Annotated in this window: 57 protein-coding genes (2 of these 57 running past the window's edge); 18 read left to right on the forward strand and 39 right to left on the reverse strand. The window is 68.5% G+C overall.

Annotation, left to right across the window (positions count from 1 at the left end; translation table 11 throughout):
- From ACFE6Z_RS04395 to pdhA, 4 genes are all read right to left on the reverse strand, one after another.
- Window positions 1–141, reverse strand: the 5' end (the start) of a protein-coding gene (locus tag ACFE6Z_RS04395; protein ID WP_375384446.1) for a DEAD/DEAH box helicase. The gene continues 1,371 nt to the left of window position 1, outside the view; 141 of the gene's 1,512 nt are visible here — the first part of the coding sequence; it begins with the start codon at window positions 139–141; its stop codon lies off the left edge, out of view.
- Window positions 142–407: 266 nt separating this feature from the next.
- A complete protein-coding gene (locus ACFE6Z_RS04400) occupies window positions 408–1,733 on the reverse strand; it encodes a dihydrolipoamide acetyltransferase family protein (protein ID WP_375384447.1) in 1,326 nt (441 codons plus the stop codon).
- Window positions 1,730–2,740, reverse strand: coding sequence for an alpha-ketoacid dehydrogenase subunit beta (locus tag ACFE6Z_RS04405; protein WP_375384448.1), 1,011 nt, complete (start codon window positions 2,738–2,740; stop codon window positions 1,730–1,732). Before ACFE6Z_RS04405 ends, ACFE6Z_RS04400 begins: the two co-directional genes overlap by 4 nt.
- Complete coding sequence (pdhA, locus tag ACFE6Z_RS04410) at window positions 2,737–3,870, reverse strand: pyruvate dehydrogenase (acetyl-transferring) E1 component subunit alpha (protein WP_375384449.1); 1,134 nt, start codon at window positions 3,868–3,870, stop codon at window positions 2,737–2,739. Before pdhA ends, ACFE6Z_RS04405 begins: the two co-directional genes overlap by 4 nt.
- A gap of 166 nt (window positions 3,871–4,036) precedes the next feature.
- Between pdhA and ACFE6Z_RS04415 the strand changes: the two genes are divergently transcribed.
- A complete protein-coding gene (locus ACFE6Z_RS04415) occupies window positions 4,037–4,510 on the forward strand; it encodes an Lrp/AsnC family transcriptional regulator (protein WP_375384450.1) in 474 nt (157 codons plus the stop codon).
- Here ACFE6Z_RS04415 and ACFE6Z_RS04420 read toward each other — a convergent pair.
- Window positions 4,482–5,474 (reverse strand): DMT family transporter, encoded by a 993-nt coding sequence (locus ACFE6Z_RS04420; protein ID WP_375384451.1) that lies wholly within the window; start codon window positions 5,472–5,474, stop codon window positions 4,482–4,484. The genes ACFE6Z_RS04415 and ACFE6Z_RS04420 overlap by 29 nt on opposite strands.
- A gap of 72 nt (window positions 5,475–5,546) precedes the next feature.
- On the opposite strand from ACFE6Z_RS04420, the gene ACFE6Z_RS04425 reads away from it, so the two are divergent.
- Window positions 5,547–6,101, forward strand: coding sequence for a CGNR zinc finger domain-containing protein (locus ACFE6Z_RS04425; RefSeq protein ID WP_375384452.1), 555 nt, complete (start codon window positions 5,547–5,549; stop codon window positions 6,099–6,101).
- Here the strand turns inward: ACFE6Z_RS04425 and ACFE6Z_RS04430 are convergent.
- Window positions 6,061–6,954 carry an alpha/beta fold hydrolase gene (locus ACFE6Z_RS04430; protein WP_375384453.1) on the reverse strand — a complete coding sequence of 298 codons (894 nt, stop codon included), beginning with the start codon at window positions 6,952–6,954 and terminating at the stop codon, window positions 6,061–6,063. The genes ACFE6Z_RS04425 and ACFE6Z_RS04430 overlap by 41 nt on opposite strands.
- A 23-nt stretch (window positions 6,955–6,977) precedes the next feature.
- On the opposite strand from ACFE6Z_RS04430, the gene ACFE6Z_RS04435 reads away from it, so the two are divergent.
- The gene (locus ACFE6Z_RS04435; RefSeq protein WP_375384454.1) at window positions 6,978–7,748 is read left to right on the forward strand and encodes a 3'-5' exonuclease; all 771 of its coding nucleotides are present in this window, start codon (window positions 6,978–6,980) and stop codon (window positions 7,746–7,748) included.
- Between the two features lie 30 nt (window positions 7,749–7,778).
- Here ACFE6Z_RS04435 and ACFE6Z_RS04440 read toward each other — a convergent pair whose 3' ends face one another.
- The 5 genes from ACFE6Z_RS04440 to glgA all read right to left on the reverse strand — a co-directional run bounded on the left by ACFE6Z_RS04440 (window position 7,779) and on the right by glgA (window position 11,244).
- Window positions 7,779–8,441, reverse strand: a complete 663-nt coding sequence (locus tag ACFE6Z_RS04440) for a cation transporter (protein ID WP_375384455.1) — start codon at window positions 8,439–8,441, stop codon at window positions 7,779–7,781.
- Window positions 8,438–8,800, reverse strand: a complete 363-nt coding sequence (locus ACFE6Z_RS04445; RefSeq protein ID WP_375384456.1) for an ArsR/SmtB family transcription factor — start codon at window positions 8,798–8,800, stop codon at window positions 8,438–8,440. The genes ACFE6Z_RS04440 and ACFE6Z_RS04445 overlap by 4 nt, the downstream gene beginning before the upstream one ends.
- A gap of 87 nt (window positions 8,801–8,887) precedes the next feature.
- Window positions 8,888–9,148, reverse strand: coding sequence for a type B 50S ribosomal protein L31 (locus tag ACFE6Z_RS04450; protein WP_375384457.1), 261 nt, complete (start codon window positions 9,146–9,148; stop codon window positions 8,888–8,890).
- Between the two features lie 107 nt (window positions 9,149–9,255).
- On the reverse strand, window positions 9,256–10,041 hold the full coding sequence (locus ACFE6Z_RS04455) for an ABC transporter ATP-binding protein (protein ID WP_375384458.1): 786 nt from the start codon (window positions 10,039–10,041) through the stop codon (window positions 9,256–9,258).
- Between the two features lie 9 nt (window positions 10,042–10,050).
- Window positions 10,051–11,244: a glycogen synthase gene (gene glgA, locus ACFE6Z_RS04460; RefSeq protein ID WP_375384459.1), complete on the reverse strand. Its 1,194-nt coding sequence runs from the start codon at window positions 11,242–11,244 to the stop codon at window positions 10,051–10,053.
- 45 nt (window positions 11,245–11,289) lie between these two features.
- Between glgA and glgC the strand changes: the two genes are divergently transcribed.
- A complete protein-coding gene (gene glgC, locus ACFE6Z_RS04465) occupies window positions 11,290–12,531 on the forward strand; it encodes a glucose-1-phosphate adenylyltransferase (protein ID WP_375384460.1) in 1,242 nt (413 codons plus the stop codon).
- Window positions 12,532–12,574: 43 nt separating this feature from the next.
- Entirely contained in the window at window positions 12,575–13,216 is a 642-nt protein-coding gene (gene serB / locus ACFE6Z_RS04470) for a phosphoserine phosphatase SerB (protein WP_375384461.1), read from the forward strand.
- A gap of 27 nt (window positions 13,217–13,243) precedes the next feature.
- Here the strand turns inward: serB and ACFE6Z_RS04475 are convergent, their stop codons facing one another.
- On the reverse strand, window positions 13,244–13,954 hold the full coding sequence (locus ACFE6Z_RS04475; RefSeq protein ID WP_375384462.1) for a beta-ketoacyl-ACP reductase: 711 nt from the start codon (window positions 13,952–13,954) through the stop codon (window positions 13,244–13,246).
- A 115-nt stretch (window positions 13,955–14,069) separates the two neighbouring features.
- Between ACFE6Z_RS04475 and ACFE6Z_RS04480 the strand changes: the two genes are divergently transcribed.
- From ACFE6Z_RS04480 to ACFE6Z_RS04495, 4 genes are all read left to right on the forward strand, one after another.
- Entirely contained in the window at window positions 14,070–14,588 is a 519-nt protein-coding gene (locus ACFE6Z_RS04480) for a DUF4190 domain-containing protein (RefSeq protein WP_375384463.1), read from the forward strand.
- 61 nt (window positions 14,589–14,649) lie between these two features.
- Window positions 14,650–15,045: a DUF3099 domain-containing protein gene (locus tag ACFE6Z_RS04485; protein ID WP_375384464.1), complete on the forward strand. Its 396-nt coding sequence runs from the start codon at window positions 14,650–14,652 to the stop codon at window positions 15,043–15,045.
- Window positions 15,046–15,113: 68 nt separating this feature from the next.
- Window positions 15,114–15,275, forward strand: coding sequence for a hypothetical protein (locus tag ACFE6Z_RS04490; RefSeq protein WP_375384465.1), 162 nt, complete (start codon window positions 15,114–15,116; stop codon window positions 15,273–15,275).
- Window positions 15,272–16,141: an SURF1 family protein gene (locus tag ACFE6Z_RS04495; protein ID WP_375384466.1), complete on the forward strand. Its 870-nt coding sequence runs from the start codon at window positions 15,272–15,274 to the stop codon at window positions 16,139–16,141. The genes ACFE6Z_RS04490 and ACFE6Z_RS04495 overlap by 4 nt, the downstream gene beginning before the upstream one ends.
- An 87-nt stretch (window positions 16,142–16,228) precedes the next feature.
- Here ACFE6Z_RS04495 and ACFE6Z_RS04500 read toward each other — a convergent pair whose 3' ends face one another.
- The 12 genes from ACFE6Z_RS04500 to sufB all read right to left on the reverse strand — a co-directional run bounded on the left by ACFE6Z_RS04500 (window position 16,229) and on the right by sufB (window position 28,427).
- Window positions 16,229–17,827, reverse strand: a complete 1,599-nt coding sequence (locus tag ACFE6Z_RS04500; RefSeq protein ID WP_375384467.1) for an ABC-F family ATP-binding cassette domain-containing protein — start codon at window positions 17,825–17,827, stop codon at window positions 16,229–16,231.
- Between the two features lie 157 nt (window positions 17,828–17,984).
- A complete protein-coding gene (locus ACFE6Z_RS04505) occupies window positions 17,985–19,028 on the reverse strand; it encodes an ABC transporter substrate-binding protein (protein WP_375384468.1) in 1,044 nt (347 codons plus the stop codon).
- A gap of 78 nt (window positions 19,029–19,106) precedes the next feature.
- Window positions 19,107–19,946: an ABC transporter ATP-binding protein gene (locus ACFE6Z_RS04510; protein ID WP_375384469.1), complete on the reverse strand. Its 840-nt coding sequence runs from the start codon at window positions 19,944–19,946 to the stop codon at window positions 19,107–19,109.
- Window positions 19,943–20,995 carry a FecCD family ABC transporter permease gene (locus ACFE6Z_RS04515; protein ID WP_375384470.1) on the reverse strand — a complete coding sequence of 351 codons (1,053 nt, stop codon included), beginning with the start codon at window positions 20,993–20,995 and terminating at the stop codon, window positions 19,943–19,945. The genes ACFE6Z_RS04510 and ACFE6Z_RS04515 overlap by 4 nt, the downstream gene beginning before the upstream one ends.
- Entirely contained in the window at window positions 20,992–22,005 is a 1,014-nt protein-coding gene (locus ACFE6Z_RS04520; protein ID WP_375384471.1) for a FecCD family ABC transporter permease, read from the reverse strand. The genes ACFE6Z_RS04515 and ACFE6Z_RS04520 overlap by 4 nt, the downstream gene beginning before the upstream one ends.
- Window positions 22,002–22,931, reverse strand: coding sequence for a siderophore-interacting protein (locus ACFE6Z_RS04525; protein ID WP_375384472.1), 930 nt, complete (start codon window positions 22,929–22,931; stop codon window positions 22,002–22,004). The genes ACFE6Z_RS04520 and ACFE6Z_RS04525 overlap by 4 nt, the downstream gene beginning before the upstream one ends.
- Before the next feature lie 56 nt (window positions 22,932–22,987).
- A complete protein-coding gene (locus ACFE6Z_RS04530; RefSeq protein ID WP_375384473.1) occupies window positions 22,988–24,151 on the reverse strand; it encodes a MalY/PatB family protein in 1,164 nt (387 codons plus the stop codon).
- Window positions 24,152–24,233: 82 nt separating this feature from the next.
- Complete coding sequence (locus ACFE6Z_RS04535; protein WP_375384474.1) at window positions 24,234–24,563, reverse strand: metal-sulfur cluster assembly factor; 330 nt, start codon at window positions 24,561–24,563, stop codon at window positions 24,234–24,236.
- 9 nt (window positions 24,564–24,572) lie between these two features.
- Window positions 24,573–25,361: a Fe-S cluster assembly ATPase SufC gene (sufC, locus tag ACFE6Z_RS04540; RefSeq protein ID WP_375384475.1), complete on the reverse strand. Its 789-nt coding sequence runs from the start codon at window positions 25,359–25,361 to the stop codon at window positions 24,573–24,575.
- Between the two features lie 14 nt (window positions 25,362–25,375).
- Window positions 25,376–25,702: a non-heme iron oxygenase ferredoxin subunit gene (locus tag ACFE6Z_RS04545; protein ID WP_375384476.1), complete on the reverse strand. Its 327-nt coding sequence runs from the start codon at window positions 25,700–25,702 to the stop codon at window positions 25,376–25,378.
- Complete coding sequence (gene sufD / locus ACFE6Z_RS04550) at window positions 25,699–26,943, reverse strand: Fe-S cluster assembly protein SufD (protein WP_375384477.1); 1,245 nt, start codon at window positions 26,941–26,943, stop codon at window positions 25,699–25,701. The genes ACFE6Z_RS04545 and sufD overlap by 4 nt, the downstream gene beginning before the upstream one ends.
- Before the next feature lie 35 nt (window positions 26,944–26,978).
- Window positions 26,979–28,427: a Fe-S cluster assembly protein SufB gene (gene sufB / locus ACFE6Z_RS04555; RefSeq protein WP_375384478.1), complete on the reverse strand. Its 1,449-nt coding sequence runs from the start codon at window positions 28,425–28,427 to the stop codon at window positions 26,979–26,981.
- Window positions 28,428–28,688: 261 nt separating this feature from the next.
- On the opposite strand from sufB, the gene ACFE6Z_RS04560 reads away from it, so the two are divergent.
- Window positions 28,689–29,681: a heme A synthase gene (locus ACFE6Z_RS04560; protein WP_375384479.1), complete on the forward strand. Its 993-nt coding sequence runs from the start codon at window positions 28,689–28,691 to the stop codon at window positions 29,679–29,681.
- 135 nt (window positions 29,682–29,816) lie between these two features.
- A complete protein-coding gene (locus ACFE6Z_RS04565) occupies window positions 29,817–30,320 on the forward strand; it encodes a hypothetical protein (RefSeq protein WP_375384480.1) in 504 nt (167 codons plus the stop codon).
- Window positions 30,321–30,514: 194 nt separating this feature from the next.
- On the opposite strand, the gene ACFE6Z_RS04570 is transcribed toward ACFE6Z_RS04565, so the two are convergent.
- Together ACFE6Z_RS04570 and ACFE6Z_RS04575 are read right to left on the reverse strand one after the other, a co-directional pair.
- Window positions 30,515–31,399, reverse strand: a complete 885-nt coding sequence (locus ACFE6Z_RS04570; RefSeq protein ID WP_375384481.1) for an endonuclease domain-containing protein — start codon at window positions 31,397–31,399, stop codon at window positions 30,515–30,517.
- A 356-nt stretch (window positions 31,400–31,755) separates the two neighbouring features.
- Window positions 31,756–32,682 (reverse strand): heme o synthase, encoded by a 927-nt coding sequence (locus ACFE6Z_RS04575; RefSeq protein ID WP_375384482.1) that lies wholly within the window; start codon window positions 32,680–32,682, stop codon window positions 31,756–31,758.
- Between the two features lie 234 nt (window positions 32,683–32,916).
- Here ACFE6Z_RS04575 and tkt point away from each other — a divergent pair, with 234 nt between their 5' ends.
- From tkt to pgl, 6 genes are read left to right on the forward strand one after another with little or no spacing between them, the layout of a single operon-like run.
- On the forward strand, window positions 32,917–35,013 hold the full coding sequence (gene tkt, locus ACFE6Z_RS04580; protein ID WP_375384483.1) for a transketolase: 2,097 nt from the start codon (window positions 32,917–32,919) through the stop codon (window positions 35,011–35,013).
- Window positions 35,010–36,128, forward strand: coding sequence for a transaldolase (tal, locus tag ACFE6Z_RS04585; protein WP_375384484.1), 1,119 nt, complete (start codon window positions 35,010–35,012; stop codon window positions 36,126–36,128). Before tkt ends, tal begins: the two co-directional genes overlap by 4 nt.
- Window positions 36,125–37,765, forward strand: a complete 1,641-nt coding sequence (locus ACFE6Z_RS04590) for a glucose-6-phosphate isomerase (protein WP_375384485.1) — start codon at window positions 36,125–36,127, stop codon at window positions 37,763–37,765. Before tal ends, ACFE6Z_RS04590 begins: the two co-directional genes overlap by 4 nt.
- A gap of 3 nt (window positions 37,766–37,768) precedes the next feature.
- Window positions 37,769–39,319 (forward strand): glucose-6-phosphate dehydrogenase, encoded by a 1,551-nt coding sequence (gene zwf / locus ACFE6Z_RS04595; protein WP_375384486.1) that lies wholly within the window; start codon window positions 37,769–37,771, stop codon window positions 39,317–39,319.
- Entirely contained in the window at window positions 39,316–40,269 is a 954-nt protein-coding gene (locus ACFE6Z_RS04600; RefSeq protein ID WP_375384487.1) for a glucose-6-phosphate dehydrogenase assembly protein OpcA, read from the forward strand. Before zwf ends, ACFE6Z_RS04600 begins: the two co-directional genes overlap by 4 nt.
- Window positions 40,262–41,053 carry a 6-phosphogluconolactonase gene (gene pgl, locus ACFE6Z_RS04605; RefSeq protein WP_375384488.1) on the forward strand — a complete coding sequence of 264 codons (792 nt, stop codon included), beginning with the start codon at window positions 40,262–40,264 and terminating at the stop codon, window positions 41,051–41,053. The genes ACFE6Z_RS04600 and pgl overlap by 8 nt, the downstream gene beginning before the upstream one ends.
- Before the next feature lie 160 nt (window positions 41,054–41,213).
- Here the strand turns inward: pgl and ACFE6Z_RS04610 are convergent, their stop codons facing one another.
- The 11 genes from ACFE6Z_RS04610 to ACFE6Z_RS04660 form a co-directional block, all read right to left on the reverse strand.
- Window positions 41,214–41,570 (reverse strand): RNA polymerase-binding protein RbpA, encoded by a 357-nt coding sequence (locus tag ACFE6Z_RS04610; protein ID WP_375384489.1) that lies wholly within the window; start codon window positions 41,568–41,570, stop codon window positions 41,214–41,216.
- 1 nt (window position 41,571) lies between these two features.
- Window positions 41,572–41,820, reverse strand: a complete 249-nt coding sequence (gene secG / locus ACFE6Z_RS04615) for a preprotein translocase subunit SecG (protein ID WP_375384490.1) — start codon at window positions 41,818–41,820, stop codon at window positions 41,572–41,574.
- 67 nt (window positions 41,821–41,887) lie between these two features.
- A complete protein-coding gene (gene tpiA, locus ACFE6Z_RS04620; protein WP_375384491.1) occupies window positions 41,888–42,700 on the reverse strand; it encodes a triose-phosphate isomerase in 813 nt (270 codons plus the stop codon).
- Window positions 42,697–43,911, reverse strand: a complete 1,215-nt coding sequence (locus ACFE6Z_RS04625) for a phosphoglycerate kinase (protein WP_375384492.1) — start codon at window positions 43,909–43,911, stop codon at window positions 42,697–42,699. Before ACFE6Z_RS04625 ends, tpiA begins: the two co-directional genes overlap by 4 nt.
- 8 nt (window positions 43,912–43,919) lie before the next feature.
- Window positions 43,920–44,930, reverse strand: a complete 1,011-nt coding sequence (gene gap, locus ACFE6Z_RS04630; RefSeq protein WP_375384493.1) for a type I glyceraldehyde-3-phosphate dehydrogenase — start codon at window positions 44,928–44,930, stop codon at window positions 43,920–43,922.
- A 102-nt stretch (window positions 44,931–45,032) separates the two neighbouring features.
- Window positions 45,033–45,659 carry a superoxide dismutase gene (locus ACFE6Z_RS04635; protein WP_375384494.1) on the reverse strand — a complete coding sequence of 209 codons (627 nt, stop codon included), beginning with the start codon at window positions 45,657–45,659 and terminating at the stop codon, window positions 45,033–45,035.
- 152 nt (window positions 45,660–45,811) lie between these two features.
- A complete protein-coding gene (gene whiA / locus ACFE6Z_RS04640; protein ID WP_375384495.1) occupies window positions 45,812–46,789 on the reverse strand; it encodes a DNA-binding protein WhiA in 978 nt (325 codons plus the stop codon).
- Window positions 46,790–46,878: 89 nt separating this feature from the next.
- Window positions 46,879–47,757, reverse strand: coding sequence for an RNase adapter RapZ (gene rapZ / locus ACFE6Z_RS04645; RefSeq protein WP_375384496.1), 879 nt, complete (start codon window positions 47,755–47,757; stop codon window positions 46,879–46,881).
- Between the two features lie 26 nt (window positions 47,758–47,783).
- Entirely contained in the window at window positions 47,784–49,706 is a 1,923-nt protein-coding gene (gene uvrC / locus ACFE6Z_RS04650) for an excinuclease ABC subunit UvrC (RefSeq protein ID WP_375384497.1), read from the reverse strand.
- Window position 49,707: 1 nt separating this feature from the next.
- A complete protein-coding gene (gene uvrA, locus ACFE6Z_RS04655) occupies window positions 49,708–52,593 on the reverse strand; it encodes an excinuclease ABC subunit UvrA (RefSeq protein ID WP_375384498.1) in 2,886 nt (961 codons plus the stop codon).
- Between the two features lie 52 nt (window positions 52,594–52,645).
- Entirely contained in the window at window positions 52,646–53,131 is a 486-nt protein-coding gene (locus ACFE6Z_RS04660; protein ID WP_375384499.1) for a MarR family winged helix-turn-helix transcriptional regulator, read from the reverse strand.
- Between the two features lie 42 nt (window positions 53,132–53,173).
- Here ACFE6Z_RS04660 and ACFE6Z_RS04665 point away from each other — a divergent pair, with 42 nt between their 5' ends.
- Window positions 53,174–53,416 (forward strand): hypothetical protein, encoded by a 243-nt coding sequence (locus ACFE6Z_RS04665; RefSeq protein ID WP_375384500.1) that lies wholly within the window; start codon window positions 53,174–53,176, stop codon window positions 53,414–53,416.
- 28 nt (window positions 53,417–53,444) lie between these two features.
- Here the strand turns inward: ACFE6Z_RS04665 and uvrB are convergent, their stop codons facing one another.
- Together uvrB and coaE are read right to left on the reverse strand one after the other, a co-directional pair.
- The gene (gene uvrB / locus ACFE6Z_RS04670; protein ID WP_375384501.1) at window positions 53,445–55,523 is read right to left on the reverse strand and encodes an excinuclease ABC subunit UvrB; all 2,079 of its coding nucleotides are present in this window, start codon (window positions 55,521–55,523) and stop codon (window positions 53,445–53,447) included.
- A 61-nt stretch (window positions 55,524–55,584) separates the two neighbouring features.
- Window positions 55,585–55,711, reverse strand: the 3' portion of a protein-coding gene (gene coaE / locus ACFE6Z_RS04675) for a dephospho-CoA kinase (RefSeq protein ID WP_375384502.1). Its footprint extends 494 nt past the window's final position; only the last 127 of its 621 coding nucleotides appear in the window; its start codon lies off the right edge, out of view — the gene reads right to left on this strand; the stop codon is at window positions 55,585–55,587.

Consider the following 55,711-nt stretch of genomic DNA (forward strand, 5'->3'; position numbering starts at 1 on the left):
GAGCACGTCGCGCCCGGCGAGGGTGTCGGGGAGCGTGTCGACCTGGATGGGGAAGGGTTCGTTCTTGCCCTGCTCGGCGAGCACGCGCACGAGCGGTGCCGGAACGCCGAGGGAGGCGAAGGAAGGAGTGTCGGTAGACATGGGTGTGCCTTTCGGGCAGCTTGCTCCGACCGCCGATCGGGCGGGAAGGAGCCGGTGCAGCAATGGTGGTGCACCGAGGAGTGGCGAAGGCGTCGGGCGACGCATCCGTTCGCCGTGAGAAGCTTCAGCATGTCTGCGGGGCTCGGGGCCTGCCGCAGCATGAAGGGGTCGTTCTGACGACGCAGGAAACCCGGATCGGGTTCGCAAGTGTCTTCAGTCTAGCGGATGCGGGTCTCCCCGAAGCGCACGGCGCGCGCTGCCCCTTCTCAGCGCAGCAGCATCGCCCTGCCGGGCTCGCGCAGCACGTCCGCCACGGCGACCAGGAATCGCGCACCCTGCTCTCCGTCGACGAGCCGGTGATCGAATGACAGCGCGAGCGTCATCACGTCTCGGAGGGCCACCTCGCCGTGATGCTCCCACGGCTGCCGACGGACGGCGCCGAGGGCGAGGATGCCCGCCTCGCCCGGATTGAGGATCGGCGTCCCCGCGTCGATGCCGAACACGCCGACGTTCGTCAGCGAGAAGGTTCCGCCGGTCATCGCGGCCGGCGGGGTCTTGCCCGCGCGCGCGATGGAGGCAAGCTCGCCGATCGCGTCGGCGAGCTCGATCAGACTCAGCTGTTCGGCGTCGCGGATGTTCGGCACGACCAGGCCCCGGCCGGTCGCTGCCGCGATGCCGAGATTGACGTAGTGGTGCTCGACGATCTCGCCGGCATCGCCGTCCCAGCGTGAGTTGAGGGCGGGATGCCGCGGCAGAGCGAGGCAGACGGCCTTGGCCGCGACCGCCATGATGCCGATGCGGTGTCCTTCCAGCATCCGATCGCCCTTCAACGACGCGACCAGTTCGGTCGTGGCGCTGACGTCCACAGTGAGGAAGGTCGTCACGTGCGGCGCGGTGAAGGCGCTGCGCACCATCGCATCGGCGGTCATCCGGCGCACTCCGCGAATCGGCGTGCGGCTGGTGCGCTGTGCAGAGTCGCGCGTTGCCGGCGGCACGGGTGCGGGCGCATCTCTCCGGCGGGCGAACTCCTCGACATCGATGCGGGTGATCACGGGGCCCGCAGCGGATGCCTCGACCAGCGCCAGATCGATCCCGAGATCCTTCGCGAGCTTGCGTACGGGTGGCGTCGACCGAGGGCGTTCGCGCGCACGCTCCACGACCGCGCTGATCGCGTCGTGCGGGGACGCCGCGAGCACGGCCGCGTCGACTGTCGGGCGGGGGCTGTGCGCGGCACGTGCGCGGCGCTGCGGGCGAACGGCGCTGCGCGGAGCGGCACCGTACCCGACCAGGTTCGGCTGCGCCTTCTCCTCTTCTTCCGCCCCCTCCTCCCCCGCCCCTTCTCCGCCCGAATCGAACGAGACGACCACTGATCCGACCGGCACCACGTCGCCCGCCGCGGCGTGCAGAGCGTGGATCATCCCGGCATGGGGTGAGGGAAGCTCCACGAGCGCCTTCGCTGTCTCGACCTCGGCGATCACCTGGTTGAGCGCGACGGTGTCACCCTCGGCCACGAGCCATTGCACGAGTTCGGCCTCCTGCAGGCCCTCGCCCAGATCGGGCAGGCGGAAGTCCACGATCGCAGAGTTCGTCACAGCGACACTCCGCTCATGCTGTTCGGCCGGTCCAAAACCCTGTCGACGGCGTCGAGGATCCGGTCGAGGTCGGGAAGGTGGTGCTTTTCGAGCTTGGCGGGCGGGTACGGGATGTCGTGACCGGTCACGCGGACAGGCGCCGCCTCGAGGTATTCGAAACACCGCTCGGTGACGCCGGCGACGAGCTCCGCCCCCACACCCGCCTCCCTGGCGGCCTCGTGGGTCACCACCACGCGCCCGGTCTTGCGCACCGACGAGGTGACCGTGCGGTAGTCGACGGGCGACAGCGAGCGCAGGTCGATGACCTCGATCGAGACGCCGTCGTCTTCGGCGGCGGTCGCGGCATCCATCGCCGTCGTCACTTGCGCGCCGTACGTGAGCAGCGTGACATCGGTGCCTTCCCGGGCGACGCGCGCGAGCCCCATCGGGGGCGCGTCGGCGATGTCGAGGTCAAGATCCACGTCGCCCTTGGCGTGATAGAGCCGCTTGGGCTCGAAGAACACCACGGGGTCGTCCGAGGCGATCGCCTGGCGGAGCATCATGTAGGCGTCGTGGGGGTTCGAGACGGCCACGACGCGCAGGCCCGACGTGTGCACGAAGTACGCTTCGGGCGACTCGCTGTGGTGCTCGGCGGCGCCGATACCGCCCGCCCAGGGGATGCGGATCGTGATCGGCATCGTCACGGTGCCGTGCGAGCGGTAGTGCAGCTTGGCGACCTGGCAGACGATCTGGTCGAAAGCGGGGTAAACGAAGCCGTCGAACTGGATCTCGACGACCGGCCGATACCCCCGGAAGGCGAGCCCCACGGCAGTACCCATGATCGCCGACTCGGCGAGCGGGGTGTCGATCACCCGCATCCCCCCGAATTCGGACTGCAGTCCGTCCGTGATGCGGAACACTCCGCCCAGCCTGCCGATGTCCTCCCCCATCACGAGGACCTTCGGGTCATCCGCCAGCGCACGCCGAAGTCCCTCGTTCAGCGCCTTGGCCATCGTCAGGAGAGTCATCGCCCCGCTCCCGCCGTGTCGGCGAATCCGTCGAGGTAGCCCGCGAAGTGCGCACGCTGCTCGTCGAGGCCGACGTGAGGTTCGGCATAGACGTGATCGAACACGCCGATCGGAGGGCGCGACACCGCGCCGAGGCAGGCAGCGCGCACCTGCGAGCCCAGGCGGTCGGCATCCGCGGCGACATCCCGGGCGAACTCGTCGTCGAACGCCCCGAGCGAGCGGAGCAGCCTTTCGACGCGCATAAGGGGGTCGCGGAGCCGCCACCGTTCGACTTCCTCGTCGTCGCGATACCTCGTGGGGTCGTCAGAGGTCGTGTGCGGGCCCATGCGATACGTCACCGCCTCGATGAACGCCGGTCCTTCGCCGCGACGGGCGTGATCCAGCGCCCACCGCATCGCCGCCATCGAGGCGAGCACGTCGTTTCCGTCGATGCGCATGCTCGGGATGCCGAATCCCGGCGCCCGCCCTGCGATCGGGTACTTCGCCTGGACGGTCACGGGCTCGGAGATCGCCCACTGGTTGTTCGTGCACACGAACACCACCGGCGCGCGGAACGACGAGGCGAACACCATCGCCTCGTTGACGTCGCCCTGGCTCGTGGCGCCGTCGCCGAAATACGCGGCGGCCACCTGATCGGTGCCGTCGCGCTGGATGCCCATGGCGTAGCCGACGGCGTGCAGCGCCTGGGCGCCGATGATGATCTGCAGAGGGGCGGTGTTGATGGCGGCCGGGTCGTAGGTCGAGTGCTCCTCGCCGCGCCACGTCAGCACCAGCTCCGCAGGCGTGGCACCTCGCACGTGGATCACGCCGGTCTCGCGGTAGCTCGGGAACACGAAGTCGTCCGCTCGCAGCGCGCGCGCGGTGCCGACCTGGGTGGCCTCCTGGCCCAGGCAGGGCGCCCAGAGCCCGAGCTGGCCCTGACGCTGAAGGGCGACGCCCTCCGTGTCGACGCGGCGCACCAGTGCCATGTCGCGGTACAGCGACTGCAGCGCAGCGGCGTCGATATCGGCGACCCAGGGGTCGAGGTCGCGATCGGCGACGCGTTCGCCGTCCTCGGTGAGCAGGCGGGCGACGTCGAGGGCGTCGACGGCCGGGTCTGCGGTGGGGTTCAGGGTGTGCGCCATCGTCATCCCTCAAGGTCGCGGCCGGCCCTCGTGGGGCCGGTCTGCTAGAGCGTCGGCGTCGTCGCCGGACACCCTCGACGTTACGTCCGCATGACACCTAGCTCAAGCATCCGAGCATTGATTGAGCATGTTGCCAATCAGCCGGTCCGACAAGCTGATATTGTTTCGCACTATGGCAAACCTCGACCACGTCGACCTGGAGCTTCTGGCCGCCCTCGCGGGAGACCCCCGTGCCACCGTCGTCGCTCTCGCCGATCGTCTGGGGCTCTCGCGCAACACCGTGCAGGCTCGGATGGCGAAGCTCGAACGCTCCGGGGTGTTCCTCTCCTACGAGCGCGCGCTCTCATCGACGGCACTCGGGTTCCCCATCGAGGCGTTCATCAGCGTCATGGTGCGCCAGGCCGTGCTCCCCCGCATCACCGCCGAACTGCAGCGGGTGCCCGAGGTCGTGCAGGCCCATGGGCTCAGCGGTCAGGTCGACCTGCTGGTGAAGGTCGCCTGTCGCGACACCCAGCATCTGTTCGACACGGATGCGCGCATCCTCGCGATCGAAGGCGTCGAGCGCACCGAGACCTCGCTGGTGATGGGCGAGGTGATCGGCTACCGGGTCGCGCCGCTCATGGAGCTGGCACGACGGGAAGCGTAGCGGCTTCGGTACGTGGGGTGAGCGCCGAACGCGCGTCCGCGCGCACGAGGACGACTCCGACGAGGATGAGCGCGCCTCCGGCGAACTGCACGGGGGCCGGCACTTCGGCCAGGAACAGCCACGCGAAGCCGAGGGCGAACAGCACCTCCGACAGGCCCACGAACGAGGCGACGCGCGAGCCGATCCGCGGGACAGCCATCACGCCGAGGGCGTAGCCCAGCGTGGTCGCCACCGCGGCGACCCATAGCAGCGGGACGAACCACGGCACCTCGATGCCGGCAAGGACGACCGAGACGGCCGGCGCCACGAACGGCATGATGCCCGATGCGCAGAGGACGGCCATGATGACAGCCCCCGTGAGCAGACCGCCTGCGGCCAGGGCGAGCGGAGGGAGGTCATCGCTCGCGCGCTCCGCGATCACGAAGTAAGCGCACCCGCACACCGCGGCGCACAGTGCGAAGACCGTGCCGAGCAGGTCGAACGACGTGCCCGAGATGTCGACGACGAGCACGAGGCCGACCATGGCGACGACCGAGCCCCACAGTACGAGCGCAGACGGACGCCGGCGGGTGCGCGCCCACACGAAGACCACGAGCATGACGGGGGCGAGGTATTGGATGAGGAGCGCGACGCCCACCGGCAACCGCTGCATGGCGGAGAAGAAGAAGAGCTGACACCCCAGCACCGGCATCAGGCCGAACGCGAGGATGATCCTCCCGTGCCTGCGCAGGAACGACGGCTGCCGACGCATCGCCAGGACGAGCGAGGGCGAGAGCACCAGCGCAGCTACGCCCATCCGCACGAGCAGCGCAGCGCCCAGTGACCAACCGGCCTCCAGAAGCGGTTTCACGAGCGGGCCGCTCGATGAGAATGCGAGTGCGGATGCCACGGCCAGCACCAGACCGGACGAGCTCACGCGGTGGGCGTGCCCCACGTGCAGGAGCGGGAGGGTGGGGGCTGCCATCGCGAGGTCCGCCTGTCAGGAGTGAATTGAATTACACTGGTGACACTAGCGGCCGACATGTCAGGAGTCAACGTGGTATTCATTCATGACACCCGCGTGTCGCTGCAGGCCGCCGCCCAGCTCGTCAACACGCTTCCGGGATTCGGCGACGCCGATCGGCTGCAGACGCTCACCGACCTCGACGAGTACCTCGACGAGAACCGCTACAGCGGCATCGTCGTCCGCGACGAGTCGCAGCTCGCGTCGCTGCGCAGCATCCGTCCTCGCCTGCGTGAGCTGTGGGAAGTCGATCGCGATAACGCGGTCGACCTGGTCAACGCGTTGCTTCACGATGGCAGGGCCCTGCCCCGCCTCGTCCGGCACGACGATCTGGATTGGCACATCCACGCGACAGCCGACGACGCAGCACTCTCCACGCGAATACTGGTGGAGACCGCGATGGCGTTCGTCGACGTCATCCGCTCCGACGAGTACGACCGCGTGCGCATCTGCTCGGCGGACGATTGCGATTCTGTCTACATCGACTATTCGAAGAACGGATCGAAGCGCTACTGCGACACCGGTAACTGCGGGAACCGCATGAACGTCATCGCGTATCGCCAGCGGAAGGCGAGAGAAACCGCCTGATCGCTCGGGCCGCCGGCTCCGGCGTCTCGTAGTGGATGAGATGCCCGACGTCGGGGATCTCGACGAGTTCGGCGTTCGCGAACAGCGTCGCAAGGCGCCGTTCGGCCTCGATCGGGGTGATGTCGTCCTTCTGCGCCGCGATCAGGAGCGTCGGCACGCCGATGCGTGTCGCGAACTCGCTGACGTCGTGCGAGACGCTCGTGACGAAGGCGTCGTGCAGCACGTCGCGGTCGGCGAATCGCGCGAAATACGTGTCGTGCTGGTCGTGCACGAACCGGCGCAGGTCTTTGTCGGAGGTCTTGGCCATCGTCACGCTCATGATCCGGACCACCAGAGCGCTCCGCAGCACGGCGGTGCCGAGACGCTCGGGCAGGCGGGCCCCCGCCCAGTAGTAGAAGATCGCCAGCCGCGTCATGATGCCGCGCGGGCCCTCCAACGCCGGGGCCCCGATCGGATTGACCAGGATCAGCTCCGGGGTGACGAGCCCACCCGCGACGGCCGCGGACGACACGATCGACCCGAATGAATGACCCAGGATGACGGCACCGGGCGCGACCGCGCCGACGAACGCGTGCAGCCAGTCCGTGTACGCGGCGAGGTCGTGCGTGCGGCCTGGGAGCGGGAGCGTCTCGCCGAAACCGGGGAGATCGGGCGAGATGATCCGATACTCGGGCAGCAGGGCGACGACCGGCTCGAGGCCGTGGTGCTCGCCGCGGAACCCGTGGACGGCGACGATCGCCTGTGCATCCGCCGGGCCGTATTCCCAGTAGACCGTCGACCCTCCGGCGATCTGCACCTCGCGCCGCCTCGGCTGAAGGGACGCGACCGGCGCGGTGGGATGAGGAACAGGCACGCAACGATCCTAGAGTCGGCGCGATGTCGGAAGCGGTGCATACCGTGATCAGCATGGACGCGAACTCCCCTCTCTCTCCTGCGGTCGGCGGCGTCACCGGTGCGCCCTCCTGGACCCGGGTGATCGGCGTGTTCGACCTCGAGACGACCGGCGTCGACGTCTCATCGGATCGGATAGTCACCGCCCACGTCGGTCTGCTGGATGCGGGTGGCTCGGTCATCCTCGCCCGCGATTGGATCGCCGACCCGGGCATCGACATCCCCGACTCGGCGGCCGAGATTCACGGTGTCACGACCGCGCACGCACGCGCGGTCGGCTCGCCCGCGGGCGATGTCGTCGAGCAGATCGTCGAGGTGCTCCGCTCGCTGCTCGGTGCCGGCATCCCCGTCGTCGCCTACAACGCCGCCTACGACTTCTCGCTCCTGCACCACGAGGCGGAGCGCTACGGGGTGTCGCCGCTCCGCGACCCCTCGCCCGTGATCGATCCGCTGATCATCGACAAGACCTACGACCGCTACCGCCGGGGCAAGCGCACCCTCTCCGCCGTCGCGGAGCACTATGCCGTCCGGCTGGACGACGCGCACGAAGCCTCCGCTGACGCGGTCGCTGCCGGACGCATCGCCCAGACGCTGGCCGAGCGGTTCGCGGGGCTCCTGCCTCCTCGGGTCGAAGAGCTGCACACGCGGCAGATCGCCTGGGCCCGAGCGCAGGCGGCGAGCCTGACCGAATACTTCATCCGGATCGGCCGGCTCGATCCCGACGAGCGTCTCGACGGCGGGTGGCCCGTGCGATGAGGCTACGTCCCCGTCCATCCCGCTCTTAGATCAGTGGGCGTGTTCGACGTCGTCGTCGAGAAGCATGCCGACGGAGGTGGCGCAGGCATCGCCGCGCCAGGCTTCGATCCCTTCTCGGATGGCGAAGCCTGCGGTGACGAGCCCCGCAATCGCATCGGCCCACCACCATCCCCAGACCGTGTTGAGGATGAGTCCTGCGAGGACGGCGGCGGAGAGATAGGTGCAGATCAGGGTCTGCGCGGAGTCCGCGACGGCGGTCGCCGATCCGAGCTCGCGTCCCGCACGGCGTTCCGCGAGCGAGAGGAACGGCATGACGATAACGCTGAGGGCGGTGATCATGATGCCGAGCGGGCTGTGCTCGGCCTCGACCCGGGCGAACAGCGCGCCGAGCGACGTGGTGATGACGTACGCGGCGAGGGCGAAGAAGGCGATGGCGATCACGCGCAGGGTCGGCTTCTCCCAGCGTTGCGGGTCGCGTCGGGTGAATTGCCACGCGACGGCGGCCGCGGAGACGACTTCGATGGTCGAATCCAATCCGAAGGCGATCAGGGCGGTGGAGGATGCGGTGGTGCCGGCGATGATCGCGACGACCGCCTCGACCAGGTTGTAGCCGATCGTGGCGGCGACGATCCCACGGATCCGGCGCTGCAGCACCAGCCTGCGATCGGCGCGGGCGTCAGCACTCGCGGTCATGCGCACCGGCAGTTCTCTCCGGCGCAGCAGTCGGGCTCGACGGACAGGACGACCTGGAGCAACTCGTTGAGCGCGGGCGTGAGGTGGGAGTCAGCGAGGCGATAAGAGCTGCGGCGCCCCTCGGCGACCGCTTCGACCAGACCGCATCCGCGGAGGCAGGCCAGCTGATTCGACATGACCTGCCGTGAGACGCCGAGCGCATCGGCGAGATCTGAGGGGTACGCCGGCGCGTCGCGCAACGCGAGCAGCACGCCTACTCGAGTCGAGTCGGAGAGCGCGTGGCCGAATCGAGCGAGAGCGGCGGTATGGGTCACGGTCGCGGTCGGCATATACATGACGATGACGATACATGCCGTCATGAATTAACGCGATAATGAATTGAGCGACGGCTGCAACACGAAGAAACGCCCCGCCGAAGCGGGGCGTTTCTGTCGAAGCAGGGTGAGCTAGTTGCTCGAGCCGCCGCCGAAGCCCTTGAAGCGCTGGTTGAACTTCTCCACGCGGCCGGCCGAGTCCATGATGCGCTGCTTGCCCGTGTAGAACGGGTGCGACGCGGACGAGATCTCGACGTCGATGACCGGGTACTCGACCCCGTCGAGCTCGATCGTCTTGCTGCTGGTGACCGTCGAACGGGTCAGGAAGGTCTCGCCCGAGCCGAGGTCGCGGAACACGACTGCCTGGTAGTCGGGGTGGATGTCAGTCTTCATGGTGATCCTCTAGGAGTGGTGCTCTGGATTGTGCCAGGGCGAAAGTCTGCGGTGCGAATGCACCAAGGGACGATTCTATCAGGCTTGCCGCACGATGCGGAATCGGCTCACGCGCGCGCGATGGCGGCGTACCTGCCCTCGTGTTCGGTGAGCTCGATCGGCAGCCCGAACGCGTGTGTCAGCGTCTCGGAGGTGAGTGCGTCGGCGATCCGGCCGGATGAGACCGCCGCGCCGTCGCGCAGCAGCATCACGTGGGTGAAACCGACGGGGATCTCTTCGACGTGATGGGTGACCATCACCATCGCGGGGGTGGACGGCGCCTGCGCGTACCCCGCCAGCAGCACCAGCAGTTCCTCGCGTGCGCCGAGGTCGAGACTCGCAGTCGGTTCATCGAGGAGGAGCAGCTCGGGGTCGGTCATGATCGCACGCGCGATCTGCACCCGCTTCTGCTCGCCGTCCGACAGGGTGCCGAACGTGCGGTCGGCCAGGTGATCGAGCTTCCATTCGGCGAGCACGCGCAGCGCGCGGCGTTCATCGATGTCCTCGTAATCCTCGTTCCATCGCCCGAGCACCGAGAAGGCTGCCGTGAGCACGACGTTCAGAACCGTCTCGTCCGCGGGAATCCGCTTGGCCATCGCGGACGATGCGAAGCCGATGCGCGGACGCAGCTCGAACACGTCGCTGCGACCGAGCACCTCGCCGAGGATCGTGACGCGGCCGGACGTGGGATGCATCAGCGTGTCGGCCAGCTGCAGCAGGGTGGTCTTGCCCGCCCCATTGGGTCCGAGAATCACCCAGCGCTGATCGTCTTGCACCGTCCAGTCGAGATGATCGACGATATTCCGGGTGCTTCGGCGGACGACGACGTCGGAGAATTCGAGCACCTGCGGCATATGCCCAGCCTATCGGCCGCGACCGGCCACCTCGGCGTACAGCGCGGCCGTGGCATCGGCGATCGCGCCCCAGCTGAAATCGGCAGCCGCCCTGGCGCGACCCGCCTCGCCGTACGCGCGGGCGAGCTCGGGGTCGGTGACGACCTCCGTCAGCACGCGCGCGAGATCGGCGACGAAGCGCTCGGGGTCGACGGGGGTCCCGGTACCGTCCTGCACCTGCTCGATCGGGACGAGACGCCCGGTCACACCGTCCACCACGACCTCGGGGATGCCGCCGGTCGCCGTTCCCACCACGGCGGCGCCGCACGCCATCGCCTCGAGGTTGACGATCCCGAGCGGCTCGTAGACGGACGGGCAGACGAAAGTCGTGGCCGACGACAGGATGGCGCACAGTTCGTGCCGCGGCAGCAGCTTGTCGATCCACACGACGCCATCGCGTGTGGTCTGCAGGTCGCGGACGAGCCCCTCGACCTCGGCGAGGATCTGCGGCGTATCGGGGGCGCCGGCGCAGAGGATGACCTGCACGTCGGCCGGAAGCTCGGCCACGGCGCGCAGCAGGTACGGCAGCCCCTTCTGCCGGGTGATGCGGCCGACGAACACGACCGAGGGTCGCGCCGGGTCGATCCCGTGCTCCGCGAGCACCGCCGCGTCGTCGACGGGATGCCACGCCTCCACGTCGATGCCGTTGTAGATCACCCGCACATCGGCCGGATCAAGCGCAGGGTAGCTGCGCAGGATGTCCTGCCGCATCCCCTCGCTCACCGCGACGATGGCGGCCGCACCCTCGTATGCCGTTTTCTCGATGTAACTCGACACCGCGTAGCCGCCGCCGAGCTGCTCCGCCTTCCACGGGCGCAGCGGCTCCAGACTGTGGGCGGTGACGATATGCGGGATGCCGTGCAGGAGCGACGACAGATGGCCCGCGAAGTTCGCGTACCAGGTGTGGCTGTGCACCACGTCGGCCCCCGCGACATCCGTCACGATCTCGAGGTCGGTGCCCAGCGTCTGCAGCGCCCCGTTCGCCCCGGACAGCTCCACAGGAGCCGCATAGGAGGTCGTCCCCGGCTCGTCGCGCGGTGCGCCGAAGGCCCGCACCTGCACGTCGAGACGCTCGCGCAGCGCCTTCACGAGTTCCGCGACATGCACGCCCGCGCCGCCGTAGATCTCGGGCGGATACTCCTTGGTGATGATGTCGACTCGCATGTCAATACGCTAGTCCCCGGCCCAGGCGCGGCCTAGTGTGGTGCCATGCCAGCAGCGCCCAAGGTGTTCGGAATCATCCTCGCCGGAGGTGAGGGGAAACGTCTCATGCCCCTCACCGCAGACCGTGCCAAGCCCGCCGTTCCGTTCGGAGGCCAGTACCGTCTGATCGATTTCGCGATCTCCAATCTCATCAACTCGGGGCTGAGACAGCTCGTCGTGCTGACGCAGTACAAGTCGCACAGCCTCGACAGGCACATCTCCCAGACGTGGCGCATGTCGCCGCTGCTGGACTCCTATGTCGCGTCGGTTCCGGCGCAGCAACGGCTCGGCAAGCGCTGGTTCTCGGGGTCGGCCGACGCCATCCTGCAGAGCCTCAACCTGATCAACGACGAGAAGCCCGACATCGTCATCGTCATCGGCGCAGACCACGTCTACCGGATGGACTTCCGGCAGATGCTCGACGCGCACATCCAATCCGGCGCGCGGGCGACGGTCGCCGGCATCCGCCAGCCCATCGGAATGGCCAACCAGTTCGGCGTCATCGACGTCGACCCGAAAGACCCGGCGAAGATCAACCAGTTCCTGGAGAAGCCGCAGAACCCGACCGGACTCGCCGACTCCCCTGACGAGGTCCTCGCCTCGATGGGCAACTACATCTTCGACACCGACGCCCTGATCGAGGCGGTCGAATCCGACGGCGAGCTGCCCACCTCCAACCACGACATGGGCGGCGACATCGTGCCCTACTTCGTCGGTCGCGGCGAGGCCGGCGTGTACGACATGAAGCGCAACGACGTGCCGGGCTCCACTGATCGCGACCGGTCGTACTGGCGCGACGTGGGCACGATCGAGTCGTTCTTCGACGCGCACATGGACCTCATCTCGACGCTGCCGATCTTCAATCTGTACAACATGGACTGGCCGATCCACTCGCAGACGGTGAACTCGCCTCCGGCGAAGTTCGTGCGCGACTCGGTCGGCCGCATCGGCAACTCGATCGACTCGATCGTCTCGCTCGGATCGGTGCTCTCCGGCACCCACCTCGAGCGCAGCGTGATCGGCCCGTGGGCGCTCGCCGCCGGGGGCTCGACGATCACCGACTCCGTCATCTTCGACCACGTCCGGGTCGGGCAGGGCGCCCGCATCCATCGAGCCATCCTCGATAAGAACGTGGTCCTCGGCGACGGGGCGACGGTGGGAGTCGACCGCGGGCACGATCTTGCCCGCGGCTTCACCGTCACCGAGACCGGCATCACGGTGGTGGGCAAAGGCACGCGCGTCGACTGACGCCGCGGCTCGACGCGTTCGAGCGCACCGCTAACGTGTGAGGGTGCCTGTCGCCCCCACACGTCTGCTCGTCGTCCTCGACGCGGATTCGACCCTCATCCGCAACGAAGTCATCGAACTCATCGCCGACGAAGCGGGACGCGGGCCCGAAGTCGCGGCGGCGACCGAGGCCGCCATGCGCGGTGAGGTCGACTTCGCCGAGAGCCTGAGGTCACGGGTGCGGGCGCTGGCGGGCGTACCGGTGACCTCGTTCGCGCGCGTGCTCGCGCGCATCGAGCCCACCCCCGGCGTGCGTGAGCTCATCCGTGCAGTCCATGAGCGCGGCGGGGTGGTGGGCGTCGTCTCCGGCGGCTTCCACGAGATCCTGGATACTGTCGCACCACAGCTCGGGGTCGACCGCTGGCGCGCGAATCGCCTCGCCGCAGCGGCCGGCACGCTGACCGGCGTCGTCGACGGCGACATCGTGGATGCCGGGGCCAAAGCCGCAGCGCTGGGTCAGTGGGCCGCCGAGCTCGGCGTGCCGATCGGTCGGACGATCGCGATCGGCGACGGCGCCAACGACCTGCCGATGCTGGCGGCGGCCGGTCTCGGACTCGCGTTCAACGCCAAGCCCGCGGTGCGCAGGCGCGCCGACCTGGTGATCGGCCCCGTCGACCTGCGCGAGGTGATCCCGCTCCTGCCCTGACCTCGGTGCGCAGGGCGCGCGCGGCGATCAGTGACCCATCCCGAGCCCGCCGTCCACCGGGATGACTGCTCCCGAGATGTACGACGCGTCGTCCGAGGCAAGCCACGTGACGACGCCGGCGACCTCGTCGGTCGTGGCGAATCGCCCCGCCGGGATGTTCTTCTTGTACTCGGCCTGGGTCGCCTCGGGCAGAACGGCGGTCAGATCGGTCTCGATGAAACCGGGAGCCACGACGTTGGCGGTGATCCCGCGCGAGCCCAGCTCGCGGGTCAGCGAACGGGCGAAGCCGACGAGCGCGCTCTTGGACGCCGAATAGTTGACCTGGCCCGCCCCGCCGTACAGGCCCACGACGCTCGAGATGAGGATCACCCGGCCCCAGCGGGCGCGGAGCATGCCCTTGGAGGCGCGCTTGACCACGCGGAAGGTTCCACCGAGGTTGGTGGCGATCACGCTGTCGAAGTCGTCCTCCGACATCCTCAGCAGGAGGGTGTCGCGGGTGATGCCCGCGTTCGCGACGACGATCTCGACCGGGCCCAGTTGCTGTTCCACCTCGGTGAACGCGGCATCCAGGGCCGCAGCATCCGTCACGTCCGCGCGCACGGTCAGCGTGCCCTCCGGGCCCTCCCCCGAGCGAGCGGTCACCGCGACCCGGTACCCCTCCGCGACGAAGCGCGCGGCGATGGCGCGGCCGATGCCGCGGTTTCCTCCGGTGACGAGGACGACGCGATCGCTGGGCATGTGGCACTCCTGGAGCTCGGCGGATGATCCGCACCAGCCTAGCGGCGTGCAGGTTTGACACCCGGGCGGCCTCGCTGGGACGCTGAAGACCTGCACCCTCGACGAAAGGCGCAACGTGAGCGACAACTCCCCCGGCCAGAACTCCGACATCCCGGCCGCGCCGACGCCACCCGCCTACGGCGCGCCCGCACAGCCGAGCGCCTACCCGCCGCCCGCCGCGTACCCGCCGCCCGCCCCGTACGGCGCTCCTGCTCAGCCCGCCCCCTACGGCGCTCCCGCTCAGCCCGCCTACGGCCAGCCCGCCTACCCGCAGCAGTATGCGCAAGCCCCGTACGGCGCGGCTGCCGCGTACCCCGCAGCGCCGAAGACCAACGTGCTCGCGGTGATCTCGATGATCGCGTCGATCATCGGGTTCATCTGGATCCTGCCCTTCGTCGGCTCGCTGGCCGGAGTGATCATGGGCCACATCTCGCTCCGCCAGCTCTCCACTAATGGCGAGAACGGTCGCGGGATGGCGCTGGCCGGGGTGATCGTCGGCTACGTCGGGTTGGGGCTGTTCATCATCGGGGTGATCGTGTTCTTCGCGTTCATCGCCTTCGCGGCCTCACAGGGCACGCGTTACAGCACCATCTGAGTCCGATCATCCGGCCGCAGCGGGCTCGATAGGCCTGCACGCGGCGTAGTCTGTGATCATCGTGAAGAGTCAGGCGAATGCGCAGTCGGCGACGTCCCTTCCGCGGGCGCCGCGCGACGAAGCGAGCCGTCGCTACACTCGCTACCTCGTGATGATGGGCATCCGCATCGTGTGCTTCGTGCTCATGGTGCTGGTCACCCCGTACGGCTGGTACACGTGGATCTTCGGCGCCGCGGCGATCTTCCTTCCCTACGTCGCCGTCGTGTTCGCCAACGTGGGCGATGACGTGCACGAGGTCGAAGCCGAGCGGCCGGAGCGAGGGCTGCCGCAGATGCCCAGCGCTCCCCCGGCCCGCGAGGCCGAGGCATCCGCCCCTCCCGTGATCCTGATCCACGAGAGCCGCCCCATCGACTCGGCTGGCAAGCCCGACGCCCCGCCCGCCGGACCGAGCGTATGAGCCCACAGGACGCCGCTCCGCTTTCTTCGATAGCGGAGTGTTCGAGAGCGGGATGCCGCGAGCCCGCCGTGCGGCGGATCACGTGGCGCAATCCCCGTATCCACACCGGTGACCGCAGCAAGACCTGGGTGGCGTGCGATGAGCATGTCGAGTACCTGCGGGCGTTCCTGGCCGCGCGGGACTTCCCGGTCGAAGTGAGCGACCTCGCCCTCGTCGGAGGCGGCCCGTGAGCCGAGCGACCGCGCCTGCCGCGGTGCGCTGGACGATCTACGTCGCCGTGGCGATCGTCTTCGCGATCGCGTGCGCGTTCCTGTCGAACTGGCAGTTCTCGCGCAACGCCGAGCGCTCCGAGCAGCTCACGCTGATCGCGGCCAACTACGACCGTGAGCCGGTCTCGCTCGACACGGCGATCCCGTCCGGCGCGACGCTCAACCCTCTGGACGAGTGGCTTCCCGTCGTCCTGACCGGCCGGTATCTGAGCGACGAGCAGCTGCTCGCCCGCAACCGCCCGCACAGCGGCACGGCTGCGTTCGAGGTGCTGGTGCCCTTCCAGGCGGATGACGGGCGCGTGCTGCTCGTCGACCGCGGGTGGGTGCCTCCCGGCAACCATCAACCCGATCCGGATGTGATTCCCGCGGCCCCCGCCGGGGATGTGACCGTGATCGTGCGGCTGCGACCCGGCGAGGCGCTCCCCGCCTCCGGGCGATCCGCGCCCGACGGCCAGGTGCCGACGATCAACCTCGCGTTCGTGGCGGAGCTGCTCGATCCCACCTCGGCGGCAGCGCTGGAGCAGTCCGCGTATGGGCTGATGGTCTCGGAGAGCCCTGCGCCTCCGACGCGACCGCAGGCAGTCGATGCACCGTCGGCCGATCCGGGACCCTACTTGTCGTACGCGATCCAGTGGATCCTGTTCGCCATCATGGGCTTCGTCTTCATCTGGTACGTCATCCGCAGCGAACGTCGCGCGCGACGCGAGGATGCAGAAGACCGCGCCGCCGTCGCAGCAGGCGTCGAGCCGCCGACCCGGGCACCGGTCAAGCGCCGGCGCGACCGCGACGCGGAAGACGAGGACGCGCTGCTGGACAGCACACGCTGATCAATAGCGGTGGCTACTCAGCAACCGAAGATCACGCGAGCGTGATGCTTCGATACGGCGCTGGCGCGCCTACTCAGCAACCGATGATCACGCGAGCGTGATCAGTTCTTGATAGTCGCGGTTCCAGATGTCTTCCACCCCGTCGGGGAGGATGAGGACGCGCTCGGGGTTGAGTGCCATGACCGCCCCCTCATCGTGCGAGACGAGCACGACGGCGCCTTCGTAGTGCGAGAGAGCGTCGAGGATCTCTTCGCGCGACGCGGGGTCGAGGTTGTTGGTGGGCTCGTCCAGCAGCAGCATGTTCGCCGACGACACGACCAGGGTCGCGAGCGACAGGCGCGTCTTCTCGCCGCCGGAGAGCACGCCGGCCGGCTTGAGCACGTCGTCACCGGTGAACAAGAACGATCCGAGCACTTTGCGCGCTTCGGTGGCGTTGATGTCCGGCGCGGCCGACATCATGTTCTCCAGCACCGACCGGTTGACGTCGAGGTTCTCGTGCTCCTGCGCGTAGTAGCCGATCTTGAGCCCGTGACCGGGTTCGAGCTCGCCGGTGTCGGGCTGATCGACGCCGGCGAGGATCCGCAGCAATGTCGTCTTGCCCGCGCCGTTGAAGCCGAGCACGACGACTTTCGACCCGCGGTCGATCGCGAGGTCGACGTCGGTGAAGATCTCGAGCGATCCATACGACTTCGACAGCCCAGTCGCCATGAGCGGCGTCTTGCCGCACGCGGCGGGTTTGGGGAAGCGGAGCTTGGCGACACGGTCTTCCTGACGCACGTCATCGAGGCCCGACAGCATCTTCTCCGCGCGCGCGACCATCTGGTGGGCCGCAGCGGCCTTCGAGGCCTTGGCCCCGAAGCGGGCTGCCTGCAGCTGCAGCGCGGTCGCCTTCTTCTCGACGTTGACGCGTTCCTTCTTGCGACGCTCCTCGTCGGCGACGCGCTGGCGGAGGTAGTTCTTCCAGTTCATGTTGTAGACGTCGATGACCTGGCGGTTCGCATCCAGGTAGAAGACCCGGTTGACCGTCTCGCCGACGAGCTCGACATCGTGGCTGATCACGATGAGCCCGCCGCGGTAGTTCTTGAGGAACTCGCGCAGCCAGACGACGCTGTCGGCGTCGAGGTGGTTGGTCGGCTCGTCGAGGATCATCGAGTCGGCATCCGAGAACAGGATGCGGGCCAGCTCGATGCGTCGGCGCTGACCACCCGAGAGGGTGCTGAGCGGCTGGTCGAGCAGGCGGTCCGGAAGCGACAGGTTGTGCGAGATCGTCGCGGCCTCGGCCTCGGCGGTGTAGCCGCCCAACGCTTCGAACCGCTCGGTGAGCTGGCCGTACCGCTTCATCGCCTTCGCGGCGACCGCCTGGTCGTCATCGCCCATGGCGAGGGCGGCCTCGTGCATCTCGATCGCCAGGGTGCCGAGCCCGCGGGCGTCGAGGATGCGGGTGCGGGCGAGCATCGCCGGATCGCCCGAGCGCGGATCCTGCGGCAGGTACCCGAGCGCGCCCGATCGATCGACGCGGCCGTCCGCCGGAAGCAGGTCGCCCGCGAGGACCTTCGTGAGCGTGGTCTTGCCTGCGCCGTTGCGGCCCACGAGCCCGACCTTGTCGCCGGGCGATACGCGGAACGAGACGTCCGACATGAGGACGCGGGCTCCCACGCGGATCTCGAGGTCGTGCACGGCGAGCACAGCAGACGTCCGTTTCTTGGAGTCGGGGACAAGGGGCGGCGAAATGCCAGCCCCCCAGTATAAGTCGGGACGCGCCCCGACCCTTCCCTGCGCCTGCAGAGCACGAATGGCGGATGCCCCGGCCAGGCCGGCCGAGGCATCCATCGTGTTCGGGCTCTCAGCCCTTGGCGGTCGCGACCGCCGCGGCGAGCTTGTCGGTCATCGTCGGCAGCAGCCACGGGAGGGTGAGCGCCGTCGGCGACACCGCGCTGGCGTTCTCTGCACCGACCATCGCGGCGACAGCGCCCTTCTTCACGGCGGGAATCAGCTGCCCCCGGTCTGAACTCAGGAACTCGTCGAGTGCGCTCTGCTCCTCGGCCTGCGTGAAGATCACCTGCGCGTCGATCTTGTCGAGATTCTCGTAGCTCACTGTCGTGTAGAAGGTCGACTCGGCGTTGTCGAGTGCCGTGACGCTCGCGGGGCTCACGAATCCCAGGTCCTGGAGGATCTCGACGCGGGCATCCGCCGGCAGGTAAAGGTAGAACGTGTCGACGTCGTCATCGATGTACGCGATCGATGTCCCCGCGAACTCGGGGTGAGCGTCAGCCGCATCGCTGACGAGTGCGTCGAGACCGGTGAGGAGCTCGGCGGCCTCATCCTTCAGCCCCAGCGCCTCGCCCGTGATCGTGATGACATCGCGCCACGGCGTGGCCCATGCCGCCTCGGGATAGGCGATCACCGGCACGCCGGCCGCCGTCACGGCGTCGAACTCCTTCTGCGTCAGCCCGGAATACGGCGCGAGCAGCACGTCGGGGTCGGTGGCGAGCAGTTCTTCGACCGAGATCTCTTCGGCCGACGAGTCGAGGATCGTGGGCGCGTCGCCGCCGATCTGCTCGACGGCATCCGAGATCCACGGCGGCATCCTGTCGTCGCCGCCGGAGTAGTCGTCCGCGGGGATCGCGACCGGCACGATCCCGAGGGCGAGGACCGCGTCCGTGGCGCCCCACCCCCACGTCGCGATGCGGGTGGGTGCCGCCTCGATCGTGGTCGATCCGAGCGCGGAGTCGATCGTGACGGGGAATCCGGTCTGTGCGACGGCCGCCGAGCTCGATGTCGGCGCGGTGGAGGCGGTGCCGGCGCAGCCGGCGAGTGCGAGCGCGGCCGCGGCGGTCGCGGCGGCCGCGGCCATGGCGAAGGTCAGCCTGGTTCGTGATCGGATCATGAGTCGTGCCTTTCGGTGGTGGGCTGTGTTCTCGGTGGAGGTTCGGGTTGAGGATGCTCAGCACTCGGGGTTCAGCGCTCAGCGCTCGTCGGCGGCGGCGTGCGCGCCTCCGGGCACCGGGATGACGAGCGGTGTCCAGGTGAGCGGATCGGGGATCACGAGCGCGTCGAGCGCGAACGCCGTCGACACGACCTCGCGGGTCAGGACGGCGGACGGCTCGCCGTGCGCGACGATCCGCCCCTCCGACATCACGATGAGGTCGTCGGCGTAGCGGGCGGCGAGGTTCAACTCGTGCAGCACGACGACGATCGTCGTTCCCTGCGTGCGATTGAGTTCGCGCAGGAGGTCGAGCACCTCGAGCTGATGGCTCAGGTCGAGGAAGGTCGTCGGCTCGTCCAGCAGCAGGATCTGCGGGTTCTGCGCGAGCGCCATTGCGATCCACACCCGCTGGCGCTGTCCGCCCGACAGGTCGCCGACCGGCCGGTCAGCGAGTGCGGCGACCCCCGTGCGAGCCATGGCGTCGTCGACGCGGGCCGAATCCGCCGCGCTCCACCGCTGGAAGACGCCGCGGTGCGGGTGTCGGCCGCGGGAGACCAGTTCGGCGACGCTGAGGCCGGCGGGAGCGATCGGATGCTGCGGCAGCAGCCCGACCGTGCGTGCGAAGCGGAGCCGCGGGATGGTGGCGACGTCGACGCCGTCCAGCTCCAGGCTGCCCGCGAGCGGGGGCCGCAGGCGCGCGAGCACGCCGAGCAGCGTGGATTTACCGCAGGCGTTGGCGCCGATGATCATGGTGATCCGGCTGGGGGCGATCTCCAGATCCAGACCCTCGATCACCCGTCGGCCGGGATAGCCGGCGTCGAGGCCGCGCGCAACGAGGCGCGGAGCATCCGTGGCATCTTCAGCGTGCGCGGCAGTCACAGGTGGCGTCCTTTCGAGGTGGCGAGCAGCCAGAGCAGGAAGACGGCGCCGAGCGCCCCGGTCACGACGCCGACCGGCACCTGCAGACCGGGGATGCCGAACTGGGCGATCAGGTCTGCGGACGCGAGCAGGGCGCTTCCCACCAGGGCGCTGGTGCCGACGCCGATGGCGCCGTGCCCGAGAAGCGGCCGGGCGATCGCCGGCGCGCAGAGCGCGATGAACGAGATCGGCCCGAGGAACGCGCACGTGACCGATGTCAGGAGCACGGCCACGATCACGGTGGTCACCCGGACGACTCCCGGCCGTACGCCCAGCGCGCTGGCCGTGGACGGACCGAGCTGGACGATCGGGAGCCACCGCGCAGAGACGGCGATCGCCGGGATGCTCGCGAGGAAGACCGCCGCGACCGTCACGACCTGCCACCAGGGCGTGGACGACAGGCTTCCCGTCAACCAGAGCAGCGCGGTCTGGGCCTGCTCGACCTTGGCGCGCACCAGGAGGAAGTCGATGGCGGCGGCGCAGAGGAATGACACGCCGATGCCGGCGAGGATCAGCCGGTATCCCCCATCGAGCTGCGCACGCCCGGCCAGCAGAAGCAGGCCCGCGACGGCGATGCCGCCCGCGAAGGCTCCGATCGCGAGCAGCGGTCCGGTCGTGCCGATGACCAGCAGCGCGAACACGGCGACGAGGCCGCTGCCGCCCGAGATGCCGAGGAGGTCGGGGCTGGCGAGGGGATTGCCGAGCAGCGACTGCAGCAGGGCGCCGGCGAGTCCGAGTGCGCCGCCGGCGACCAGCGCCATGGCGACCCGCGGTGCGCGCACCTGGAAGAGCACGTACGACTCGATCCGCGCCCCGCCGCCCCAGAGCGTCCGCCAGAGTGCGTCGGGCGAGAGCATGTAGTCGCCGATCGAGAGGGCGACGGCGGTGACCACCACCACGACCACCAGCACGAGCGAGACGACGAGGATCGTGCGCCGCCGGACGGCGCGGCGGACAGCATCCACGACGCCCGCGGTCTCGGTGACGTGTTCCAGGGTGGCAGCGCTCACAGGGTCACCTGCCTGCGACGCAGGACGAGTGCGATCAGCACGGGGGCGCCGATGAAGGCGACGACGATGCCCGCCTGCACCTCACCCGGCAGGGCGATCACGCGGCCCACCACGTCGGCCAGCAGCAGCACGCTCGCACCCGCCGGGACGCCGATCACGAGCAGGCGCCCGTACTCGTCGCCGACGACGGCACGCAGCGCATGCGGCACGAGCAGCCCGAGGAAGACGATCGGACCGGCGATCGCCGTGGCACCGCCGCAGAGCAGCACGGTGGCGAGGATGCCGACACCCCGCGTGCGGTTGACGTTGTGCCCGAGGCCTGATGCGGTGTCCTCGCCGAGCGCGATGAGATCGAGGCCTCGCGCCGAGGTGAGCGAGAGCACGACCCCGATGAGGATCGGGATCATGACGAGCGCCACCGCGTCGAGCCCTCGTGCGGTCAGACCCCCGACCGACCAGTAGCGGTAGACGTCCAGCGCGACGGTATTGGTCGTCAGGATCAGCATCGTCACCGCCCCCAGGCCCGCCGTCACGGCGGCGCCGGTGAGGGCGAGCCTGGCCGGATTGCCGCCGTCAGGCCCGCGTCCGCCGATCGCCGCGACGACGACGGCCGCGACCGCGGCGCCACCGAAGGCGAACCACACAAAACCCGACGGGGTCGTGATGTCCAGAAGCGTGATCGCCGCCAGTACGGCGATGGAGGCTCCGGCGTTGACGCCGAGCAGGCCGGGATCGGCGAGCGGATTGCGCGTGAGTCCCTGCATCACCGTGCCGGCGACGGCGAGCGCTGCCCCCGCCACGATCGCGATCACCGTGCGCGGGATGCGCTGGGTGAGCACCACGGTGTGATCGGGGTTGGAGCGGTCGGGGGAGAGCAGCGCGTCCAGGACGGTCGTGGGCGCGATCGGACGCGCACCGACCCCGAGGCTCAGCACGACCGCGACGACGAAGAGCACGATCGTCCCCGCCAGCACGAGCCCTGCCCGGCGGGTTCTGACGGTGGCGGTCATTCGGTGCGTTCGGACTGACCGAGCCGCCAGTACCCCATGAAGGCGACACGCCTGCGGTCGACGCCCCGGTCGGTGACCAGCATCCGGCGCAGCTGCTTGACCGTCGCCGCCTCACCGGCGATCCAGGCGTAGAACTCGCCCTCGGCGTCTTGCGGGCTGTCCCAGAGCAGCTCGCGATCGACGTCGATGTCGTCGAGCTCCTGCCGCCGCGGCGCCGCGGCGCGGGCGAGGACGTCGGTGGATCGCTCCGTCCACGCGCCGACCGCCTCGATGAGCGACGACCCGTGGGCGCGCTCGTTGCGAGCGATCCAGTGCACCCGGAAACCGCCGTGGCACGCGAGGGGCACGAAGTCCTCTGCGCAGGCCACCTCGATGAAGGCATCCACATCGTGCGAGTCATCGAGCGCCTCGAGGATCGAGCCGATGGCGGGCGCCGCCGTCTCGTCGCCGGCGAGCAGCACGCGCGTGGCGTTGCCCGGATGCCAATCCAGTCCGGTCGCGGAATGCGGGCTCCGCTGATCAGGGCCGACGATGATCAGCTCCTGACCGGGCGCGGCGAATTCGGCCCATTCGCCCGCGGGTCCGGCCCCATGGTGCACGACGAAGTCGATGTCGAGCTCGCGCGCATCCGGATCGATCCGCCGCACCGTGTACGTGCGGAACGCGTTGCGATCGGGCTCCGGCAGCGCACGCCAGCGGTCGTACCAGTCCCCCGCCGCGTCGTGCTGACCGAAGTCGGCGTACTCGCCGTTCGGGTGAGGCAGCACGACCTTGATCCGCTGGTCCAGTCCCGCAGTGCCGAAATGCGTGAACTCGTCGTCCTGGAACGTCACGCGGATGAAGTGGGGCGTGAGTCGGTGGACTCGAGAGACCGAGGCGCGATAGGGGCGATATGCGGGCCGGGCGTCGATCTCGGTGGAGGACATGCGTATTAGGTTAGCCTCACCTACACCAGAACTTCAATTCGGTGATGCTTTGACGGTCAGGCCCGAGCTGCGAGGCCACCGACACGTGCGAGCGCTTCGCGCAGCACGTCGGGATCGCAGGCGAAGTTGATCCGGACGTGACCGGTACCCTCCGCGCCGAACAGAGGCCCGTGGTGCAGGGCGACTCTCGCGTCGCGTCGGATCGTGGGAGCGGGGTTATCGCCCCATCCGTACGCCGACACATCCACCCACGCCAGGAATCCGGCATCCGGCGGCAGGAAGCGGGCCCGCGGGAGATGCTCGGCGACGAGTGCGGTCAGCAGCGCCCGGTTGTCCGCCAGCGCCGCCATCAGACCGTCGTGCCACTCATCGCTCTCCGGCGAGAAAGCCGCGACGTTCGCCATCGCTCCGAACAGACCCGTCCGCCACTCGACCTCCCATGGCAGGGTCCGCAGCACCGCTGCCTGGGGATCAGCGCCCGCGACCATCACCGCGCACTTGAGGCCGGCGAGGTTGAAGGTCTTGCTCGCACTCGTCACGGCGTAGCCGATCCGTGCTGCCGCTGCCGACGCGGCCAGGAACGGGGTGAAGGCGGCGGGGTCGTAGGCGAGCGGCCCGTGGATCTCGTCACTGATGACGGTGGCTCCGGCACGCTCGGCGATGTCGGCGAGTGCTGCGAGGGTCGCGCGGGGGTGCACGGTGCCCGTCGGATTGTGCGGGTTGCAGAGCAGGACGGCGCGCGCCCCAGCGGCCAGAGCAGCCTCGATGCCATCGAGGTCGAGGTGGAAACCCGCGTCGGTGCGCACCAGCGGTACGCGCTCGACGATTCCCCCCGCCTCTTCCACCGTGTCGAAGAACGGGGGGTAGACGGGCGTGGTGACGACGACCCGGTCGCCCGGAGCGATCACGAGGCGCAGGATCTCGACGATGCCCATCATCACGTCACCGGTCCAGAACACGTGCTCCGGCTCGATGGTCCACGCGAGGCGGCGCTGCGCGAAACCGACGAACGCGTCACGGATGCCCGGATCCGGGGGCGTGTAGCCCGTGTCGCCGAGCTCGACCGCACGGGCGAGCACCCGGGTGATCGCCGGAGCGAGGCCGTAGTCGGTCTCGGCGACGAACATCGGGATGACGTCGGCGGGATACTTCCGCCACTTCGTGCTCGAACGCTGGCGGAGCTCGTCGATCGGCAGGGCCTGCAGCGGGGTAGCACTCACCTTTTCAGGCTATCCGCGGAGGGCGCCGCCGTTCGCGCCAGCCGTCACACGGCGTCGTCAGCGGGCGGGGTCGGGGGTGCCGTCAGATCGCGAAGCCGAGCGCCCGCATCATGTCGCGACCGTCGTCGGTGATCCGTTCGGGGCCCCACGGCGGCATCCACACCCAGTTGATGCGGAATCGGTCGACGACGTTGTCCAGTGCCTGGGCGGTCTGCTCCTCGAGCACGTCCGTGAGCGGGCAGCCGGCGCTGGTGAGCGTCATGTGGATCACGAGGGCGTCGTTCTCGTCGTCCCACGCGAGGTCGTAGATCAGGCCCAGGTCGACGACGTTGATCCCCAACTCCGGATCCATCACGTCTTTGAGCGCTTCGGTGACCTCGTCGAACTTGTCGGGTGCGAGCGTTGCGGTCATGTAACGATCCTACGCGTCCGCGCCGACAGCGGGCTCGGGGTCGACGACGGGCTCGAGGAAACGGTCGTACCCCTCGTTCTCGAGGCGTTCGGCGAGCTCGGGTCCGCCCTCCTCGACGATCCGTCCGGCCACCATCACGTGCACGAAGTCGGGGTGGATGTAGCGGAGGATGCGCGTGTAGTGCGTGATCAGCAGCACACCGAGGTTGGTCTGCTCCTTGGCGCGATTGACACCTTCCGAGACGATCTTCAGCGCGTCGACGTCGAGACCGGAGTCGGTCTCGTCGAGCACCGCGATCGACGGATGCAGGAGCTCGAGCTGAAGGATCTCGTGGCGCTTCTTCTCACCGCCCGAGAAGCCTTCGTTGACGTTGCGCTGGGCGAACTTCGGGTCCATCCGGAGGTTCTTCATCGACTGCTTGACGTCTTTGGTCCAGGTCCGGATCGAGGGCGCCTCACCGTCGATCGCGGTCTTGGCCGTGCGCAGGAAGTTCGTCACCGTCACACCGGGGATTTCGACCGGGTACTGCATCGCCAGGAACAGTCCGGCGCGCGCGCGCTCGTCGACCGTCATCGCCAGGACGTCTGCACCGTCCAGCGTGATCGTGCCGCTCTGAACCTGGTATTTGGGGTGACCGGCGATCGTGTACGCGAGGGTCGACTTGCCCGACCCGTTCGGTCCCATGATCGCGTGGGTCTCACCCGTGCGGATCGTGAGCGACAGGCCGTTGAGGATGGGCGTGGTTCCGGCATCCGTCTCGACCGTCACGAAGAGGTCGCGGATTTCAAGGACTGGCATTCGGGCTTCCTTCTTCAGAGCTCTTTGAGGACGGCGGGGTCGATGAGGACGTCATCGCCGTCGATGGTGACCGCGTAGACCGGGACCGGTTCGTACGCGGGGAGGTTGAGTGGCTGGCCGGTGCGCAGCGAGAACGCCGAGCCGTGTGCCCAGCATTCCAGCGTGTCGTCGTCGACGAACCCTTCGGACAACGACACGTCGCCGTGCGTGCAGACATCGCCGATCGCGTGGACCTCTCCGTTCGAGTCGAGCACGACGGCAATCGCGACACCGCCGATCTCGACGCGACGGGCTTCGTCCTGCTGGAGCTCGCTGAGCGCGCACGCGCGGGTGGCGCTCATGCCGCCGCCGCCGGGGTCAGCTCCGCCTCGATGGCGGCGCTCAGTTCTTCTTCGAGCGAGGGGATGCCGAGCTTCTGCACGATCTCGGCGAGGAATCCACGGACGACCAGGCGTCGCGCCTCCTCCTCCGGGATCCCGCGCGCCTGCAGGTAGAAGAGCTGCTCGTCGTCGAAACGGCCGGTCGCGCTGGCATGACCCGCGCCACGGATGTCGCCGGTCTCGATCTCGAGGTTCGGGATCGAGTCCGCGCGCGCGCCCTCGGTGAGCACCAGGTTGCGATTGGCCTCGTACGAGTCTGTGCCGGTCGCGTCCGGGCCGATCAGCACATCGCCGACCCACACCGTCCGCGCACCCGCGCCCTGCAGCGCGCTCTTGTAGAGCACGTTGCCGCGCGTCTGGGCGCCCTTGTGGTGGAGGTAGACCTGGCTCTCGAGGTGCTGCCCGGCGTCGGCGAACGAGAGACCGTAGATCTCGGCATCCGAACCGGCTCCGGCGAGCTCGATCGACGGGTTGAGCCTGACAACGGCGCCACCGAGGCTGACGACGATGTGACGCAGGTGCGCGTCACGATCGACACGGGCCTGATGGGATGCCGCGTGCACGGCGCCGTCCGCCCACTCCTGCACCGTGACGACAGTGAGGTGGGCGCCGTCGCGCACGATGATCTCGACGTTCTGCGCGAGAAGAGCATCGCCGCGATGACGCAGCAGCACGGTGCCGCGCGAGTTCGGTGCGGCTTCGATCACGATGTGGCTGTGCGCCACAGCGGCGGGGGCGGTGACATCGATCTCGACGGGCGCCGTGAGCTCGACCGACTCGGGGATGCGCACGTGGAGCGCGGACGGCGTGTGCGTCCACGCCGCCGCGGCGATCACGTCCTCGGGGGTGAACACGTCGCCGCGCGGGCTCTGGCCGATCGCGAGGGTGCCCTGGAAGACGTCTTGACCGCCGCTCAGGGCCATGCCTACAGCATCCGCCGCGGCGTCGTCATCGGCACCGGCGTCCGCGAAGAGCGGAGCGAGCCGGGCCACCGGGGTGTGGGTGAAATTCACCTCGCGCCCGGTGGGCGCGCCGAAGTCAGCGGGGTCGTACGAGCGAGGGCGCTCCGACCGGGTCTGTACGGGAACGAAGCCGCCGTCCGTGTGGGCACCGTCGTTGTGTGAACCGTCGCTGTGGGCGGTGCTGCCCGCGACGGTCACCCCCGACGGTGTCGTGGCCGGGGCTTGGGTGAGCGACGCCATTCAGCCCACAATTCCGTTCATCGCGAAAGCGATCATTATCCGACGCTGCCTTCCATTCCCATCTCGATGAGCTTGTTCAGTTCCATGGCGTACTCCATCGGCAGTTCACGGGCGATCGGCTCGATGAAGCCTCGGACGATCATGGCCATCGCCTCGTCCTCGGGCATTCCTCGGCTCATGAGATAGAAGAGCTGTTCCTCGCTGACCTTCGAGACCGTCGCCTCGTGGCCGAGCTGCACGTCGTCGACGCGGATGTCGATCGAGGGGTACGTGTCGGAGCGCGATTTGGTGTCCACCAGTAGCGCGTCGCACCGCACGGTGTTCGCGGAGTGATGAGCATTGGCCTCGACGCGGACCTCGCCGCGATACCCGGCACGACCGCCGCCACGGGCGATCGACTTCGAGACGATCGAGGACTGCGTGTAGGGCGCCATGTGGATCATCTTCGCGCCGGCGTCCTGGTGCTGGCCGGGGCCCGCGAACGCGACCGAGAGCGTTTCGCCCTTGGCGTGCTCGCCCACGAGGAAGATCGACGGGTACTTCATCGTGACCTTGGAGCCGATGTTGCCGTCGATCCACTCCATGGTGGCGCCCTCATGCGCGATCGCGCGCTTGGTGACGAGGTTGTAGACGTTGTTCGACCAGTTCTGAATCGTCGTGTAGCGCACGCGGGCGTTCTTCTTCACGATGATCTCGACGACCGCCGAGTGCAGCGAGTCGCTCTTGTAGATCGGGGCCGTGCAGCCCTCGATGTAGTGCACGTACGAGCCCTCGTCGGCGATGATCAGCGTGCGCTCGAACTGGCCCATGTTCTCGGTGTTGATGCGGAAGTAGGCCTGCAGCGGGATCTCGACGTGCACGCCCTTCGGGACGTAGACGAACGACCCTCCCGACCACACCGCGGTGTTCAGCGCCGCGAACTTGTTGTCGCCGGCCGGGATGACGGTGCCAAAGTACTCTTCGAAGAATTCAGGATGCTCACGCAGTGCCGTGTCCGTGTCCATGAAGATGACGCCCTGGGCCTCGAGATCCTCACGGATCTGGTGGTAGACGACCTCGGACTCGTACTGGGCGGCCACACCGGCGACGAGGCGCTGGCGCTCGGCCTCGGGGATGCCGAGCCGCTCGTACGTGTTGCGGATCTCCTCCGGCAGGTCTTCCCACGACTGGGCCTGCTTCTCGGTGGAGCGCACGAAGTATTTGATGTTGTCGAAGTCGATGTCGCTGAGGTCGGCACCCCAGGTGGGCATCGGCTTGCGCTCGAAGAGCTGCAGGCCCTTCAGGCGGTTCTTCAGCATCCACTCGGGTTCGGATTTCAGCCCCGAGATCCCGCGGACGACGGCTTCGCTGAGCCCGCGCTTGGCGATGGCTCCTGCGGCGTCGTCATCGTGCCACCCGAACTCGTACTGGCCGAGACCGGCGAGCTCGGGTCGATCGATGAGCACATCAGACGCAGGCACTTCAGAAACGATCGTTTCAGACATGGTCACACTCTCCTCTGGGCCGCAACGGTGTCATCCGCCCCGACATTCCTGAACTCATGGTGAAGTCACCGTGAGGAGAACGTCGCTGGTGGGCCCTCTCAAGTGGCGCCGTCTTGCGCGCCTACACTGTCAGTGATGCGAAACGCGCACCGCGCGCTGCATCCCGAACCCCTTGATTCTACAGGTTCCGCTCCCCCACCGGGGGTCGCGAAGCCGCCTCCGGCCTCGTCCTGGAGGGCATTCCCAGGAGGCACAGACGCGATGTCCGCGCAACCGACAGCATCCTCCCGACCCGGCATCGGCCGCCGACTGTGGCTGTGGTTGCCCGCAGCGGTCGACCGCCGCGTCATCGTCGCCGCCTGGGCGACCCTCGTCGTCCAGATCGGGATCGTCGACACCGGTGGACTCGTGCGCCTCACCGGCTCGGGATTGGGCTGCCCGACGTGGCCGCAGTGCACCGAGGATTCGCTCATCGCGACGCCCGAGATGGGCATCCACGGCATCATCGAATTCACGAACCGGTCGCTCACCTTCGTCCTGGCCATCGTCGCGATCGCCACGTTCGTGCTGGTGCTGCGGATGCGCCGCGCGCGGCGCGACCTGTTCTGGCTGGCGCTCCTGGTCGGGCTGTACATCCCGGTACAAGCCGTGCTGGGCGGGATCACCGTCCTCACCCGGCTGAACCCCTACGTCGTCGGCCTCCACTTCTTCGCCTCCGTCCCCCTCGTGGCGATCGCGACGGCGCTCGTATGCCGCGTCTACGCGAAGCCGGGTCCGCGAGTGCGGGGCGTGGCCCGGTGGTATGCGATCACCGCGCACGTCACGAGCGCGGTCGTGCTGATCACCGTGATCGTCGGCATCCTCGTCACCGGATCGGGCCCGCACGCCGGAGACAGCGCCGCGTCGCGCAACGGATTGAACCCCGAGTTCATGCAGCACGTCCACTCCTGGCCCGCGTATGCGACGCTCGCCCTGACCGTGGTGCTCCTCGTGGGCGCATGGCGCACGCCTCCGGCGCTGCGCCTCACGCTCTGGGTAGGGCTTCTGCTGGCGGTCGAACTCCTCCAGATCGCCGTCGGGCTCTGGCAGGCGCGATTGGGGCTGCCGATCGTTCTCGTCAACATCCACATGGTCCTCGCGATGATGCTGGTCGCGGCGATGACCACCGTCGTGATGCACCTGAAGCTTCCCGTGCCCGTCGCCGACGTGATCCTGGCGGCCGACGACGGTCAGGATGCGCGCGCCGTCCGTTGAACGGGAGTGCGATCCCGCCCGGATTGTAAACTCATAGCCAACTCATGGGCGACGCACACAGCGCGCTCGGACTGACCGACCAGGCTTGCGGATGCCGCGGCTCCCGCGGTGCCCGACATCCAAGGAGATTCCCTCATGTCCACTAGTCCCGCCACGACCGCCGGCCGTCGCCCGGCCCTGCTGCGGAGCATCCCGTTCTGGATCCTCCTGGTGGGCTCCCTCGCCAGCGCGATCGTCGGCATCTGGCTCATCCTCGACAAGATCTCGACGATGACCTCGACCCTGACCGATGGTTCCGCCACCGGCGTCGAGGTCTACGCCGGTCAGTCCTGGGTGATCGTGGGCGGCGTGTTCCTCGCCGCGGGCCTCTTCGGGCTCTTCATCGTCCTCGCGCTCGCCGTCGCCCGCTCGTTCGTCCCGACTCCCGCCGTCGAGGCGATCGAGCTCATCGAGTGGAACGATCAGGACGACGCCGCCGACACGGCATCCGTCCTCGGCTCCACCGCTGCACCCACCGTGGCAGCCACCGCCGAGCCGGCCGCCGATGCGACCGCCGAGCCGGCCGCGCCCGCTGCTGCCGAGGCTCCGGTCGAGGCCGAGGCGCCGGTGGAAGCGCCGACCACCACCCCCACGCGCTGATCGCGACGACAGCGGCCCGCCCCTCCGGGGGTGGGCCCCTGTCGTTTGTGCGGCTGGCTGCCCTGCCGTGCCAGAGATCTGCACGACTTCGGAGATCTGCGCGACTTCGGTCGCGCGTCCGCGATTGAGCACCGAGGAACTGCAGATCTCCGAAGTTGTGCGAACGCCGACGTACGACCCCCACCGTCGCAGGCTCATTTCCGGACAAGATGAAGCCCCTGCGCGACCGCCTGCATGATCGTCTCCTGCACCAACGGCCAGTCGTCGATCACCTGCTGATATCCGAATCGTAGGACGTGGTATCCGAGCAGCATCAGCGCGGCATCGTGGGCGATGTCGCTCGTGCGCTGATCGCCGACGTGGTGGCCTCCGTCGAGCTGGACCGCCAGCCGATCGCCGATGAGAACATCCACGCGGTGCCCGGCGATCCACGTCTGGACGAGCATCCGCACACGGAGCCATCGGAGGCGATCGACGAAAATGGTCTCGAGCCCCGAATCGCGGTACGGCCTCATTTCGGCGAGCATCCGGGCCGCGGCGCCGGTGAGCGGCAGCCGCGACATCTGGGCGAGGTCGATCATGCCTTTGCTGAGCGCCGACTCCCAGACCGCGAGCGCGGCCTCGCGCGGCCGGCAGTACGCGATGAGCACGAGCGCGTTCGTGAGCGAATCGAGCAGCTGATCAGGATGCCGGGGCACCATCGGCGCCGACCAGTGCACCGTTGCGCGCTCCGACTTGCCAGCAGCTCCGTGAGGGTCGGCGGCCACATGGCATCGATCATCGTCGAGCACCCAGAGGCCCATCCTTCGCGCCAGGGTCACGCAGGACAGGACGACGCCCGACCTCGCTGCGGCGACGAGCTCAGCATCCGCTCCCGGCAGAGATACCCAGTCGCGCCGGATGCGGACGAGCGCTCCGCGCGCCAGCGCGAGCGCCACGGTGTGCCGCGAGTGACCCTGGTCGTGCAGATGGCTCAGCCTCGCGACACCCTCGCGTTGCTCGACCGCCGCGATCAGGGCGCGGTCAGCGGCCCGCCGCCGCTCGGCGGAGGCCTGTTCGGTGCGCGAAACCGTCGTCATGCCTCGATGGTCGCCTGCGCGGTGCCGCACTGCAGCGCCGAGGCATCAGGTGGTGGATAAACTCCGGCACGGCCCGGCTCGGGAGGACTCGAATGGCCCGCAGTCCTTGCACGACCTCGGAGATCTGCACGACTTCGGGAATCTGCACGACCTCGGGAATCTGCACGACCTCGGGAATCTGCACAATCTCGGGGATCTGCACGACTTCGGCCGAGCGCCCGGCGATTCGCACCGAAGAACGGCAGATCACCGAAGACGTGCGGCGGCCGCCGCCGCGATCAGACGCGCGACTCAGACGCGCGACTCAGGCGCGCGACTCAGACGCGCGACTCAGGCGCGCGACTCAGGAGGGCAGCTCAGAACGGCAGCAGCGGGTCGACCGCGATGGCCACGAACAGCAGTGTCAGGTACGTGATCGAGGCGTGGAACACCCGCATCGGCCGGGGCTCAGTGCCCTGGACGGTGCGGCTGTACAGGCGGTGCGACTCGTAGATGAACCACCCGCCGAACACCAGCGCCGACACGGTGTAGACCAGGCCCATGGATGCCACGGGGATGAGCAGAAGCGAGCACGCCACCGTCGCCCACGCGTAGAGGATGACCTGGAGGCCGACCTGCGAGCCGCTGCGGGTGGCCCCGAGCATCGGCACGTCGACGCCTTCGTACTGGTCCTTGTACTTCATCGACAGCGGCCAGTAGTGCGGCGGAGTCCACAGGAAGACGAGCGCGAACAGGATCATCGGCGTCCACGACAGCGACCCGGTGACGGCCGACCAGCCGATCACCACGGGGAAGCAGCCTGCGATCCCGCCCCACACGATGTTCTGCTCGGTGCGGCGCTTGAGGAGCATCGTGTAGATGACGACGTAGAAGAAGATCGCGCAGGCCGACAGCACGGCGGCGAGCCAGTTGGTCGTCAGCCACAGCCAGACGGTGGAGACGGCCGCGAGCGTCCACGCGAAGATCAGCGCGGAACGCGGCGAAATCTCGCCGGTCACCAGCGGCCGATTGACCGTGCGCTGCATGTGCGCGTCGATGTCGCGGTCGAGGTACATGTTGAACGCCGCCGCCGATCCGGCGCTAAGCGAACCGCCCACCACCGTCGCGAGTACGAGCCACACGTTCGGAAACCCGCCCTGAGCGAGGATCATCACCGGCACGGTCGTGACCAGCAGCAGCTCGAGCACGCGGGGCTTGGTCAGTGCGACGTAGGCGCGGATCGTCCGCCCGAGCGAGCGCTCACCGGTCTGGACGGGGAGGCGAGACGTCGCTGCGATGTCCATCGTCCCCCGAATCCTGCGCGTGCCCAGACGTGTTCAGTCTAGGGCATCGCTTCGGCCCGACCGTTCCGTCGAGCACGCGTCGGGGCGTCATACGGCGGCATCGCACCCGCCCGGCAGCATGCCCCTTCGCTATGCTGGAAAGACACGCGCGCCCGTGCGCCGATCCCCCTTCCTCCTCGTGTCGAGGGCCGCGGACCGGCTCTGGCCGGGCGCTCCCTGACGAAAGGCGGCCGGGTGTCGGATCTGCAGTGGGATGAAATCGATAGGCGCGCGGTGGACACGGTCCGCGTGCTCGCGGCGGACGCGGTGGAGAAGGTCGGCAACGGCCACCCCGGGACGGCCATGAGCCTCGCTCCTGCCGCCTACCTGCTGTACCAGCGGGTGCTGCGGCACGATCCGTCCGACCCGCACTGGCTCGGCCGCGACCGCTTCATCCTGTCGGCGGGGCACTCCTCGCTGACCCAGTACATCCAGCTGTACCTCGGCGGCTTCGGCCTCGAGCTGAGCGACCTCGAAGCGCTGCGCACGTGGGGCTCGAAGACCCCTGGTCACCCCGAGTACGGGCACACCGACGGCGTCGAGATCACGACCGGCCCGCTGGGTCAGGGGCTGTCGTCGGCGGTGGGCTTCGCCTACGCGTCGCGGTACGAGCGTGGACTGTTCGACCCGGATGCTGCGGCCGGCACGTCTGTGTTCGACCACTTCATCTACGTGATCGCCGGCGACGGCGATCTGCAGGAGGGCGTCACCTCCGAGGCGTCGAGCCTCGCCGGCCACCAGCAGCTCGGCAACCTCATCGCGATCTACGACTCGAACCAGATCTCGATCGAGGACGACACCAACGTCGCCTTCACCGAGGACGTCGCGAAGCGCTACCAGGCCTACGACTGGCACGTGCAGACGGTCGACTGGAAGAAGACCGGCCAGTACGTCGAAGACGCGCAGGAGCTGTACGCCGCGATCGAGGCCGCCAAGGGCGTCACCGACAAGCCGTCGCTCATCATCCTCAAGACGATCATCGGCTGGCCGTCGCCCGGCAAGCAGAACTCCGGCAAGATCCACGGCTCGGCGCTCGGCGCCGACGAGCTGAAGGCCACGAAAGAGGTGCTCGGCTTCGACCCCGAGCAGAATTTCGTCGTCGCCGAAGACGTGCTCGCCCACACCCGTGAACTGGTGGCGCGCGGTGCGCAGGAGCACGCCGAATGGCAGAAGGCGTTCGACGCCTGGGCCGCGGCGAACCCCGAGCGCAAGGCGCTCCTCGACCGCGTCGAGGCCAAGGAGCTGCCGGCCGACATCGCCGACGCGCTCCCCGTGTTCGAAGCCGGCAAGGACGTCTCGACGCGTGCTGCATCGGGCAAGGTCATCAACGCCCTGGCCGCCGAGCTCCCCGAGCTCTGGGGCGGCTCGGCCGACCTGGCCGAGTCGAACCTCACGACGATCACCGACGGCAGGTCATTCATCCCGACCGAATGGTCGACCCACGAGTGGTCGGGCGACCCCTACGGCCGGGTGCTGCACTTCGGCATCCGCGAGCATGCGATGGGGGCGATCCTCAACGGCATCAAGCTGCACGGACCGACCAGGCCCTTCGGCGGCACGTTCCTCATCTTCAGCGACTACATGCGTCCTCCGGTGCGGTTGGCGGCCCTGATGAACATCCCCACGGTGTTCGTGTGGACGCACGACTCCGTCGCCCTCGGCGAAGACGGACCGACGCACCAGCCCGTCGAGCAGCTCGCGACGCTCCGCGCGATCCCGAACTTCACCCTCGTGCGCCCCGCGGACGCGAACGAGACCGCGGCGGCGTGGCTCGAGATCCTCCGCCGCAACGACGGGCCCACCGGCATCGCGCTCACCCGGCAGAACCTCCCGACGTTCGCGCGCGGGACGGGCCCGGCATCCGGAGACACCTTCGCCTCGGTCGACAACGTGCGCCGCGGCGCCTACGTGCTGGCCGACGCCGCGAACGGCGACCCCGACGTGATCCTGATCGCCACCGGCTCGGAGGTGCAGCTGGCGGTCGCCGCCCGCGAGACCCTCGCCGCCGAAGGCGTGCAGGCCCGCGTCGTGTCGGCGCCGTCGCTGGAATGGTTCGACGAGCAGGATGCCGCGTACCGCGAGTCGGTGCTGCCCCAGGCGGTCACCGCCCGCGTGTCCGTGGAGGCCGGCATCGCCCTCCCCTGGCGCGGGCTCATCGGAGACCGGGGACGAAGCGTCTCCATCGACCACTTCGGCGCGTCCGCCGACTACAAGACCCTGTTCGAGAAGTTCGGCATCACCGCCGGCGCGGTCGTCCAAGCGGCACGCGAGACCCTGAAGGAGAACGCATGAGCACCCCGACCGCAGCCCTGTCCGCAGAGGGCGTCAGCATCTGGCTGGACGACCTGTCGCGACAGCGCATCATCACCGGCAATCTCGCCGACCTGATCGCCACCCGCAACGTCGTCGGTGTGACGACCAACCCGACCATCTTCGCCGGGGCACTCTCCAAGGGCGAGGCGTACGAGGGCCAGGTCGCCGTCCTCGCGGGGCGCGGCGCGAGCACCGATGAGGCGATCTTCGAGATCACCACCGACGACGTGCGCGCAGCATCCGATGTCTTCCGTCACGTCTTCGACGAGACCGGCGGCGTCGACGGCCGCGTGTCGATCGAGGTCTCGCCCGATCTCGCCCACGACACCGACGCGACGATCGCCCAGGCCAAGGAGCTGTGGGCCACGGTCGACCGCCCCAACGCGCTCATCAAGATCCCCGCGACGAAGGCAGGCCTGCCCGCCATCACCGCGGTGATCGCCGCCGGCATCTCGGTCAACGTCACGCTCATCTTCAGCCTCGAGCGCTACGCGGCGGTGATCGACGCCTACCTATCGGGCGTCGAACAGGCCAAGGCCGCCGGCATCGACATCTCGACCCTGCAGTCGGTCGCCTCGTTCTTCGTGTCGCGCGTCGACACCGAGGTCGACAAGCGGCTGACCGCGATCGGCACCCCCGAGGCCGAGGCGCTCAAGGCCAAAGCCGGCCTGGCCAATGCCCGCCTCGCTTACGAGCTGTTCGAGCGCGAGTTCGCGACGGATCGTGCGAAGGCGCTGACGGATGCCGGGGCCACCGTGCAGCGGCCGCTCTGGGCCTCGACCGGCGTCAAGGACCCAGCTCTCCCCGACACTCTGTACGTCACCGAGCTGGTGGCGGCGGGAACAGTCAACACGATGCCCGAGAAGACGCTCGAGGCCACGTTCGATCACGGCGAGATCACGGGTGACACCATCACCGGCAACTACGCCGACGCGCACGACGTGTTCGACAAGCTGGCAGCGGCGGGCGTCGACATCGCCGATGTCACCCAGGTGCTCGAGGACGAGGGCGTCGAGAAGTTCATCGCATCGTGGCACGAGCTGCAGGCGACGGTCACGGCAGCCCTGCAGGGCGCTCTCGAGACCGCCAAATGAGTTTCGACATCCACCTGACCGGTCACGTCAAGTCGGTCGTGGAGGCGACGCTGCCAGGCCTCGTCGCCGATCTGGTCGCCTCGGGGATCACGGCGGGCGATTCGTCGCTCTGGGGTCCGGCCGCCGAGGCCGAGGCCGCCCAGCGCCTCGGCTGGGTGCAGGCCGTCACGGTCTCGCGGCCGCTCGTCGCCGAGATCGAGGCGCTCCGCGCCGAGCTCGTCGCACGTCAGGTGACGCGCGTCGTGCTGGCGGGGATGGGCGGATCATCGCTCGCTCCCGAGGTCATCGCGCAGACGGCCGGCGTTCCCCTCGTCATCCTCGATTCGACCGCACCCGGCCAGGTGCTCGCGGCGATCGACGGTGACGCCGAGGGCGGCGGACTCGAGCGCACCGTGCTCGTCGTGTCGTCCAAGTCGGGTTCGACCGTCGAGACGGATTCCGCCAAGCGCGCCTTCGAGGCCGCCTTCCGCGATCTCGGCATCGATCCGATCGAGCGGATCGTCGTGGTCACCGACCCCGGCTCGCCGCTGGATGTCGCGGCTCGTGCCGACGGGTATCGCGTGTTCAACGCCGACCCCACCGTCGGCGGCCGCTATTCGGCGCTCACCGCCTTCGGACTCGTGCCCGCGGGCCTTGCCGGTGCCGACATCTCCGAGCTGCTGGACGAGGCGGAGGCGACGCTCCTCGAGGTCGCCATCGACAGTCCCGAGAACCCCGCGCTCGTGCTGGCCGCGGCGATCGCCGGTGGCCACAGCAGCGATGGAGCACCGTCCCGGCGCGACAAGCTCGGCCTCATCACCGACGGTACGCACATCATCGGCCTGCCCGGCTGGATCGAGCAGCTCGTGGCCGAATCGACGGGCAAGCAGGGCACCGGCATCCTTCCCGTCGTCCTGCTTCCGGTCTCGCCCGAGCTGGAGACCAAGCCCGCCGATCTGCAGATCGTGCGGCTGGTCGACGAGGCTGCGCGCTTCCACCTGTTCGAGCACCACGAGGGCGAGGTGCTCATCAGCGGCTCGCTGGGCGCCCAGCTGCTCGTCTGGGAGTACGCGACGGCGATCGCCGGTCGGATGCTCGGCATCGACCCGTTCGACCAGCCCGACGTCGAGGCGGCGAAGGTGGCCACCCGCGCGCTGCTGGACGCACGCCCCGCGCCGACCGCTCCCGCCTTCTCGACGGACGGCGTCGAGGTGCGCGTCTCCGATCCCGCACTGGCGGCATCGGGAACCGTCGCCGGCGTACTTGATGCCCTGTGGGCCCTGGTTCCGGCTGACGGCTACGTCGCCATCCAGGCCTACGTCAACCGTCTCGACCTGCCGCAGCTGCAGGGTCTGCGCGAACTCGTCGCGGCCGATTCGGGGCGCCCCACGACCTTCGGCTGGGGACCGCGTTTCCTGCATTCGACCGGTCAGTACCACAAGGGGGGCCCGGCGAACGGCGTGTTCCTGCAGATCACCGAGCGCACCGACGTCGATCTCGAGATCCCCGACCGGCCCTTCACCTTCGGTCAGCTGATCGAGGCCCAGGCCGCGGGCGATGCATCCGTACTCGCCGACGGCCACGGCCGACCGGTGGTGACGATCACCCTCACCGACCCGCAGGTCGAGGTGCTCGCGCTCTTCGAGGCGGCGCAGTAGGCCATGGTCGTCGAGATCTCACGCGGACACAATCCGCTCCGCGACCCGGAAGACGGTCGCCTCAACCGCATCGCCGGCCCGAGCGCGCTGGTGATCTTCGGCGTGACGGGTGACCTGTCGCGCAAGAAGCTCATGCCGGCCGTCTACGACCTCGCCAATCGCGGCCTCCTCCCGCCGGGCTTCGCGCTCGTGGGCTTCGCCCGTCGCGACTGGGAGGATCAGGATTTCGCCGAGGTGGTGCACGAGGCCGTCAAACAGCACGCGCGCACCGAATACCGCGAAGAGACCTGGACCCAGCTCCTGCAGGGCATCCGATTCGTCTCCGGCGAGTTCGACAACGCCGAATCGTTCCAGCGCCTTCGCGACACGATCGAGAAGCTCGACGTCGAGCGCGGCACGATGGGCAACCACGCGTACTACCTGTCGATCCCGCCGAAGGACTTCCCGGTCGTCGCCCAGCAGCTCAAGGACTCGGGGCTCGTCGGCGACACCGCCGATGACGACGAGCACTGGCGCCGGGTCGTCATCGAGAAGCCGTTCGGACACGACCTCGCCTCCGCGCGAGAGCTCAACGATGCGCTCCGATCGGCCTTCCCGACCGACTCGATCTTCCGGATCGACCACTATCTCGGCAAGGAGACGGTCCAGAACATCCTGGCGCTGCGTTTCGCCAATGAGCTCTACGAGCCCATCTGGAACCGCAACTACGTCGACCACGTGCAGATCACGATGGCCGAAGACATCGGAGTGGGCGGTCGTGCCGGCTACTACGACGGCATCGGCGCTGCCCGCGACGTCATCCAGAACCACCTGCTCCAGCTCATGGCGCTCACTGCGATGGAGGAGCCGATCAGCTTCGACGCGAAAGAGCTGCGCGCCGAGAAGGAGAAGGTGCTCGCGGCGGTGAAGCTGCCCGCGAACCTCGCCGAGGCCACCGCACGCGGACAGTACGCGGGTGGCTGGCAGGGCGGCGAGAAGGTGCTCGGCTTCCTGGAGGAGGACGGCATGGATCCTCAATCCACGACCGAGACCTACGCCGCCGTCAAGCTCGAGGTCAACACGCGCCGCTGGGCAGGGGTTCCCTTCTACCTGCGGACCGGCAAGCGTCTCGGCCGGCGCGTCACCGAGATCGCGGTGGTGTTCAAGCGCGCTCCGCAGCTGCTCTTCGCCCGCAACCAGACCGAGACGCTCGGCCAGAACGCGCTCGTGATCCGCGTGCAGCCCGACGAGGGCGTCACGATCCGGTTCGGTTCGAAGGTGCCCGGCGCCGCCCTGCAGGTGCGCGACGTCACGATGGACTTCGGCTACGGCCACGCGTTCACCGAAGCGAGCCCCGAAGCCTACGAGCGCCTGATCCTCGACGTGCTCCTGGGCGATCCGCCGCTGTTCCCCCGCCACGAGGAGGTCGAGCTTTCCTGGAAGATCCTCGACCCGATCGAAGAGTTCTGGGCCGACCAGGGCGGTCCGCTCGAGCAGTACTCCCCCGGTTCGTGGGGTCCCCCTTCCGCCGACGAGCTCCTCGCCCGCGACGGCCGAACCTGGAGGAGACCGTGATCGTCGAGCTGCCAGACACCACCATGAGCAAGATCTCGCGCGCGCTCGTGAGCGTCCGCGAGGAGGGCGGAGCGGTCGCGCTCGGCCGCGTGCTCACGCTCATCATCGCCGTGCGCCACGGGGCCGAGGAAGAGGTCATCGACGCGGCGAACGACGCATCGCGAGAGCATCCGATGCGCGTCATCGTGATCATGACGGATGAGCATCCCGATGTCGAACCCCGCCTCGACGCCGAGATCCGCGTGGGCGGCGACGCAGGTGCGAGCGAGGTCGTGGTCCTGCGCGCGCACGGCGCTGCCGCGTCGAACGAGGAGAGCCTCATCACCGGTCTGCTGCTGCCCGACGCGCCCGTCGTGGTGTGGTGGCCCGACCACCCGCCGGAGGTGCCGTCCACGTCCCCACTCGGTCGGATCGCGCAGCGGAGGATCACCGACGCCTCCACGCGCCCGTACCTCCCTGGCCGACTGACCTCGCTCGGCGAGCACCACGCCCCCGGCGACACCGATCTGGCCTGGACCCGCCTCACGCACTGGCGCGAGCAGCTCGCCGCGGTGCTCGACCAGCCGCCGTACGAATCCGTCACCTCGGCCGAGGTGCGCGGCGCGAGCACGTCGCCGTCGACCGCTCTCCTCGCGGCCTGGCTGCGGCTCAAGCTCGACGTGCCGGTGGAGTGGACCTACCTGCCCGCCGACGAGTGGACCGACGGCATCAAGTCGGTGCGGCTCGTGCGTCCGAATGCCGACATCCTGCTGGAGCGCTCGTCGGCCGCGATCGCGTGCCTCACCCAGCCGGGGCAGCCGCAGCACGATCTCGTGCTGCCACGTCGATCGCTGCGCGAATGCCTGGCGGAGGAGCTCCGTCGCCTCGACCCTGACGTGCTGTATGGTCGGGTCATCACCACGGGCTGGGAGCTTCTGGGACCGTCGAGTACACAGGAGACAGATGGCTGAGTTCTTCACCGAGAAGCGCGTGGTCATCAGCCCCGACCCCGCACATCTCGCCGAATCCGTCGCTGCGCGCTTCCTCAAGGTGGTCCTCAAGCGCACCAGCGCCGGTCACACGGTGCACGTCGCGCTGACCGGCGGGACGATCGGAACGGCCGTGCTGGTCGCCGCCGGCAGCAACCCCAAGCGCGAGAGCATCGATTGGTCGCTCGTGCACTTCTGGTGGGGCGACGAGCGCTTCGTCGCCCGCGACTCCGACGAGCGCAACGAGAAGCTCGCTCGAGCAGCGCTGCTCGAGCGGATCGACATCCCCGCCGAGAACATCCACGTGATGGCCTCGACCGACGGAACGCTCGACCTGGATGCTGCGGCCATCGCGTATTCCGACGAGCTCGCGCAGTTCGCCCCGACGGATCGGTCCGAGACGGGCCCGTGGCCCTCGTTCGACATCTGCTTCCTCGGTGTCGGGCCCGACGCGCACATCGCGTCGCTGTTCCCGGACCGTGCCGAGATCGCGATCACCGATCGCGCGGTGGTCGCCGTGCGCGACTCCCCCAAGCCGCCCCCGGATCGCATCTCGCTGACCCGGCCGGTCATCAACTCGTCCGAGCGGGTCTGGATGGTGCTCTCCGGCGTCGACAAGGCCTCGGCGCTCGGGCTCGCGCTCGCCGGCGCGAGCTACCTGAGCGTGCCCGCCGCGGGCGCCAAGGGCCGTTCGCGCACGATCCTGTTCGTGGATGAGGCGGCGGCCGAGAAGGTGCCGCAGGAGCTCATCGACCGGGAGTACTGACCCGGCCCCTGAGCTCCCCTACGGCGGTGGTCGAGCAGGCGCGCCAGCGCCGTATCACGCGGCGGTGGTCGAGTAGGCGCGCCAGCGCCGTATCGAGACCCGTCGACGAACGCACTACGTCGGCCCGAGGGATATCGGTACCGCGCGAAGAACTCGGTGGCTAGATCTGCCCGCGCCGCTCGCGCAACTGCGTCAGCGCGTCGTCGAGAAGCGTCTCGGCCTCTTCCTCGGTGCGACGCTCCTTCACATAGGCGAGGTGCGTCTTGTACGGCTCGGTCTTGGCGAGAGCGGGGGGGTTCTGCTTGTCGCGACCGGCGGGAAGGCCAGAGTGGGGCGAGTCGATCGTGTCGGGGATCTCCTCTTCGGGGATTCCCGCGGAGAAGTACCTGACCGTCTCGTTGCCGAGTGCATCCCAGTATGAGATCGCGATCCGATCGGCGTGGAAGCCGTGATCCTGCTCGCCCATGGGTCCTGCGCCGACGCGTGTACCTCGGATGGCATTGCCTCCTGTGGCCATTTCAGAGGCCCTGGATCTTCGTGATGAGGCCCAGTGCCACGATCGACACGAACCACGCGAGGGCGAGGATGACGGTGAACCGGTTCAGGTTTCTCTCCGCGAGCCCCGAAGAACCCATCGCGGAGGTCATGCCTCCGCCGAACATGTCGGAGAGGCCACCGCCGCGACCCTTGTGCAGGAGGATGAGAAGCGTCAGCAGGAGGCTCGTGATTCCGAGCACCACCCACAGGACGAACTGGATGATATCCACAGTCGTTGAAAGCCTTTCGCTGCGATCCCGCGGATCGCACAAGGGTCAAGTATACGGGCGGACCCGCTCAGACGCCGACGTGCTTCTGGAACCGGATGATCGCGGCGAATTCATCCGCGACGAGGCTCGCCCCGCCCACCAATGCACCGTCGACATCGGGCTCGCGCAGGAAACTCGCGATGTTGGAGGATTTGACCGAGCCGCCGTAGAGCACGCGGGTACGCGCGCCGGCATCCGCTCCGAGCTTCGCCGCGACGACCTCACGGAGCTTCGCGCAGACCTCCTGCGCCTGCTCTGGCGTCGCCGCCTGCCCAGAGCCGATCGCCCAGACCGGTTCGTACGCCACGACGATGTCGGCATCTGCGGGCACGCCCTCGAGGGCGACCTCCAGCTGGCCGACGGGCACGGCGCTGGCACCGAACTTCTCGAGATCTGCCGCCGTCTCACCGACGCAGATGACCGGCACGAGTCCGTGGCGGAGCGCGGCCTGCACCTTCGCCGCCACGACCTCATCCGACTCCGCGTGGTACTCGCGGCGTTCGGAGTGGCCGATGATGACGTACTTCGCGTCGAGCTTCGCGAGGAACTGGCCCGACACCTCACCGGTGTACGCGCCGGAGTCCTTGGTCGAGAGGTCTTGCGCGCCGAGCGCGAACGGAATCTTGTCGGCGTCCAGCAGCGTCTGCACGGTGCGCAGATCGGTGAAGGGCGGGAACAGACCGACCTCGACGCTGTCGCTCTCGTGCTTGGCGTCCTTGAGGGTCCAATGCAGCTTCTGGACGAAGGCGACCGCCTGCAGGTGGTCGAAGTTCATCTTCCAGTTGCCTGCGATGAACGGTGTTCGCCTCTTCTGCGCAGCAGACGAATCGGGAGACGTCACGACCATCCGAGGACCTCCAGTCCGGGGAGTTTCTTACCCTCGAGGAACTCGAGGCTGGCGCCACCGCCGGTGGAGATGTGGCCGAAATCATCGTCGGCGAAGCCGAGCTGGCGAACGGCGGCCGCAGAGTCGCCGCCTCCGACCACACTGAGGCCCTCGACGTCGGTGAGCGCCTGCGCGACCACGCGGGTGCCCTCCGCGAAGGCGGGGATCTCGAACACACCCATCGGGCCGTTCCAGAACACCGTGCGACTGTCGCGGATGACGTCGGCGAAGCGTGCGGCCGTGTCGGGCCCGATGTCGAGCCCGAGTCCGGATGCTCCGAACGGCGTGTCCTGGATCGCATCCGCCGCCGTGACGACGTGCTCCGCGTCGGCGCCGAACTTCGAAGCCACGACCACGTCGGTCGGGAGGATGAGCTCGACGCCGCGCTCCTCGGCGGTCGCCATGTACTGCCTGACCGTGTCAAGCTGATCGGCTTCGAGCAGGCTCGCACCCACCTCGTAGCCCTTCGCAGCGAGGAAGGTGAACAGCATCCCTCCACCGACGAGGATCCGGTCGACCCGCGGCAGCAGGTGCGAGATCACGCCCAGCTTGTCGCTGACCTTCGACCCGCCGAGGACCACGGTGTACGGCCGCTCGGGGTTCTCGGTCAGACGGTCGAGGACGTCCAGCTCGGTCGCGATCAGCAGTCCGGCCGCGGACGGCAGGATCTCGGCGAGGTCGTAGACGCTCGCCTGCTTGCGGTGCACGACCCCGAACCCGTCCGAGACGAGGGCGTCGCCGAGGCCGGCGAGCTCTTCGGCGAACGCGTGCCGCTCCGCGTCGTCCTTCGCCGTCTCACCCGGGTTGAAGCGCAGGTTCTCGATGACGGCCACATCTCCGTCTTCGAGGGCGTCGACGGCCTCCCGGGCCGACTCCCCCACGGTGTCGCGGGCGAAGGCGACCGGCTTGCCGAGCAGCTCCGACAGGCGCTGTGCGACCGGCGCGAGGCTGTACTTCGGATCGGGCGCGCCGTCGGGGCGCCCGAGGTGGGAGCAGACCACGAGGCGGGCACCCTGGTTGATGAGGGCGTTCAGTGTCGGCAGGGATGCTCGCACGCGGCCATCGTCCGTGATGGCGCCGTCCTTCAGGGGGACGTTCAGATCACAACGGACGATGACGCGCTTGCCTGCGAGCGAACCCAGCGAATCCAGGGTGCGCAGTGCCATGGTGGCGCTTAGAGGCTCTCGGCGACGTACTCGGTGAGGTCGACGAGACGGTTCGAGTAACCCCACTCGTTGTCGTACCAGGCCGAGACCTTGACGAGGTTGCCGCTGACGTTGGTCAGCTCCGAGTCGAAGATCGACGAGTGCGGGTTGCCCTGGATGTCGCTGGAGACGATGGGGTCTTCGGTGTACTGGAGGTAACCCGCGAGGGCGCCTTCGGCCGCAGCCTTCTTGTACACCTCGTTGACCTGGTCGACCGTGAGTCCTTCGGTCGGCGTGACGATCGTGAGGTCGACGATCGAGCCCGTCGGCACGGGGACGCGGTAGGACGAGCCGCTGAGCTTGCCGTTCAGTTCGGGCAGCACGTGACCGATGGCCTTGGCGGCACCGGTCGAGGCGGGGACGATGTTGATCGCGGCGGCGCGGGCACGGCGCAGATCGCTGTGCGGGCCGTCCTGCAGGTTCTGGTCGGCGGTGTAGGCGTGTGCCGTCATCATGAACCCGCGCTCGATGCCGAACGCGTCGTTGAAGACCTTCGCGAGGGGCGCGAGGCAGTTCGTCGTGCACGATGCGTTCGAGATGATCACATCGGTCTCGGGGTTGTAGTCGCTCTCGTTCACGCCCATCACGATCGTGACGTCGTCACCGGTCGCGGGTGCGGAGATGAGCACCTTCTTGGCGCCGCCGGCGACGTGCTTCTTGGCGTCTTCGGCCTTCGTGAAACGGCCGGTCGACTCGATGACGATGTCGACTCCGAGCTCGCCCCATGGCAGGTTGGCCGGGTCGCGCTCTTCGAAGACCTTGATCGACTTGCCACCGACGGTGATCGAGTCGGCGTCGTACGAGACCTCTGCGGCCAGCGGTCCGCCGACGGAGTCGTACTTCAGGAGATGGGCGAGCGTCTTGTTGTCGGTGAGGTCGTTCACCGCCACGATCTCGAGGTCGGCGCCCTGTGCGAGGGCCGCCCGAAGGTAGTTGCGTCCGATTCGGCCGAAGCCGTTGATTCCGATCTTGACGGTCACGGAATATCTCCTGATTGTCGTGCGCGAAAGCGCGGTTGGTGCGGCTTCAGACGAAGGACAACGGCGTCCCGGCGGGCCATCCCGCCGGGACGCCCATAACTGCTACGACAGTACCAGCAGACCCGTTGTCTTCTCGCGGGCGGCGGTGAAGCGCTGCTGAACGTTGCCCCAGTCGGCGATGTTCCAGACGGCCTTCACATAGTCCGCCTTGACGTTGAGGTAATCGAGGTAGAACGCGTGCTCCCACATGTCCAGCTGGAACACCGGAATGGTGCCCGCTGCCGTGTTGGACTGCTGGTCGAAGAGCTGCTGGATGATCAGCTGCTGGCCGATCGTGTCCCAGCTGAGGACTGCCCAGCCGGAGCCCTGGATGCCGGTGGCTGCGGCGGTGAAGTGCGCCTGGAACTTCGCGAACCCGCCGAAGTACTCGTCGATCGCCGAGGCCAGCTCTCCCTCGGGCTGGCCGCCGCCGTTGGGCGAGAGGTTCGTCCAGAAGATCGAGTGATTGACATGCCCGCCGAGGTTGAAGGCGAGGTCCTTCTCGAGCTTGTTCACGTTCGCGAGGTTGCCGCTGTCACGGGCCTCTGCAAGCTGCTCGAGAGCGGTGTTGGCGCCGGTGACGTACGTCTGGTGATGCTTGTCGTGGTGCAGCTCCATGATCTTGGCGCTGATGTGCGGCTCGAGAGCGGCGTAGTCGTAGGGGAGGTCGGGCAGCGTATAGATCGCCATGTTCTCTTCTTCCGGTCGGCGCGGCGCCGAGGCCCGGGGCCGCGAGGGTGACGTTTTCATCCTAGTGAGCGGTAACGCAGCGATGACCGGGTTGCTTCCCCGCATGACGCCCCAGTACCGGCGATCAGATCGGCGGGGCGGCCTCAGGCGGCTCAGTCCTCGGCGCCGACGGGAACAGCAGACTCGGTATCGGGGATGCCGTCCACCTCGGCCTTCTTGTCGGCCATCGCCAGGAGCCGACGGATACGGCCGGCGACCGCGTCTTTCGTGAGGGGCGGATCGGCGTGGTGGCCGAGTTCGTCCAGACTCGCGTCGCGGTGGGCGAGCCGGAGCTCGCCGGCCTCACGCAGGTGCTCGGGCACCTCGTCGGCGAGGATCTCGAGCGCGCGCTCCACGCGCGCGCATGCCGCGACCGCAGCCTGCGCCGAGCGACGGAGGTTGGCATCGTCGAAGTTCACCAGCCGGTTGACCCCGGCGCGCACTTCGCGCCGCTGACGCAGCTGGTCCCACTCGCTCGCGGTCTTGAGTGCCCCCATCTCGGCCAGCGCTGCCCGGATCGCCTCGCCGTCGCGCACGACCACCCGCGGCACTCCGCGAACCTCGCGGGCCTTGGCGGGAATCCCCAGCCGGTGAGCGGCTCCGACGAGCGCCATCGCCGCCTCGGAGGACGGGCAGGCGATTTCGAGGGCGGCGGAGCGGCCGGGCTCGCTGAGGGTCCCGGTCGCGAGGAATGCCCCCCGCCACACGGCGGCGAGGTCGGCTCGCGATCCGGTCGTGAGCTTGTTGGGGAGACCGCGCACGGGGCGCCGGCGCTGGTCGAGGAGACCGGTCTGCCGGGCGAGGGTCTCACCGCCCTCGATCACGCGGACGGCGTAGTGGCTGCCGTTCCTGGCGCCGGACCCCTGTACGTGCACGAGCTCGGGACGCACCCCGTAGATCTCCACGAGGTCGCGGGCGACCCGGCGGGCGAGAACGTCGGAGTCGAGCTCCGCCTCCACCGCAACGCGGTTCGCGATCGAGTGCAGCCCGCCGGAGAACCGCAGGATCGACGTCAGCTCAGCGACTCGGGCACTCGGCCGGGGTTCTCGGACGGCGGCGAGTTCTGCCTTCACGTCGGTGGTCAGCGGCACGGCAATCCTCTGGTCGAAGTCCTGATGTCATGTGTCGCACCCGGTGCAGCGCCGCGTCGCAATGCGCGGGCGGGGAACGACGCTCCAGCCTACTCGCGACCGAGATCGCGATGAGTGGTGCGCACGGCCACGCCCGGCTGCTCGGCGAGACGGGCGGCGAGCTCCTTGGCCATCACCACCGAGCGGTGCTTGCCCCCCGTGCAGCCGACGGCCACGACGGAGTGGCGCTTGTTCTCACGCTGATACCCCTGCAGCACCGGGCCCAGGGCGGCTGCGTACGCGTCGAGGAATTCCTCTGCACCCTCCTGCGCGAGCACGTACTCGCGTACCTTCTCGTCCTCGCCGGTGAGTGCCCGCAGATCCTCGTTCCAGAACGGGTTGGGCAGGAATCGCATGTCGGCGACGAGGTCGGCATCGGTCGGGAGGCCGTACTTGAAGCCGAAGCTCATGACCGTCATCGTGTGGCGCGGTGCATCCTCGACCGCGAACAGTTCGACGACCTGGCTGGAGAGCTGGTGGATGTTGTAGTTCGACGTGTCGATGATGATGTCGGCGCTCTCACGGATCGGCGCAAGCCGCTCGCGCTCCAGCCGGATGCCGTCGATGATCGTGCCCTCGCCCTGCAGCGGGTGGGGTCGGCGCACCGCTTCGAAGCGCCTGACGAGCACCTCGTCGGACGCGTCGAGGAACAGCACCCGCACCTGCCGCGCATCGCGCAGCACCCTGGTGACCTCGGGAAGCTGGGCGAACAGGTCGCGGCCCCGCACATCCACCACGACGGCGACCTTGGGCAGCGCACTGGCGGCGAGCTCGGTGATCTCCAGGAGCGGGCGGAGCATCTGCGGAGGCAGGTTGTCGACGACATACCAGTCGAGATCTTCGAGCGCATCGGCTGCCGTCGAGCGGCCGGCACCCGACATCCCCGTGACGATGAGCACTTCGCCCGGTTGGCGTGCTGCGTCGGTCATGACCACCCCCGTCGTCGCCCCCCAGCCTAGTGAGTCGCGAGGTGGTCGTGAATCGCGACCGCGAGCTTCGGGCCGATGCCGGGAAGTTCGGCGATCTCATCGGGTGCCGCGTTCTTGAGGGCCGCGACCGAGCCGAAATGGCGCAGCAGCGCCTTGATGCGGGCATCACCCAGCCCCGGCACCTCCGACAGCACACTGCCGATGTCGCGGCGCCGCCTCTTGCGCTGGTGCGTGATCGCGAAACGGTGCGCTTCGTCGCGCAGCCGCTGCAGCAGATAGAGCGCCTCGCTCGTGCGCGGAAGGATCACCGGGAAGTCCTCTCCGGGAAGCCAAACCTCCTCGAGGCGCTTGGCGATCCCGCACAGGGCGATCTCCTCATGACCGGCGTCGGCGAGCGCGCGGGCCGCCGCCTCGACCTGCGGCTTGCCGCCGTCCACCACCAGCAGCTGAGGACGGTACGCGAACCGCGGCCGCTTGCGGGTCGTGACGACGTCGCCGTCCGCGACCGCCGCGGTCAAGGGGTCGGGCAGTTCGTCGGGCTCCTCCGCACGGTCGACATAGGCGAGTCGCCTCGTGAGCACCTGGTAGATCGAGTCGGTGTCGTCGGTGGTCTCGGGAATCGAGAACGACCGGTACTGGTCTTTGCGGGCGAGTCCGTCCTCGAACACCACCATCGATGCCACGACGTTGGTTCCACCCAGGTGAGACACGTCGAAGCATTCGATCCGCAGCGGTGCCTCGACGAGTCCGAGCGCTTCCTGGAGGTCGGTGAGGGCCTGCGCGCGCGCGACGTAGTCGCTGGTGCGGCGGGTCTTGTGCAGCATGAGGGCCTGCTGCGCGTTCAGCGATGCCGTGCGCATGAGCTCGGCTTTCCGCCCTCGCTGGGCGACTTGGATGGTCACCGGCCGCTGACGCCTGTCGCGAAGCCATTCCTCGAGGTCTGCCGCGTCTTCGGGAAGGGCGGGCACGAGCACCTGTCGCGGGATGTCGGCGGCGGCGGCATCGCCGTACGTGCGCTGCAGCACCTGATCGACCAGGTCGGCGCCGCCGATGTCGAGTTCCTTCTCGATCGTGAGAGCGCGGACGCCGCGGACGCGTCCGCCGCGGATGACGAAGTGCTGCACGGTGGCGGCCAGTTCGTCCTCCGCGATGCCGAACAGGTCGGCGTCGGTGTCTTCGGCCAGCACGAGGGCGCTGCGGTTGAGCACCGCGTCGATCGACCGGAGCTTGTCGCGGTAGGTCGCCGCGGCCTCGTAGTCCATTGCGGCGGAGGCCTCCCGCATCCGCTGCGTGAGCGCCTTCGTGAACCGCTGGTCTCCGCCGGACATGAACGCGATGAAGTCGTCGACGATGGCGCGGTGCTCCTCGATCGACACCTTTCCCGAGCACGGACCCCCGCATCGGCCGATCTGTCCGGGGAAGCACGGGCGACCGGTCTGCATGGCCTTCTTGTACGACGCGTCGCTGCACGTGCGGATCGGGAACACCTTGATCATCAGATCGATCGTGTCGTGGACTGCCCAGACCTTCGGGTACGGGCCGAAGTACTTGGCCCCGCTGATCCGCCTGTTGCGCGTCACGATGACCCTGGGCGCCTCGTCGGCCAGCGTGATGGCCATGAACGGGTAGGACTTGTCGTCTTTGTAGCGCACGTTGAACGGCGGATCGAACTCCTTGATCCACATGTACTCGAGCTGCAGCGAGTCGACATCGCTCGCCACGACCGTCCATTCGACGGACGCCGCGGTCGTGACCATCCGCCTGGTGCGCTCGTGCAGCGACCGCAGCGGTGCGAAGTAGTTCGACAGGCGCGCGCGCAGATTCTTGGCCTTGCCGACGTACAGCACCCGGCCGTCGGCGTCACGGAACCGGTAGACGCCCGGGTTGGTCGGGATCTCGCCGGGCTTGGGCCGATACGAGAGGTGCGACGTCCGTTCGAGATCAGCCACCTCAGCCCGCCTTGCGGGCCGCCTGCGTGCCGAGCACCTCCGCGAGGAAGGCACCGGTATAGCTGCTCTCGACACGGGCGATCTGCTCGGGAGTGCCGGTGGCGAGCACCTCTCCCCCGCCGGCGCCGCCTTCAGGACCCAGGTCGATGATCCAGTCGGCGGACTTGATCACATCGAGGTTGTGCTCGATGACGATGACCGTGTTGCCCTTCTCGACCAGGCCGCCCAGCACCTCGAGGAGGCGCCGTACGTCTTCGAAGTGCAGACCGGTCGTCGGTTCGTCCAGGACGTAGATGCTGCGACCGTTGCTGCGCCGCTGGAGTTCGGTCGCGAGCTTGACGCGCTGCGCTTCGCCGCCGGAAAGAGTGGTCGCGGACTGGCCGAGACGCACGTATCCGAGTCCGACGTCGACCAGGGTCTTCAGGTACCGGTGGATCGCCTGGATGGGCTCGAAGAAGTCGGCGGCCTCCTCGATCGGCATCTCGAGCACCTCGGCGACGTTCTTTCCCTTGTAGTGCACGGAGAGGGTGTCGCGGTTGTACCGCTTGCCGTGGCAGACCTCGCAGTCCACGTACACGTCGGGGAGGAAGTTCATCTCGATCTTGATCGTGCCGTCACCGGCGCATGCTTCGCAGCGACCGCCCTTGACGTTGAAGCTGAAGCGCCCGGGCTGGTAGCCGCGCGCCTTGGCCTCGGGGGTTTCACTGAACAGCGTCCTGACCCGATCGAAGACGCCCGTGTAGGTCGCCGGGTTGGAGCGCGGAGTGCGGCCGATCGGACCCTGGTCGACGTGCACGACCTTGTCGAGGTCGTCGGTGCCGGTGACGCGGGTGTGCTTGCCGGGCACCCGGCGGGCACCGTTCAGGCGCGAGGCGAGCACTTCGTAGAGGATGTCGTTCACGAGAGACGACTTGCCCGAACCGCTCACGCCGGTCACCGCGGTGAGCACGCCCAGGGGGAAGTCGACCGTCACGTTCTTGAGGTTGTTCTCGCGCGCCCCCACGACCGTGATCTTGCGGCTGCGATCGAAGCGCCGCCGCTTCTTCGGGGTGGGGATCTCACGGCGACCCGAGAGGTAATCGGCAGTCAGCGACTCGCGCTCGGTAAGCAGCGCATCCAACGGACCGGAGTGGACGACCTTGCCGCCGGCCACCCCGGCGTAGGGGCCGATGTCGACGATCCAGTCGGCGGCGTGGATCGTCTCCTCGTCGTGCTCGACGACGATCAGGGTGTTGCCCAGATCTCGCAGGGTCACCAGGGTCTCGATGAGCCGGCGGTTGTCGCGCTGATGCAGGCCGATCGACGGCTCGTCCAGGACGTACAGCACTCCGGTGAGTCCTGATCCGATCTGGGTGGCCAGCCGGATCCGCTGCGCCTCACCGCCGGACAGCGACGCGGCGGCGCGGCTGAGGTTCAGGTAGTTGAGCCCGACCTGGATGAGGAAGTCCAGGCGCACCCGGATCTCGCGCAGCACCTGCGCGGCGATCTGAGCCTCGCGATCGGTGAGCTGGAGGCGGGCGAAGTAGTCGCGGGCGTCCGCGAGGCTCAGGCGCGAGGCATCCGCGATCGAGTGCCCGTGCACGAGCACGGCCAGCACTTCGGGCTTGAGGCGATCACCGTTGCAGACGGCGCAGGGCACCTCGCGCAGGTATTCCGACCAGCGCTGGCGCTGCGTGTCGGACTCGGCGCTGTTGTACTGCCGTTCGATGTAGGGGACGACGCCCTCGAAGCCGGACGCGTAGCGCATCTCGCGCCCGTAGCGGTTCTTCCAGCGCACGGTGACCTTGTAGTCCTCGCCACGGAGGACCGCTTCCTGGATCGCGACGGGGAGTTTGCGCCACGGGGTGTCCAGCGAGAAGCCGAGGTCGTCGGCGAGTCCTTCCAGCAGTCTTTCGTAGTACTGGAACAGGCCCTTGCCCTGGGTGGTCCACGGGATCAGCACACCCTCGCGGATCGAGAGGGCATCATCGCCGAGCATGAGCTCGACGTCGACGGACATGCGGGTGCCGAGGCCGGAGCACGTCGGGCACGCCCCGAACGGCGCATTGAAGGAGAACGTGCGCGGCTCGATCTCGGTCAGCTGCAGCGGGTGTCCGTTGGGACAGGCGAGCTTCTCGGAGAACGACTGCCACGCGGCATCCCCCTCCTCGTCGACGAAGTTGACCTGCACGAGGCCGCCGGCAAGACCCAGGCCCGTCTCGACCGAGTCGGTGACGCGGCTGAGGATGTCGGGGCTCGCCACGAGCCGGTCGATCACGACGGCGATGTCGTGCTTGTAGCTCTTCTTGAGCACCGGGGGCTCGGCGAGCTGGATGGGCTCGCCGTCGACGATCGCGCGCGCGTATCCCTTGGCGCCCAGCTCGCGGAACAGGTCGACGAACTCGCCCTTCTTCTGCGAGACGACGGGGGCGACGATCTGGTAGCGCGTCTTGTCCGGCAGCTCCATGAGCTGGTCGGCGATCTGCTGGACGGTCTGGCGTTGGATGACGGCGCCGCACTCGGGGCAGTGCGGCACGCCGATGCGGGCCCAGAGCAGACGCATGTAGTCGTGGATCTCGGTGATCGTCCCCACCGTCGAGCGGGGGTTGCGGTTCGTCGATTTCTGGTCGATCGACACCGCCGGGCTCAGCCCCTCGATGAAGTCGACGTCGGGCCGATCGACCTGGCCGAGGAACTGGCGCGCGTACGCGCTCAGCGATTCGACGTAGCGGCGCTGGCCCTCGGCGAAGATCGTGTCGAACGCGAGGCTCGACTTGCCCGAGCCCGACAGCCCCGTGAACACGACGAGCGAATCGCGGGGGATGTCGAGGTCGACGTTCTTCAGATTGTGGACGCGAGCACCGCGAACGCTGAGTTTTCCGGGCGCGGCGACGGGGACGATAGGCACTGGTCAATTGTAGGCGCGGCCTCCGACACCGCTCCCCGGGTTCGCTCTGGGCTCAGCCGGCGTGGGCGGCCGTGCGGCGGGTACGGGCGGAGACGCCGGTGCGGGCGGACACGCCGCCGGCGAACGGCCCGAGGCCGTCGCGGAGGGCTGCGAGCTGCGCAGCATCTATTCCGACGCTGCGCATCACCTGACCGGGCACCTCCAGCGCCTGAGAGCGGAGGGAACGGCCTTCGTCGGTGAGATCGATGTCGAGGATGCGCTCGTCCGCCGCGCGTCGCGCCCGCGTGAGGCGGCCCTGCGCCTCGAGCCGCTTGACCAGCGGCGAGAGCGTCGCCGACTCCATCGCGAGCTCGTCGGCGAGGTCGCCCAGCGATCGCGGCGCACGCTCCCACAGGGCGAGCATCACAAGATACTGCGGATGCGTGAGCCCGAGCGGCTCGAGGATCGGGCGGTAGATCGACACCACGTTGCGTGCCGCCGTCACGATGGCGAAGCACACCTGGTTGTCGAGTTTCAGCAGGTCGTCGCGAGTCGCCATGAAACGATCCTATCTGCACGATTAGTTAGTACACTAATGAACATGACGACTCCGGATGCTCCCGCCCCGCGCTCCACGCTGCGTCAGCGGGTGCGCGACGCGGGCGGGTGGTATGCGTGGATAAACGCCACGCTCATCCGTGCTGCCGGCCCCGCAGCGGTGGGGCCGTATGAGACGACGCCGGAACCCGACCGCACCGAGCGGGCCTGCCCGCTGTGCGGACGGCCGATGTCGCTGCACACGTTCGACAGGTCGGGCCCGAAGCCCCTCATGCACTGCCCGTGAGCCGAACGGTGCGGGTGTCGTAGGCCCGTCAGGCGTGCCCGGCGCGCTCCATCGCCCGCAGCTCCTTCTTGAGGTCTTGCACCTCATCGCGCAGGCGCGCGGCCAGCTCGAACTTGAGTTCTCCTGCCGCCGCCAGCATCTGGTCGCTGAGGTCGGCGATCGTCGCCTCCAGCTGGTTGGCGCCGTCCGCGGCGATACCAGTGCGCCGCAGACCAGGGGTCGGCGACTTGCCCTTGCCAGTCGCGCCGGCGCCACCGCCGCGCGAGAGCATGGCCTTCGTGTCGGCGCCCTCGCGGGCGAGTGCCTCGGTGATGTCGGCGATCTTCTTGCGCAGCGGTTGCGGATCGACGCCGTGCTCGAGGTTGTACGCGATCTGCTTGTCGCGGCGGCGGTCGGTCTCTTCGATCGCATTGCGCATCGAATCGGTCATGTTGTCGGCGTACATGTGCACTTCGCCTGACACGTTGCGGGCTGCGCGGCCGATCGTCTGGATCAGCGAGGTGCCGCTGCGAAGGAACCCCTCTTTATCGGCGTCGAGGATCGCCACGAGCGACACCTCGGGCAGGTCGAGACCCTCGCGGAGCAGGTTGATGCCGACGAGCACGTCGTACACGCCGGCGCGCAGCTCGGTGAGCAGCTCCACGCGGCGGAGCGTGTCGACGTCCGAGTGGAGGTAGCGCACCCGGACGCCGTGCTCGCCGAGGAAGTCGGTGAGCTCTTCGGCCATCTTCTTCGTGAGTGTGGTGACCAGGATGCGCTCGTCGCGCTCGACGCGGATGCGGATCTGCTCGAGCAGATCGTCGATCTGACCCTTCGAGGGCTTCACGACGATCTGCGGATCGATCAGGCCGGTGGGGCGGATGATCTGCTCCACGATGCCGTCGGCGATGCCCATCTCGTAGCGGCCGGGGGTCGCGGAGAGGTAGACGGTCTGACCGACGCGGTTCTTGAACTCGTCCCAGCGGAGGGGGCGGTTGTCGAGCGCGCTCGGAAGCCGGAACCCGTGCTCGACGAGGGTGCGCTTGCGCGAGGCATCCCCCTCGTACATCGCGCCGATCTGCGGCACCGTGGCGTGCGACTCGTCGATCACCACGAGGAAGTCGTCGGGGAAGAAGTCGAGCAGGCAGTGCGGCGCCTCCCCAGGGGCGCGGCCGTCGAGATGCCGGGAGTAGTTCTCGATGCCGGAGCAGAAGCCGAGCTGCTGGAGCATCTCGAGATCGAACGTCGTCCGCATCCGCAGACGCTGGGCCTCGAGGAGCTTGTTCTGCGATTCGAGCTCTTTCAGGCGCGCTTCGAGCTCGATCTCGATCGTGCCGATCGCGCGCTGCACGGTGTCGGTGCCCGCGACGTAATGGGATGCCGGGAAGATCGGCACCGATTCGAGCCTCTGCACGACATCGCCGGTGAGCGGGTGCAACATGTAGAGCGCCTCGATCTCGTCGCCGAAGAGCTCGATGCGGATCGCGTATTCCTCGTAGACGGGGATGATCTCGATCGTGTCGCCACGAACGCGGAAGTTGCCGCGCGAGAAGTCGACGTCGTTGCGGTTGTACTGCATCGAGATGAACTTGCGGATCAGGGCGTCGCGGTCGTAGCGCTCCCCCACCTGCAGTGCGACCATCGCGCGCATGTACTCTTCGGGAGCACCGAGGCCGTAGATGCACGAGACGGTGGAGACGACGATGACGTCGCGGCGGCTCAGCAGCGAGTTGGTGGTGGAGTGGCGCAGCCGCTCGACCTCGGCGTTGACCGACGAGTCCTTCTCGATGAAAGTGTCGGTCTGGGGCACGTAGGCCTCGGGCTGGTAGTAGTCGTAGTAGCTCACGAAGTACTCGACCGCGTTGTTCGGCATGAGCTCGCGGAACTCGTTCGCGAGCTGAGCGGCGAGCGTCTTGTTGTGGGCGAGCACGAGAGTGGGGCGCTGCACCTGCTCGACCAGCCAGGCGGTGGTAGCCGACTTGCCCGTACCGGTGGCGCCGAGCAGCACGACGTCGGTCTCGCCGGCGTTGATGCGCGCCGCGAGCTCGGCGATCGCCTGCGGCTGATCACCGCTCGGCACGTACTCGCTGACGACCTCGAAAGGGCGGACCGAACGCGTTGCCTGCATCCCTCCAGCGTAGGCGCGGCCTCCGACATCGAGGCCCGCGTTCGCCGAGCGCGGATGGCGCTCAGCGGCCGGCGCGCACCGCGATCCGTTCGGGCAGCGAGACCCACAGCTCATCGACCTGCCTGATCGTCTGGTCGATGTCGCCCGAGGTGTCGATGACGACGTCGGCGATCGCGAGCCGCGCATCA

It is taken from the genome of uncultured Microbacterium sp. (genome assembly GCF_964244775.1).
In the GTDB taxonomy this organism is placed as follows: domain Bacteria; phylum Actinomycetota; class Actinomycetes; order Actinomycetales; family Microbacteriaceae; genus Microbacterium.

What these genes read in the sequence shown, in the direction of transcription:
- ACFE6Z_RS04405 (WP_375384448.1), bottom strand. Translation starts at nt 2,740, where the DNA reads ATGACTCTCCTGACGATGGCCAAGGCGCTGAACGAGGGACTTCGGCGT.
- pdhA (WP_375384449.1), bottom strand. Translation starts at nt 3,870, where the DNA reads ATGACGATGGCGCACACCCTGAACCCCACCGCAGACCCGGCCGTCGAC.
- ACFE6Z_RS04415 (WP_375384450.1), top strand. Translation starts at nt 4,037, where the DNA reads ATGGCAAACCTCGACCACGTCGACCTGGAGCTTCTGGCCGCCCTCGCG.
- ACFE6Z_RS04420 (WP_375384451.1), bottom strand. Translation starts at nt 5,474, where the DNA reads ATGGCAGCCCCCACCCTCCCGCTCCTGCACGTGGGGCACGCCCACCGC.
- ACFE6Z_RS04435 (WP_375384454.1), top strand. Translation starts at nt 6,978, where the DNA reads ATGTCGGAAGCGGTGCATACCGTGATCAGCATGGACGCGAACTCCCCT.
- ACFE6Z_RS04440 (WP_375384455.1), bottom strand. Translation starts at nt 8,441, where the DNA reads ATGACCGCGAGTGCTGACGCCCGCGCCGATCGCAGGCTGGTGCTGCAG.
- ACFE6Z_RS04445 (WP_375384456.1), bottom strand. Translation starts at nt 8,800, where the DNA reads ATGACGGCATGTATCGTCATCGTCATGTATATGCCGACCGCGACCGTG.
- ACFE6Z_RS04450 (WP_375384457.1), bottom strand. Translation starts at nt 9,148, where the DNA reads ATGAAGACTGACATCCACCCCGACTACCAGGCAGTCGTGTTCCGCGAC.
- ACFE6Z_RS04455 (WP_375384458.1), bottom strand. Translation starts at nt 10,041, where the DNA reads ATGCCGCAGGTGCTCGAATTCTCCGACGTCGTCGTCCGCCGAAGCACC.
- glgA (WP_375384459.1), bottom strand. Translation starts at nt 11,244, where the DNA reads ATGCGAGTCGACATCATCACCAAGGAGTATCCGCCCGAGATCTACGGC.
- glgC (WP_375384460.1), top strand. Translation starts at nt 11,290, where the DNA reads ATGCCAGCAGCGCCCAAGGTGTTCGGAATCATCCTCGCCGGAGGTGAG.
- ACFE6Z_RS04475 (WP_375384462.1), bottom strand. Translation starts at nt 13,954, where the DNA reads ATGCCCAGCGATCGCGTCGTCCTCGTCACCGGAGGAAACCGCGGCATC.
- ACFE6Z_RS04505 (WP_375384468.1), bottom strand. Translation starts at nt 19,028, where the DNA reads ATGATCCGATCACGAACCAGGCTGACCTTCGCCATGGCCGCGGCCGCC.
- ACFE6Z_RS04520 (WP_375384471.1), bottom strand. Translation starts at nt 22,005, where the DNA reads ATGACCGCCACCGTCAGAACCCGCCGGGCAGGGCTCGTGCTGGCGGGG.
- ACFE6Z_RS04525 (WP_375384472.1), bottom strand. Translation starts at nt 22,931, where the DNA reads ATGTCCTCCACCGAGATCGACGCCCGGCCCGCATATCGCCCCTATCGC.
- ACFE6Z_RS04535 (WP_375384474.1), bottom strand. Translation starts at nt 24,563, where the DNA reads ATGACCGCAACGCTCGCACCCGACAAGTTCGACGAGGTCACCGAAGCG.
- sufC (WP_375384475.1), bottom strand. Translation starts at nt 25,361, where the DNA reads ATGCCAGTCCTTGAAATCCGCGACCTCTTCGTGACGGTCGAGACGGAT.
- ACFE6Z_RS04545 (WP_375384476.1), bottom strand. Translation starts at nt 25,702, where the DNA reads ATGAGCGCCACCCGCGCGTGCGCGCTCAGCGAGCTCCAGCAGGACGAA.
- sufD (WP_375384477.1), bottom strand. Translation starts at nt 26,943, where the DNA reads ATGGCGTCGCTCACCCAAGCCCCGGCCACGACACCGTCGGGGGTGACC.
- sufB (WP_375384478.1), bottom strand. Translation starts at nt 28,427, where the DNA reads ATGTCTGAAACGATCGTTTCTGAAGTGCCTGCGTCTGATGTGCTCATC.
- ACFE6Z_RS04560 (WP_375384479.1), top strand. Translation starts at nt 28,689, where the DNA reads ATGTCCGCGCAACCGACAGCATCCTCCCGACCCGGCATCGGCCGCCGA.
- ACFE6Z_RS04565 (WP_375384480.1), top strand. Translation starts at nt 29,817, where the DNA reads ATGTCCACTAGTCCCGCCACGACCGCCGGCCGTCGCCCGGCCCTGCTG.
- ACFE6Z_RS04570 (WP_375384481.1), bottom strand. Translation starts at nt 31,399, where the DNA reads ATGACGACGGTTTCGCGCACCGAACAGGCCTCCGCCGAGCGGCGGCGG.
- ACFE6Z_RS04575 (WP_375384482.1), bottom strand. Translation starts at nt 32,682, where the DNA reads ATGGACATCGCAGCGACGTCTCGCCTCCCCGTCCAGACCGGTGAGCGC.
- tal (WP_375384484.1), top strand. Translation starts at nt 35,010, where the DNA reads ATGAGCACCCCGACCGCAGCCCTGTCCGCAGAGGGCGTCAGCATCTGG.
- ACFE6Z_RS04590 (WP_375384485.1), top strand. Translation starts at nt 36,125, where the DNA reads ATGAGTTTCGACATCCACCTGACCGGTCACGTCAAGTCGGTCGTGGAG.
- zwf (WP_375384486.1), top strand. Translation starts at nt 37,769, where the DNA reads ATGGTCGTCGAGATCTCACGCGGACACAATCCGCTCCGCGACCCGGAA.
- pgl (WP_375384488.1), top strand. Translation starts at nt 40,262, where the DNA reads ATGGCTGAGTTCTTCACCGAGAAGCGCGTGGTCATCAGCCCCGACCCC.
- ACFE6Z_RS04610 (WP_375384489.1), bottom strand. Translation starts at nt 41,570, where the DNA reads ATGGCCACAGGAGGCAATGCCATCCGAGGTACACGCGTCGGCGCAGGA.
- ACFE6Z_RS04625 (WP_375384492.1), bottom strand. Translation starts at nt 43,911, where the DNA reads ATGGCACTGCGCACCCTGGATTCGCTGGGTTCGCTCGCAGGCAAGCGC.
- ACFE6Z_RS04635 (WP_375384494.1), bottom strand. Translation starts at nt 45,659, where the DNA reads ATGGCGATCTATACGCTGCCCGACCTCCCCTACGACTACGCCGCTCTC.
- rapZ (WP_375384496.1), bottom strand. Translation starts at nt 47,757, where the DNA reads ATGACCGACGCAGCACGCCAACCGGGCGAAGTGCTCATCGTCACGGGG.
- ACFE6Z_RS04660 (WP_375384499.1), bottom strand. Translation starts at nt 53,131, where the DNA reads ATGGCGACTCGCGACGACCTGCTGAAACTCGACAACCAGGTGTGCTTC.
- ACFE6Z_RS04665 (WP_375384500.1), top strand. Translation starts at nt 53,174, where the DNA reads ATGACGACTCCGGATGCTCCCGCCCCGCGCTCCACGCTGCGTCAGCGG.
- uvrB (WP_375384501.1), bottom strand. Translation starts at nt 55,523, where the DNA reads ATGCAGGCAACGCGTTCGGTCCGCCCTTTCGAGGTCGTCAGCGAGTAC.